This window comes from Stenotrophomonas sp. STEN018, from assembly GCF_056760235.1.
Window position 1 is genome coordinate 1 of the sequence record NZ_JBRREK010000028.1, and the last position, 56,939, is coordinate 56,939.

Here is a 56,939-nt window from a genome sequence, read left to right on the forward strand (position 1 = left end):
TTTTAGCCCCCCCCCTGCGCTGCGCTAATGGTCGGTGGCTACGGTTTTGTGCCGACCCATGCGCGGCAGAGGTTTTCCGGGTAAGGCTCCAGCCGAGCTTGGCTCGGCTCTACACGGTCAAAAGCTACCCCTCCCCAGCCCTCCCCTGCACTTCGTGCAAGGGCGGGAGCCAAGCTTTGCCCCTCCCCTTTGGCGTAGCCAAGGGGAGGTTGGGAGGGGGTTGGTTTTTGCTTAGGGCTTTGGGGGTTGCTGCTCAGAGCACCCCTCCCTAGCCCTCCCCTTGGCCTTCGGCCAAAGGGAGGGGACTAAAGCTACAGCCTCTTACCGAACTGGTACGTCACACCCAGCATCGGGCCCGACAACGACACATCCAGGCGCTTGCCTTTATCGCGGTAATCCAGGCTCTGGTGGCGGTAGCCCATCGATACGAACAGCTTGTCCGTCGCCTGGTAGTTGGCCAACGCCAGCAGCTGCCAGGTTGAATCCGAGCCCACACCAAAGCCGCCTACATCCACATAGGCAATGCTGCTCCAGCGCGGACTCAGTGTCTGCCGCCAGCGCACACCGGCAATCGGGTCCACGAATGTGGAATCCGAACGCGCCGATACCAGGCCCGGCACGTTCACCGCGGCGTTGATATCCCAGTAACGAACACCGGCCAACAGGTCGATGCCGGTGCGTTCGTCCGCCAGCCAGGCGTAACCCGCAGTCACCGTTGCCGAGGTCTGCTTCACTTTCACGTTCGCTGCCACGCCAATCGGCAAGGGCGTCGAATCGGAAGTGGATGCATGGGTGAAATCGGCCTGCAGCACGAAGTTGCCACGGCGCGCGGTGCCGGTGATGAAGGCGGCGGCGTCAAGGTTGTCCATCAATTCGGAGAAGGACTTGTGCACGTCCGCTGTCGGCGCGCTGCGGAACGGCCGAACTTGCCCTTCCATGCCGCTCATCCACACGTAAGGCGTGGCCTGGAAGCGCCAACTGTCGTCGTTGTCATTGCTCTGTGCGTGCGCAAGCGGCATGCCGCCCATTGCCAACAGCAAACACAGATATTTACGGGTGAATCTGGTTTTCATTGAAGCTCCGGATGGTGCGTGCCCACCAACGCAGGCACGCAGATTGCTCGCCTTATACGCCCAGGAAACGGAACGGCTTGGCGTCCTTGAACTGGGCGTTGGCTTCACCTGCGTAGATGGTGCGCTGCTGGTTGCCAAGGTCCAGGCGCTTCACCTTGCCGCCGCCTGCACTGAAATCGATCTTCTTCAGATCCACCCAGAACACATTGGTGGCCAGCGCCGATTCGAAGTAGTAACGCATGCGCGAATGGTCGGACACCGTGCGCCAGCGGGTCGAGGAAATATTCGGCTGGTCCGGAGTGGTGATGCCGTAAGGCACCGACACGTTACGGATAACGCCGAACACGCTGGCAGTGGATTCCACCGGGTCGGTCGACTTGGGAATGGCGTCGATATAGAACGCGGCGCGTGCGAAGCGATCCGAAGCGCGGTTGGTGCCCGGCAACATCACCGTGCCGCCGATCTGCCGCCAATAGCTTTCCAGTGCCAGCTGCTCTTCGAAGATCGGCGAGTTGGTCATCACCTTGTAGTCGCGGCTGTGGTGGATGACCTGCTTGCCCTTGATGTACTCGATGATGGCGCTGTCGCCAGTGGAATCGGACAAGGACAGATGCAGCGTTGCCATGCGCTGCTCACCAGGGGCGGCATCACTGACCAGGGTGAAGGGCTCGCTGCTCAGCGCTTTCACCGCTTCATCGACGGTGGCGAAGCTGTCCAGCATGTACTGCGTCCACACCGAGATGCTCAGGCCGGGCTTGCCGCTGTTGCGCTCGGGGTATTCGGACTCGGCCAGCCACAGCAGGTTGGCGACCAGGCCGGCTTCGTTCATGCCGTCGGTGGTGGAGATGTCGTAGGCGCTGGCAATGACGCTGCCGTAGCGTGAGGTCCACTTCAGCGTGTCCGGGCCGGTCTCGCCGGTGCGCTGCATGCCGCGCGGGAACATCCACAGATGGGTGCCGGTATCGATCTTGTAGTCCATCGAACGGCCGGTGAAGATTTCATTGCCTGCGCCGTGATAGACAAAACGGGTGCAGGCATCGGCCTGCTGCATGCCGGCCATACCGAACAACACGGTTGCACAGGCGGCAATAATGGATCGCTTGGCTGATTTCATGGGGTGAGCTTCCTTGGCGTGATCAGGTCAGTGATGCAATCGGATTGATCCTAACAGCCATTCATTATCTGATCGCGACAGGGTTGGCAGTCTCGAAAATCAGCAATCGGACAATTGCGCGCTGCTATGCTCCGCACATATTCGAACGGAGGAACTGCCCCATGCCTCAAATCACACCGCATCACACCGCCGCCATCCTCCGCCCCTTGCTGGTCGGCGGCCTGCTGAGCATCGCCCTGAGCGGTTGCCTGAGTGCACCGCCAGTTGCCAACGACGATCCCGATTTCGGTCGCTGCAGTGATGCAGCGGTGCAATGGGCGGTAGGCACGGTCAATGACGAAGCCACCGTGCGACGCCTGAAAAAGGAGAGCGGCGCAGGCTTGGTCAATCCGATCAGCCCGACCACGATTGTTTCCCGCGATATCCGCCAGGATCGCCTGCGCGTCTACACCGATGCCAACAACGTCATCACCAAGGTGCGTTGCGAGTAAGTTCTGCGCGCTGCGGCTTGCCGCAAGAACACGTGCACAAACGACGAACGGCAGGGTTTCGCCTGCCGTTAGTAGTTTCACACGCTCACACTGCCGAGCGCTAGGTTCAAGCCGCGCTTACTTCAAACCGCGGTTGTGCAGCAGCGGCTCGACGCTGGGGTCCTTGCCGCGGAAATCGCGGTAGGCCGTTGCCAGGTCGCGGGTATTGCCGATCGACAGGATCTTGTCGCGGAACACCTGGCCGTTCTCACGGGTCAGGCCACCGTTCTCCTTGAACCACTCGAAGGCGTCGTGGTCGATCATCTCCGCCCAGAAATAGGCGTAGTAGCCGGCCGAGTAACCGCCGCCCCAGATGTGGTCGAAGTAGCTGCTGCGATAACGCGGCGGCACCTGAGCCAGATCCACCTTGTAGCGCTTCAGCGCATCGGCTTCGAACTTGTCCACGTCCTGCAGCGGTGCGTCAGCGCCCTGCGTGTGCCAGGCCAGATCCAGCAGCGCCGCCGACAGGTACTCGGTGGTCATATAGCCCTGGTTGAAGGTCTTGGCCTTGGCGATCTTGTCGACCAGGTCCTGCGGCATCGCTGCCTTGGTCTGGTAGTGCTTGGCGTAGTTGGCGAACACCTTCGGGTCAGACGCCCAGTGCTCGTTGAACTGCGACGGGAACTCGACGAAATCACGCGGCACGCCGGTGCCGGCCACGCTCGGGTACTTGGTGTTGGAGAACATGCCGTGCAGTGCATGGCCGAACTCGTGGAACATGGTGGTCACGTCGTCCCAGCTCAACAGCGCGGGCTGGCCGGCGGCAGGCTTGGTGAAGTTGCTGACGTTGTAGACCACCGGCTTGGTACCAGTCAGGCCGTCCTGCTCGACGAACACGTCCATCCAGGCGCCACCGGACTTGCTGTCGCGCTTGAAGAAGTCGGCATAGAACAGCGCCAGCGGCTGGCCGTTGGCGTCGGTGACTTCAAACACGCGCACGTCCGGGTGATACACCGGCAGGTCCTTGCGTTCCTTGAAGGTCAGGCCGTAGAGCTGGTTGGCGGCGTAGAAGACGCCGTTCTGCAGCACGTTGTCCAGCTCGAAGTAGGGCTTGATCTGCGACTCGTCCAGGTCGTACTTGGCCTTGCGCACCTGCTCGGCGTAGAAGTCCCAATCCGCTGCAGTAGCCTTGAAGCCGCCCTTCTGGGCGTCGATCACCTTCTGGATCTCGGCCAGCTCACCGCGTGCCTTGGCGGTGGCCGCCGGCACGGTGTCGGTCAGCAGCTTGAGCGCATGCTCCGGCGTCTGCGCCATCTGGTCGGTCAGGTTGTAGGCGGCGAAGTTCGGGAAGCCGAGCAGCTTGGCCTTGGCCGCGCGCAGCTGGGCCAGGCGCTGGATGATCTTGCGGGTGTCGTTGGCATCACCGTGCTCGGTACGGGTTTCCGAGGCCTGCAGCACCTTGGCACGCACATCGCGGTCCTGCAACGAGCCGAGTGCCGGCTGCTGGGTGGTGTTCTGCAGGCTCAGCACCCACTTGCCGTCGAGCTTGCGGCCCTTGGCGGCATCTTCGGCGGCGGCGATATCGCCCTCGGACAGGCCAGCGAGCTGCGCCTTGTCGTCGATCACCACCGCACCGGCGGCGGTGGCCGCGACCAGCTTGTTGTGGAAATCGTTGGCGAGGGTGGCTTCCTCGGCGTTGTACTGCTTCAGCGTTTCCTTGTCGGTATCGCTGAGCTCGGCGCCGGATTTGACGAAGCCCTTATAGGTTTCTTCGACCACGCGCAGCTGCTCGGGGTCGAGGCCGGCTTCGGCGCGGCCGTCATAGATGCTCTTGATGCGCGCGAACAGCTTGGCATCCAGGTGGATGGCATCGCCATGCGCGGCCAGCTTGGGCACCACGTCTTCCTGGATCTTCTGCCGCTCCGGGTTGGTATCGGCCTGCACCACGCTGAAGAACACGCGGCTGACGCGGTCCAGGATGGCGCCGGACTTCTCCATCGGCAGCAAGGTGTTGTCGAAGGTGGCCGGCTGGGTGTTGTCGGTGATCTGCTTGATCTCCGCCAGCTGCTGGCGCATGCCTTCCTCGAAGGCCGGCAGGTAGTCACTGTCCTTGATCTTGTCGAAGGCCGGCGCCTGGAACGGCAGCGAGCTGACAGTCATGAACGGGTTGGTGGAAGCATCGGCCGGATTGGCGGCCTGCGCGGGGGCATCGGCGGTCACGGGGGCAGTGGACTCCTTGCCAGAACAGGCGGCCAGCGCAAGGCTGATGGCAGCGGCCAGAACAACGGTACGCGACATGAAACGACTCCTTGGGAACGGGCTTCGAACAGCCCTTTACCCTACTCCGTTCCCGCGTTGGCAACATGTGCCGATGGTGGCGCCGGCAGGCGCCGGGTGTGTCGGCTGGGCGCTCAGCTGGAGCTGTGGTTCTTGCCCCGCCACTGCCGGTACCACTGGCGGATGGCGGCCATGTCGGCCACGTCGTCACCGCTGGTGTGGAACACCGGACCAAAGCCGATGACCTTTTCCGGGTAATGGAAATAGGCCGGGATGATGGGCACATCGGCCATGCGCGCGATTTTCAGGAAGCCGCCCTTCCATTCAGTCACCTGCTTGCGGGTGCCTTCCGGCGCCAGCGCGTACCAGACCTGCTCATTGTCGCGGATCATCGCCACCGCCTGGCCGACCGTGCCCTGCGGCGAACTGCGGTCCAACGGCACCACGCCCATCCGCCGCAGCACCACGCTCAAGGGCCACCAGAACAGCTTGTCCTTGCCGAGGATGCGCGCTTCAAGACCCAGCGCCATCTTTGCGGCCAGCCCCCACAGGCCATCCCAGTTGGACGAATGCGGTGCGGCGATCACCACTGCCTTGGCCAGGTCCGGGATGGGTCCACGGATCTGCCAGCCGCCCAGACGCAGCACGCTGCGGCCGAGCCAACGGCTGAAACGGGCATTCTTGCGCCGCGGCATGGCGGCGGGGATGACCGGAATGGTCGGCGGCGTGTTGCTCAAGCACTACTCCCAATTACGTGTTGAACGGCCGCGCTTGACCTGCGCGCGTTCCTTTTTCTGATCCAGCCGGCGCAGCTTGGAGCCGTACGAGGGCTTGGTTGCCACCCGTGGCTTGGGCACGCTCAGGCTGGCTTGGATGAAGCTGGCAAGACGTTCGCGCGCATCCTGGCGGTTGCGGTCCTGGGTACGGAAGCGCTGCGCATCGATCACCAGCACGCCCTCGCCGGTCACCCGGCGGTCGCGGCGGGCAAGCAGGCGCTCGCGCAGTGGTTCAGGCAGGGACGGCGAACCGGCGATGTCGAAACGCAGTTCCACCGCGGTGGAGACCTTGTTGACGTTCTGCCCGCCAGCGCCGGACGCGCGCACGAAACGTTCGACGATCTCCGTTTCCGGTATCGCCAACTGTTCCGAGATTTCAATCTGCTCCGTCGCCATCGGCGCATTGTAAGGGCTGTTGCCCCCTCCCTTGCGCATAGCGCAGGGGAGGGTTGGGGAGGGGTGCTTTTAGCTGCTGACTTTGAGTGCCTGCGCTGGCTCCAACTACAGGGTCTTGCCGGCTGGGTTTTGCTGAGCGGCTGGAGCTTTAGAAGCACCCCTCCCCAACCCTCCCCTTCGCTTCGCGAAAGGGAGGGAGCTCAAGCAAGAACCCCTCCCCAGCCCTCCCCTTTGCTACGCAAAAGGGAGGGGCTCAAGCAAGAGCACCCCTCCCCAGCCCTCCCCTTCGCTTCGCGAAAGAGAGGGGGGTTCTATTCACTCCCAGTACTGCCCCGCCCAGCGCCGGTAGGCGCGGTAGTGATGGATCGCAAAACCGTCAAACGACGGCTCATTGCGCAACGCACGCTCCACCTTGCGTACTTCCTGCTCGAACACCTTCGGCCCTTCCTCATGGAAGGTGACCTTGTTGATGTCGTTGGACGAGACTTCCAAACCGATCACCACCTTCTTGCCAACCTCGTTGGCATAGGTAATCTCGCTGGCCGCGTGCGACAGGATGCTGTCCCTGCCCTCGGCCTTGTCGCGGTAGTCCATCAAGGCGACGTAGTCGTAGATGTTGATGGTGTGCTCACTGACCGGACGATGACGGCCGTTCCAGTCGACCTCGATGCCGTCCAACCAGAACGGAATCGCCGGGCCCACTGCCAAGGTCGCGCCGCTCACCTTTTTGATGCGCATCACCGCTGCGCTCATGTCCAGAAAGCCCACCAACAGGTCCGCGCGGGTGTCGTCATCCCACTCGTCGAGAATATGCGGCTCGATATCCAGATTGGCGCCATCGAAACGCGCCGCCTCCGGCACCGATGCGTTGTAGTCCACCACGCGGCGGAACATATCCTCCGCCTCCTTGCGATGCGCAGGCAGCACATACTTCTGAGTGCTCAGGTACCAGGAGCCCAGCAAGGCGTACACCTTCATGTTCTTGCCGTGCAGGCGCTCGATGAAGGCGCGGTACAACTCCGGCTTCTCGACGATGAGGTTGCGGTCCTTGTAGGCGTCGGCATACAGATACACGGTGTCGATGCGCTGCGACTTCAGATACGTCACCGCCTCATCGGCGACCGCCGGATCTTCGATCATCGCGTACGACTCGGCTTCCCAGGTCCAGATCGCGCGGCTGGCCGCTGCCGCCTGCGCCATTGGTGTTACACACAGCACGGCCAACAGGCCAAGCCCGAACATCCGGCTCATTGCGACTTCTCCACGCCTGCTGCAGCTTCCACCTGCAGGTGGTAACGGCCCTGCCCGATCGCCTTGCCGCTGTCCGGATCGGACGGGAACACCGACACATAGCATCGGCCACCGCAGTCCTGCGGCAGGCGCAGCTGCAACTGCACCTGCTGGCTGCCGCCCGGCGGCAGCTGCATTGCCTGCCCATACACTTCCTGCAGCTCGCGACCGTCCTCGCTGGACATCACCGCCAGCGGCACGAACACGCGGCTGGGCTTGGGGTCGCCGCTACTGAACACCGCCGTCAGCTGCACGCCATCGGCTACGGCTGCAACCTCGGCCGAGGCCAGCGACAAGCCGTGCGCCACCGGCGCCGCAGCCACCTGGGCAGCGGCTGCAGGTGCGCTGTACGCCACCAGCTTGGGCGCTGCGCCTTCCGGCGTCAGTGCATTCTTCTGCATGAAAATCGCATTGGCCTGGGTGTAACGCTGCAGGCGCTGGGCGGCCCAGGCGAGCACGCTGGCGTCATCGGTTTCGGCCAGGTGCATTCCGTCCTGCAGCTCGTACAACTTGCCGTCATGCAACCACCAACGCCCGGCCAGGTATTCCGGCGCACTGGTCTTGGTCTGTTTCAAGGGAAATTGCTGATTGCTGCGGAAGCTCTCGGCCATGTCCAGACCGGTGCCCAGCCACGGCGTCTGCGCCGGCCGCTTCAGCCCATAGGTATTGGACAGCAAAGCGATCAACGACGGCGTCACGTCCAGCTGCGAGGACACCGCGCGGATGCGCTTGGGCTGTTTGAGCAGCGGCGAGAACACGATCAAGGGCACGTGGTAACGGTCCACATGCTCGCCCATCGGGATCTCCGGCAAGCGGTGATCACCGGTGATGACGAAGATGGTATTGGCATACCACGGGGTCTTTTCCACCGAAGCGAAGTAGCGGCGCAGCTGCTCATCGGTGTACAGGATGGTGCTGTAGATATCGGTGCTGGCGCGGTAGCTGGCACGCTCCGCCTCAGGCACCTGCAACTGCTGCAGACGCTGTTCGAACTGCTTGCGGTACACATCCTGATCGGGGAACTCGTAGCTTGTATGCATCGAGATGGTCTGGATCGCGGTCAGGAACGGTGCCTGCACGTTGTCGTTATCAGCAAGCACGCGCGACACCAGTTCCTTGTCCGGGTAACCCCAGGCGCTGAATGGATTGCGTTGATAGCCATCACCAAAATTGCTCATGTCGACCAGCGTCTGCACCTGCTGGCCCTGCATGTAGGCGCGCTCGTTGTCGAAGCTGGTGTCTGTGCCGTTGTAGAAGGCGGTGTTATAGCCCTGCTGGCGCAGCACGCTGAACAGGCCCGGGTGCGCCGGCATGCGATCACCCAGCCCGGTGAAACCTTCGTCGGCAAACGGTGCCGAACCAATCAAGGTCGGCAGCACGCCAAAGGTGCGGCCCTGGTTGGCGAGGAAGTTGTCGAAGTACAGGCTGCGCTCGGCCAGCTCATCGAGGAACGGGGTGAAGCTGCCCAGCGATGCCTGCGGACCGGAGAACGAGCGGCCCAGGCCTTCGACAACAATCAACACCACATTCGGCGGACGGCCGTCGCTGGTCGGCGAGAAATTGGGACCCAGGGCATCCGGGGTCTGCTCCGGGTGCAGGAACGGGAAGTTCGGATCCAGCGGCGCTTCATCGCTGGCGACGGCACTGGGTGCGACGGCCACATCCGACTCGCCTTTGAACCAGCGCCACACATCGCCACTGAACCAGGCCAGTTTGTTGCAGGCCAGGTCGCGCGAGGCGACGTCCTTCAAAGCCACCGCACCACTGGGCAGCGGCAGGATCCAGGCGAGGCCACCAGCCACCAGCAACACCGTGCTCCACACGGTGGAGCCGCGCGCATCACGCCGCGCCAGCCACAGCAGGCCCAACCACAACACCAGCAACGGCAAGGCCATCGCCAGCACGCCGCGCAGGCCAAGCGGCGCGCCATCGGCCAGCGTGGTGCGGATCTCGGCAAGGCTGTAGCCGAACAGATCCGCACCCAGCGGCACATGTGCGACCTGGAAATACTGGTCCAGCAGCACCTGCACCACGATGAACAGCGACCACAGCAGGCCCAAGGCGATGTAGCGCGACAAGGCCCGCTTGATTGCCAGCAAGGGCAGCGACAACAGCACCAGGATCGGCACCGAGCGCAGCAACATCAGCACGGCCTGGGCACCTGCAATGCCGACTATTGCACCGGTCTGCAAGCCACCACCGGCACCCGCAACACCGTTGCTGACCGCCATTGCGACCAGCACCAGCTGCGCAAGCAGCAACACCGGGAAGGCCGAAGAAAAGCGCGCCCAAGCGCCGCCGTCATGCGTGGATATCATCGTCAACCGCTCCGTTACCAGCGCGTATAGATAGAGCCCGACAGGCGCTGCTCTTCAAAGCCACCATCGTCGTCGGCATAGCCGGCGCCCAGCTTGAAGCCCCAGTTGGGCGTGACCTGGTGCCGCCAGGCGATACCGAGGGCGGCGTTGCTGTCACGCACGACGCCGCCGAAGCGATCCAGATCGGTGCTGCGACCGCTGCTGACGCTGACCTCCAGATAGTCGTCGGCATCGCCCTTGTAGTAGTTGCGCAACAGCACGCGGTGGCTCCAGCTGCCCGAGCCAACGCCCGGCACGTGCTGCAGCTTGTAGCGGCCATACCAGTTGCCGACGTAGCGGCCGACGCCGATGCCGTAGAACTCGGTGGTGTCGGAGAAGCGCAACTGGTCGACGCTGGCCGACAGTTCCCAACCGCTGCCCACGCCCTGGAATACCTCCACGCGCCAGCTCTGCTTGGGTAGCACGCCGCTGGACGGGCCGCGCTGGTAACGCAGGTTTGCATAGGCGCGCGACCACAGCGGCGCGTAGCCATCCAGCGCCCAGGCAGTATCTGAAGTGCTGAAGTGATCTGCGCGCAGCAGCTCCAGACCCAGCGAACCGCGCGGGAAATAGCGGCGCAGGGTCAGGTCGTTGTCGTTCCAGCTCTGGCGGTCACCGCTGAAGCGGGTGTGATCCCAGCCCACGCTTGCACCCCAACGATAGCCATCGGCCGCCACCGCATCCGGGTTGGCCATGCGCGGTAACAGGCTCAGGCGCAGCTCGGCGATTTCCTTGGGATCGGCACCCAACGTGGCGGCGGCGTCGAAATCAGCACGCGCAGCAGCGGTCTGGCCGAGTGCACGCAGCTCGCGACCACGCGCGATTCGCGCGGCCGGGTCCTGCGGTGCCAGCTCCACCCAACGCGAGTAGGCATCGGCGGCCTGCTGCGGGCGGTCGCTCCAGCGGTACATATCGCCCAGTGCCGACCAGGCGTCGGCATAGGTCGGGCTGTTCTTCACCACCTGCTGCAGATCGGCTTCGGCAGCAGCGTACTGCCCGTCCCAGGCGTAGGTACGGCCACGCGCCAACAGCACGTCGCCATTGTCCGGATGCTCGGCCAGCAGCGCGCTGTAGCGGGCGATGGTTGCGGCGCGGTTGTTGGCATCGGACTGTTCGCGAATCTGCTGCAACTGCACGGTCAGGCTGTCAGGCGCTTCCTGCGCAAACACCAACAACGGCGCAGCGGCCAGCGCGAGCAACAGGCAACGCGACAGCACATGGCGCGGAGCACGGAAGGATTGGTGCTGGGTCATGGAACGGTTCCTGGAAATCATTTGTTGATACTCGATTCGCCGATCACTGACGATGCAACTGCCACCGCCACCGGCACTTCTTCTTTATGGCTCTGCTGCCAGGAACCATCACGACTGATGCGCCCCCAGCTATGCCGTTTGCGACGGCTGAACATCCAACGGATGGTGGCGGAGAAACGCCAGATGGAGTTCAGCTGGCGATAGCCGAAGTTCTCCAGGATCGCCACCACGAACAAACGCAGCTGCTGCATTGGCCGCGAGTACAGGCCGAAGGAGAGTTCCTCCAGCAGCATCGCGTTGACCGAGAGCAGGATGCCCATGCCGACTGCCGCGGCCAGGAAGATCAGGAACACGTCCAGCTGCACCAGCCCGCACAGGGCCAGCACGATCATCGAGACATAGCCCACCACCTCGATGATCGGGCCGAGAAACTCGAAGAACAGCATGAACGGGAACGCCACCCAGCCCGCTGCACCACTACGACGATTGAACAACATGCCGATATTGGTCCACAGGCTTTCGGCCAGACCGCGCTGCCAGCGCATGCGCTGGTTGCGCAGTGAAGCAAGATCAGTCGGCGCCTCGGTCCAGCACACTGGATCAGGCACGAACACGATGCGGTAGTCGCGCTTTTCCTCGCGCAGGTTGCGGTGCAGGCGGATCACCAGATCCATATCCTCGCCAACGGTGTCGGTGCGGTAGCCACCGATGGCGATCACCCGCTCCTTGTAGAAAACGCCGAAGGCGCCGGAGATGATCAGCAGCGCGTTCATCGGCGACCAGCCCATGCGCCCGAACAGGAACGCACGCAGATACTCCACCAATTGGAAACTGGGCAGCCAGCGGTTGGGCAGGCCGATCTTGTCGAGCATGCCATCGCGCACCGTGCAGCCGTTCAGCACACGCACCACGCCACCGCTGGCGACCACACGGCTGTCTTCCAGAAACGGCCGCACCACCCGCGACAGGCTCTCCGGCTGCAGGATGCTGTCGGCATCGACCACGCAGAACAGCGGATAGCGCACGCAGTTGATCCCTGCATTGATCGCATCGGCCTTGCCGCCATTGGCCTTGTCCACCATGCGCACGCGCGGGCAACTTGCCGAAGCGTAAACCCCGTGCACCGGCTCGGTCTGCAGGCGGGTGCGATAGGCCTCGGGCACCCGCACCAGTCCAAACGCCTCGATCAGCGCATCGCGAGTACGGTCGCTGGAGCCGTCGTTGACGACCACGATCTCGAACGCCGGGTAGCTGGTCTTGAGCAGCGAGCGCACCGAGGAGACCACCGAGGTTTCTTCGTTGTACGCGGGCAGGATGATGCTTACCGGCGGCTGGTACTCGCGTAGACCGGCGGGCAGGTAATTGGCCCGGTACTCGCGCATGTAGCGCACGATCTGGTAGGCCGAAATGTAGTTGAGGATCAGGTAGGACAGGTTGATCGCGACAAAATAGATCATGAAAAACCACTGCAGCGAGTCGGCGATATGCACCCAGGGAATCTGCTGCACATAGCTCACCAGCATCTGCCAATAAGCGCTCATGTCGCACTCCTCATCGCGTTCTCGGACAGCACCTGTTCGATGATGTCGCGTCCGTAGCCATCACTCTGCCGCGACTGCACTTCACGCAGGGCATCGGCACCCATGCCCGGCAGGCCGAACAAGGCCTGCGCGGTGCGGTAGCGCACCCACCAGACGCTGTCTGACAGCAGTGCTTCCAGTCGTGTCGCATCACTGCGTTCGCCGATGCGTCCCAGCGCCGCCGCTGCGTGCATGCGCACGTGCCAGCGCGACGCGGTGAGGAAGCCGATCACCCGCTCGCGATCCTGACGATCGCTGATCAACTGCAGGCATACCGAGATGATGTGGTCGTCCACATGTCCTTCCAGCAATTGCCGCACCACCACCGCCGCACGCTGCGGATCGATATCAGCAAGAAAACGCACCAGCTTCACGGTGGAGTCCGCATTGGCGCGTAGCAGCGCGTTGCTGATTTCGCGGGCAGCGCTGCCGTCACTGTTCTCAGCCAGGATCCGCGCCACGCTGCCAGGCACCCAATCCTCGCGCTCGGTGATCATCGGCACGAACGCCGACATCGCGCGTGGCGGATCCACCTGCGCCAATGCCCGCGCTGCGCACAGCGAGACGATGGGGCTGCGGTCGTCGAGGAACTTGGCCAGCAGATCGTAGAGATGCCGGTCGCGCAGATGGCCGAGGGCAATGATGGTCATGGCGCGGTCGTGGTAGCTGCCACGCAACATGCGTTGCGCTGCGTCCTCCAGACCGACCCGATGACCGAGCGGGGCCAGCCGCCGTACCGAAGCTTCCGGCAAGGTCTCGCAGATGCTGTTCCAGGCTTCGATGAAGCCTATGACCTCATCGCGTTGCAATCGATGCACCGGCACGGTTTCCCCGGCAAGCTCGCGCTGCAGAACATCGTTCCAGTACTGCCGAGCCTGGGTGTCACGCTTTTCACGGCGCTGCGCCCGTACCCGCAGAAAAACAATGATCAACAACAGCACCGTGGCCAACAGCAGGGTGAGAATTGCCACCCAACTGGCCACGACGAGTACGGTCGGCCCCTCAAACAGACTGTCCATCGCATTTCCTACTTGTTGCGGGCAGGTGGCTTGCGAGGCCACGTACCCCCCCTGAGTACAGCTCCTGATGCCAAGCATAGATAGAAACGTGACTCTCGTCTCTATTTTTCGCAATTTCAGTAGGTTTTCTGTAACGCGATTATGCTAGCCGCTACCCTATTAATGTAAATATTTCATTAAAATCAATTATTTATTACACCCATAACTGTGCTCCCCGCCACACCGCAGGCAAGTGAAGGGTCCAGAGAAACTGACTTCGGCCATGGCGGCACCCCGGTTATGCTCGAACCCTGCCCACCACAAGGACGATCCATGCAGCGTTGCCGCCGAACCCTCCGCACCCGTTGCGCTCCCTTGCTGCTAGCCGCCAGCCTGCTGCTTGCCGGCATCGCACCGGCTTGGGCCACGCCGGCTACCGATGCCGACGTCAACCGCCTGCTGGCGGCCTCGCGTGCACAGAGCATGCTCGACGCGATGCTGCCGCAGATGGAAGCAATGCAGGCGCAGCAGTTCGCGCAGATCGCCGAGAAGCAATCGCTGACAACGGAGCAGAAGGCCGGACTGCAGCGCATCCAGCAGCGCACCTCGCAGACCTTGCGTCAGGCCTTGGCCTGGTCGCAGATGCGGCCGATGTATGTGGATCTGTACAAGCAGTCGTTCTCGAAGGAAGACGTACTGGCGATGGCCGAGTTCTACGAGAGCCCGGCCGGCCAGAGCCTGCTCGACAAGACCCCGGCGCTGATGCAGAACCTGATGGTCGCCATCCAGCAGAAGATGATCCCGCTGATGGCGGACCTGCAGAAGGACCTGGAGAAGATCAACAGCGAAGTCAAATAAGCGCCCAACTGTAGTGCCGAGCCATGCTCGGCAAGGGGCGTTACCGGTAAAGCCGCTCTGGTTTTTGTAGGAGCGGCGTAAGCCGCGAAGCCGACAATGTTGCGATCACCAGGTTTCCCGCAATCTGATGGCTTATGGGCTTCGCGGCTGACGCCGCTCCCACAATCATCCCGCAAGTGTTGATGAGTTGCGGGGGAAGCCCCTGCCGAGCTTGGCTCGGCACCACCTTCAATCGGGTAGCTTCCAACCGAACAGATCCATCGCCTTCTGGAACTCGCGGTCCAGCGGTGCGCGCGCTTCGATGCGACGGCCGTCCTGCGGATGCGGGAACGCCAAACGCTCGGCGTGCAGCAACATGCGGTGCACGCCCTGCATGCGGAAGCTGCGGTTGTGCCGTCCATCTCCGTGGCTGGTGTCGCCGATCATGTGATGGAACATGTGCTTGAGGTGCCGGCGGATCTGGCGGAAACGGCCGGTCTGCGGCTGGCAACGCAGCAGCGCATAACGCGAGGTCGGGAAACCCGTGGAGGGAATCGGCAGCTCGCCTTCCAGCAGCTTCTGGAAGTGGGTGATCGCCTGCTTCTTGATCGGTTTGCCGGGACCGCCATCCAGATCGTGATCGACGGTGAACGCATCCTCCGCCGGCCAACCGCGACACACCGCGAGGTAGTCCTTCTCCACCTCGCCGCCCATCAACGTCTTGCCCAGCACGCTGGCGCTTTCGCGATCGAAGGCCAACAACAGGCAACCGCTGGTCGCACGATCCAGACGATGAATCAGAAAAATTGGTTTGCCCAACTGCTCGCGCAAGCGATCAGCCAGGAAGTCATCTTCGCCACGCGCCAGCTTGCTGTCGTGGACCATCAAGCCCGCAGGCTTGTTGACCACCGCCAACCACTGGTCTTCGTACAACAGCGGCAAGGGCTCAAAAACTACCGCTGCTTCCACTGCTTCATCAACAACGTCAGTCATCGGCGCAACCACGCCGACGCCACCGCAATCGAACCAACCACGCCGGTGACCCACGACCACAACGGGATCGAGGCGAACTGCGGGCCGCCCGCTTGCAGGCCGTACAACAACGCCGACACCACCATCAATCCAGCACCAGCAACGGCGGTAACCACGCGCCGCTGCATGCGCTGCAGCGTGCCTTCGAGGTTGACGATGTCCTGCGAACGCATCGCCAGCTCATGTTTGCCTTCCACCTGCTGGCGCAGCCAGCTGTGCAGCAGGGCCGGCATGTCCGGGGCCTGGGTCATGATTTCCGGCAGGCGCTTACGCAGTTCCTTCAACGCACGGCGCGGGCTGTAGCGCTCGCGCAGGATGCGTTCCAGCACCGGCTTGGCCACTTCCCAGATATCCAGGTTCGGGTCGAGCTGGCGGCCCACACCTTCGATGTTCAACAGCGTCTTCTGCAGCAGGATCAACTGCGGCTGCAGGGTCAGCTGGTAGCGCTGGGCGGTGCGGAACAGCTTCATCAGCACTTCGGCCAGCGATATCTGCGACAGCGGCCGGGTGAAGTACGGCTCGCACACCGCACGCACGGCGGCTTCCAGCTCATCGATGCGCACCGTGTTCGGCATCCACTGCGCCTGCAGGTGCAGCTCGGCGATGCGGCGGTAATCACGGTTGAAGATGGCCATGAAGTTTTCGGCGAGGTAGAACTGATCCTCTTCCGACAGCTGGCCCATGATGCCAAAGTCCAGCGCGATGAAGCGCGGGTTGTCGCGGCGTGCCGGATCGATATCGACCCAGATGTTGCCGGCATGCGCATCGGCGTGGAAGAAGTTGTCGCGGAACACCTGCGTGTAGAACACGCGCACACCCTTGGCGGCAAGCGCCTTGCGGTCGATGCCAGCCTTGTCCAGCGCGGCGATATCATCCGAAGGAATACCCCAGACGCGCTCCAGGGTCAGCGCGCGCTCGGCTGTGTGGCTCCAGATCACTTCCGGAACGTACAGATCGTCCGAGTTTTCCCAGAAGCGGCGCAGCACGCTGGCGTTGGCGCCTTCGCGCTGCAGGTCCAACTCTGCAGCCAGCGTGGTTTCGATCTCGGCCACTACTTCGCGCGGGCGGATCTTGTCGGCACGCGGATGGGTGCGCTCGACCAGTGCAGCCAGCGACTTGAGCAGGGCGATGTCACCGGCAATCTGCTTCTCGATATCTGGGCGCAGCACCTTGACCACGACCTGGCGGCCATCATCCAAGGTCGCCGCATGTACCTGGGCGATCGAGGCCGAGGCCAGCGGTGTGGTGTCGAAGCTGGCGAAGGCTTCGGTGATCGGCAGGCCCAGCGCCTGCTCGACGATCTGCAGCGCATGCTCGCCGTCGAAGGGCTTGACCCGGTCCTGCAGCAGGGTCAGCTCAGCAGCGACATCCGGCGGCACCAGATCGCGGCGGGTGGACAGGATCTGACCGAACTTGACGAAGATCGGGCCCAGCTCCTGCAGCGCCAGACGCAGGCGCGCACCGCGCGACTGCGAGGCGATATCGGCACTGGCGCGCGGCACGAACGGCTTGGCAACGCTCAGCCAACGTTCGACCGGGGTGTCATCAAGCAGGTCATCCAGGCGATAACGCAGGATCACCCGGCCGATGCGGCTGGCGCGGAACATGGCGCGGACCAGCTTCATGCGGCACCCCCGGCGCGCTGACGCAGGCGCGCGATGCGCGCGGCCATGCGTTCGACGTCATCGCGGATCACGTCCACATCATCATGGAAGGCATCCAGCTCGGCACGGGCAACGACATCACGCGACTCCTCGGTAACGTATTCGGCGGCGGTCTCGGCCAGATCCTTGGCGCTGCGCCTGGCCTGCAGCAAGGCTGCACGCAGGGTCTGCGCGATCTGCACGCCGAGGATCTCGCCAAAGGCTTTGACAAAGGGCTGCTGCCAATCCGGATCAAAACGGGTAGCCAGCTGCTGCAGGCGGCGCGCCAGCTCCGCATCGCCGGACACCTTGACCCGCCCTGCCGGCGCGCTATTGCCACGCCGTGCATTGGCCAGGAAGGGAAGCTGCGCCAGCACCCCGCCCAGCGTGCTGCGCACCGCTAGGTCCGGCTCCAGCGACGGGTCCACCGGGCCCACGGTCAGGCGTTCACCGGCGACCCCGATCTGCATCGCCAGCGATGGCGATTCCAGGGTCAGGGCGATGCGTTGGCCGTCGAGCGAGGCCAGCGCGGTGCGGGTATCCGGGTCCAGCGCCAGCGCGCGGTTCAAGGCCACTTCCAGCGCGCGGCCGGCCAGCGGCTTGATCATTTTGAAGGGGGATGCAGGCATGCCGGGCATTCTACCGGAGGGGCGGGATCGGAGATTGGATGGCGGCGGGGAGCTGATGCCTCGCCAGCACAGGATTTGTTCATGTAGCGGCGCCTTGCGCGTGAAACCGCGCTTTCGGCGGCAAGCCGCGCCAGCTGGTCGCCGCAATCAATAAAACGCCAATCCCGAATCGCCCGTTCTGGCTTGAAAGCAACCGCCAAACCCTATTCCCGAATCGCGGCGTTTGAGTTCATGCTATGCAGACACCACCAAACACAGCGTCAGGAGCACACAGGCAATGGGCAAGACCCGGGTTGGCATCATCTTCGGCGGTCGTTCGGCCGAGCACGAGGTCTCGCTGCAGTCGGCGAAGAACATCTTCGATGCGCTGGACAAGGAACGTTTCGACGTCAGCCTGATCGGCGTGGACAAGCAGGGCCTGTGGCACCTGTGTGATGCGGCCGGCTTCCTGATCAATGCCGATGACCCCAAGCGCATCGCGCTGGATACCTCCGGCCCGGTGCTGTCGGTACTGCCCGGCGCCGAGCGCGGCCAGCTGCTGGCTGCCGATGGCCGCGCCGTACCGCAGCTGGACGTGGTGTTCCCGATCGTGCACGGCACCCTCGGCGAAGACGGCACCCTGCAGGGCCTGCTGCGCACCTTGAACCTGCCCTTCGCCGGCCCCGGCGTGCTGGGTGCGGCCGCGGCGATGGACAAGGACATGGCCAAGCGCCTGCTGCGTGATGCCGGCCTGGCGGTGGCGCCGTTTGCCTGCTTCAACCATGTCACTGCTGCACGCGCCGACTACGCTGCACTGGTCGCACAACTCGGCCTGCCGCTGTTCGTAAAGCCGGCCAACCAGGGTTCATCGGTGGGCGTGAGCAAGGTGCGCAATGCCGACGAGTTCGCCACCGCAATGGCGCTGGCCCTGTCGTTCGACCACAAGGTACTGGTGGAGTCGGCGATTGTCGGCCGCGAGATCGAATGCGCGGTGCTGGGCAATGACGTGCCCGAAGCCAGCGTCTGCGGCGAAGTGGTGGTGCATGACGACTTCTACGCCTATGACACCAAGTACATCAGCGCCAGCGGCGCGGAGACGGTGATCCCGGCTGATATCGCTGCCGATGCGCAGCAGCGCATCCGCGAGATCGCCGTGCGCGCCTATCAGGCGCTGGACTGCATCGGCATGGCGCGTGTGGACGTGTTCCTCACCGAGGCCGGTGACGTCGTCATCAACGAACTGAACACCCTGCCCGGCTTCACCAAGATCAGCATGTATCCCAAGCTATGGGGCGCAAGCGGACTGGGCTATACCGCGCTGATCACCCGTCTGATCGAGCTGGCGCTGGAGCGTCACGCTGCAGACAAGAACCTGCGCAGCTCGATCAGCACTTCGGCCTGATCGAAACTACTGAAACGACGCGGCCCGCAGCCTCCATGAGGATGCGGGCCGCTTTATTTCATGCACGTCTGTTTCTGGCGTCAGCAACGATCAGCCTTTCTTGCGGAACATCGACACCACTGCAAGGATCAGGAATACGACGAACAGGATCCACGCGATATTGCTGGCCGCACCGGCAATGCCACTGAAGCCGAGCACGGCTGCAATGATGGCGATGACGAAGAAAACGACGGCGTAATGCAGCATGGGCTGGGTCCTCGGTTGGAATCAGGGTTCCATCCTCGGCAATCGCCGGTCGCGATACAGTGACAAGAGCGTTAGCGTCGCATGATGATGACGCTGTCCATTCAGGAAGCAGCGGCCAACCGGCGCAGACCTTCTTCGATCGAAACCTTGGGCACGTAACCGAAATCACGGCGTGCCGGCTCCATCGAATACCAATGCGGCGTGCACAGCTGCTCGGCGAGAAAACGTGTCATCGGTGGCTCGCCAGACAGACGCAGCAGCGGCCACAGCTTTTCGCAGAGCGAGCCGATGCGGTACGCGGTCTTGAACGAGATCGACTTCTCCACTGCAGGCGCACCAACAGCGGCAAGCAAGCGGTTGAGCAGTTCGCGCATCGGCAGCGGTTCGCCGTTGGAAATGAAGTAAGCCTTGCCCGCACAAGCCGCGCCCACCACCAGATGATCGAAGGCATCGAAATGCGCCTGCGCAGCGTTGTCGATGAAGGTGGTATCGACCTTGTTGCTGCCATCGCCGACAAAACGCAGACGGCCGGCGCGGGCGCGTTCGGCCAAGCGCGGCACCAGCTGGTTGTCACCCGGGCCCCAGATCAAGCGCGGGCGCAGGGCAATGGTTGCCAGATCGGCGCCATTGGCGGCCAGCACTTCCTGCTCGGCGATGGTCTTGGTGGCGGCATACGGCGCCTGGAAGTCCTCACCGTAGGGCACTTCATCCGCACCCAGGCCTTCGACCGGATGAGTAGCGCGATGGGTGACGCTGGGCGTGGAGGTATAGACCAAGCGGCGGATGTCATGCGCCTTGCAGGCGGCAAGCACGTTGCGGGTGCCGACCACATTGGCCTGGAAGTAGCTGTCGTAGCTGCCCCAGGCACCGGCCTTGGCGGCGTTGTGGAAAATGGCATCGACTCCGGCGGCGGCGTGATGCACGGCATTGGCATCAGCGAGGTCTCCACGGATCTGGCCGACGCCGATTTCCTGCAGTGACGGGTAATGACCGCGATTGAAGCTCAGCACCTGATGGCCGCGTTCGACCAGGCCACGGCACAGTGCCTGACCGAGAAAACCACCACCACCGGTAACCAGAATCTTCATTCGTTTGATCGCTCTGCTGCTGGGCTTCCGCGCCGACCTGCTGCGGCGGAAGCATTGAGATTTGTCCGTCAGTATCGCAGCAGTGGTGTGCGCGTGGATTGTTGATGTTGGTGGCTGGAAGCTTTACCCCTCCCCAGCCCTCCCCTCCGCCTTCGGCGCAAGGGAGGGGGCAACAGCTGCAGAACTGCTAGGACTTCGAGCCGCCAAGCTTTAGCCCTCCCTTTCGCGCAGCGAAGGGGAGGGTTGGGAGGGGGGCTCTTCGCCGTGCGCCAAAGCCCTCAAAACGTCCTCCAACACAGCCGGCATCCGCTGCAGCACCTCATCATTCCAGTAGCGAAGCACTCGGAATCCCAGTCCCTGCAGCACCGCAGTCCGCCGCTGGTCATAGGCAAGTTGCTCAAGATGCTGCCCACCATCCAGTTCTACAATCAGCTTCGCCTCCAGACAAACGAAGTCGGCGATGTATCCGGCCAAGGGCATCTGTCTACGAAAGCGGAAGCCTGCCAACTGGCGCCGGCGCAGTTGCTGCCATAGGCGGTCTTCGGCATCGGTGGGTGTGTTGCGCAGGGCTCTTGCGCGCCTTCGCAGCTTGTCCATTGCAGTTATCCGTCTTTACTGCGGAAAGCCTGCAATCTCAGTAGATGGAAGCCTGTCAGGAAATAGCTGGATTCGGGCTGTCCTTCGACTCAAACGACACTGCGCTTTACCCCTCCCCAACCCTCCCCTCCGCCTTCGGCGCAAGGGAGGGGGCAAGAGCACCCCTCCCCGGCCCTCCCCTTGCCTGCGGCAAAGGGAGGGGGCAAAGCTTTAGCCCTCCCTTTCGCGCAGCGAAGGGGAGGGTTGGGAGGGGTGCTCCTGCTTCAAGCTCTCAAGCTCAACCCAACTGCGCCTGCGCCCACACCGCCAGCTTCTCGCGCCCGATCTTGGCGTTGTGGCGGATATCCACTGGGAAGCCCGGATGACGCAGGAATTGTTCGATCCCACCTAGCTCAGGATGCTGCAACGCCAGCGCCCGCAACTGCTCTTCAACCTGATGAAAATGCTGATCCGGCAGCAGCTCGTAACACAGCACCGGCACCTGCTGACCCAACGCACCAACACCCACCAAAGCCGTGCGCCGCACACCAGCTACCGTGTTGAACACCGGCTCCACCTGCTCGGTATACAGCGGCCCTGCCGCCGTCTCGACCCGATGCGTCTTGCGCCCGCAGAACCACAGCCGCCCTTGGACATCAAACCAGCCCACATCGCCCATGCGATGCACGATACGCTCGCCACCATCGGCCAGCACTTCGCGGATCTTGGCCGCGGCTGTTGCCTGCGGTCGATTGAAATAGCTGTCGGTGGTGGTCGGACCGACCACGGTGATCTCGCCCACCTCACCGGCAGGCAGCTCACGCACACCACTCCAGTCAGCAATCGGCGCGTCAGTGATGGCAATGATGCGCACGGCATTCGGCGCGACCACGCGGCCGACACAGGTGCCCGCACCAGCCTCGGTCGCCTCGCGCGTATCAACCAGCTCACGGCCTTCGATCACCGCCACCGGCAGACATTCGGTGGCGCCATACGGCGTCCAGAACTGGCCGTCTTCCGGCATCAGCGAACGGATCTTGGACACGATCTCCGGCGGTACCGGTGCGCCAGCCGAGGTGGCGCGGGTCACCGTTGGCAGCGGTTGGCCATGCTCGGCCAACACTCGCATCAGCGCCGGTGAACCAAACAACTGGGTCACGCCGAAACGGGCGATGGCGTCGTGCAGCTTGCGCGGATCGGCGCTACCGGGCCGGGTCGGGTCCATGTCCGGGATTACCGAAGTCAGGCCCAGCGCCGGGTCGAACAGGGCGAATGGCGGGAAGGTCGGCAGATCGATGCCGCCGGGCTGCATGCCGAAGGCATTGCGCAGCAGTTCCACCTGACCGACGAAATGGCGGTGGCGGTAGACCACGCCCTTGGGCACGCCGGTGGAGCCGCTGGTGAACAGGATCGCGGCCACGTCATCGGGCGCCGTCGCAGCCAGTTGGCTACCAGCGCCTGCGCCGTCAGCCTCGATCTTTGCCAAGGTGATGCCGCCCCAAGCCCAGCGCCGGCCGACGGTGACCTTGAGCTTGGCCGCCTTGGCCCAGCCGAGCAGCACCCGCGCAAACTGCGCCAAGGGGATGCCGATGAAGGCCTGCGGCTGCGCTTCGTCCAGGCACTGCTTCAGCGCGCGCTTATCAATGCCGGGGTCGACCAGCACCGGCACCGCACCGATCTTGAACAGGGCGAACATCAGCAGGAAGAATTCCGGACCGGGCCGCACCATCACCACCGCGCGCACGCCGCGACCGATGCCGTTTGCCGCCAAACCGGCGGCAATGGCGTCGCTGCGGGCATCCAGCGTGCGGTAATCCAGGGTCACGTCGTAGGCGGCCATGCCATTGGCGGCGGGCTTGCCGGGGCAACGGATGGCGATCTGGTCGGGCCGTTCACGCGCCAGCTCGGGCAGGCGCGCGGCGATATTGCAGGTTTCGTTCATCTTCCTATTGTCGCCAATGCAGAAAAATCTTGCGCGCAGGCCGTCACCGTGGAAAATTTCCCACCTTCCTTTTGTCCTATTCCTGCCGCCAAGGCCGGTATCCCATGCCCCATCCCTGCCTGACCTGCGGCGCTTGCTGCACCCAATACCGCGTTGCCTTCCACTGGATGGAATCGGACGAAGTCACCGAAGGCGGCGTGCCCCACCAGCTGACCCAGCGCCTGGACCCGCACCGGCTGTGCATGCAGGGCACCTATTCGGACCCGATACGCTGCGTGGCCCTGGACTCGGAGATCGGCGTGTACTCACGCTGCACCATCCACCCGAACAGGCCGAGCGTGTGCCGCGAGGTGGACGCGTCCTGGGAATACGGCAAGGCCAGCTCGCAGTGCGACCGCGCGCGCATCGCCCATGGCATGCCGGCACTGACCCTGGCCGACTGGCGTTGGCGCGATGGTGCCGACAATGATGACGACCATCCGGACGACAACGGCAACAGCCCGGCTTCGCCGCCGAATACGCCAATTGCGGCTTGAGAAAGTTGTCTGGTCACTTCTGCAAGGATGGGAGTGACCTCGACAACACCACCGCTGCACAGACTCAAAGCGCCTTGTAACGCCCCCACAACACTTCGAACTGCTGCGCGAAGCTGCGCACCAGATTGCGGTCATTGCTGACCACCAGATTCTCATCGTTGTGCTCGGTCGCGGTACGCGTCCAGTTGAAGCTGCCGTTGGCCAGCACCTTGCCGTCGAACAGCGCGAACTTGTGGTGCATGTGGTATTCGCTGTGGTCCACCCGCACCGGAATATCCGCATCATTCAGACGGCGGATGTCGTTGCCGTCGTCGTAGACCTTGTCGTTGTCGCTGATGATGCGCACCACCACGCCGCGCTTGTGCGCGTCCAGGATGACCCCGCTCAAACGGTCATCGGAAATGGTGAATACACAGATATCCAGTGTCTGTTTGGCCCCGGCGCACAGCGCGCGCAGCCGTTGCATGCAGGCATCGCCCGGCGAGAAATAGGTGCTGGTCAGGGTTTCGACCGGGCCGGCGTTGACGTCCAGGGTGCGCACCACCTGTTCGACCCACTTCAGCATCGGCAGGGCTTCGGCTGGATTGGCAGCGACCTGCTCGCGGGCGATATCGAAGGCGCGATTGCGCAGGAAGCGCAGGCGGTCGGGCGTAAGCTCCGCGCCCAGCTCGCGTAGCGCCGAGCGTTCTTCGTTGCTCAAGGCAAGATCCTGCGCGCTATCACGCAGCTGACGGTCCAGGCTGTCGAAATCCATGCTTCACTCCCTGTGCAAAGAAGCACAGAGCTTCGCACACCAGCGCGTGCCTGTAGGAGCGGCGTAAGCCGCGAAGCTTGTGCAGTGGGAACGGCCACAAATGCTTACCCCTCCCCAACCCTCCCCTCCGCCTTCGGCGCAAGGGAGGGGGCAGAAGCACGCATCGCTCGCTCACGGCGCTTGTGGGAGCGGCGTCAGCCGCGAAGCTGACAATGCTCCAGTCTGCGAGAAATCAATCATCGCGCGCGCTCTGCGTGAAACGCCCGACAGGGGTCTGCACGATGGAGAGCTGGCCATAGCCGATGCCTCCCTTGCTTCGCGGCTTACGCCGCTCCTACAAGAGCCGACGCACCCCGACTCACCCCAGCGGGTTGCGCTCCAGGAACGCGCGTACTGCCGGCACGATCACTTCGTGCTTGTCTTCCAACACATAGTGGTTGGCGTCTTCAAACGTGGTCACTTCGGCCTGCGGCAAGGCCTTGCGGAAGCCGGTCAGGAAGTGATGGTCGAAGCAGATGTCGCGCAGGCCCCAAGCGATGTATACCGGGCGATCCGCGAACGACGGCAGCGCTTGCGCCGCACGCTCCAGCAACGACCAGGCTTTGTCGGCCGGCGACAGCGGGATGTCCTGCATGAAGCGGATGGTGGAAATGCGGTTGTCCCAGTTGTTGTACGGCGACACATAGGCGCGGCGCACATCAGCCGGCATGCGTCGGCTCACGCCCAGCCACGAGGCACCGGCGGAGAACGCATTGAAGGTACGGATGAACCATTCGCCCAGCTTCCAGTGCCGGCCCATGGCGATCTGCCACGGCATCGGCTTTTCCGGCGGCAACGGGAACGAGGCGGTATTGGTGATCACCAGACGCTTGACCTGGTCGTGGTGCGACAGCGCCCAGCCGAAGCCGATCATGCCGCCCCAGTCATGCACGGCCAAGGTCACCGGGCCGGTGATGCCCAGGTGCTTGAGCAGGGCGTCCAGATCATCAACGCGCGACTGCAGGGTGTACTCGTAACGACTGTCGTCGGGCTTGTCGGACAGGCCCATGCCGATATGGTCCGGCACGATGCAGCGGTACTTGTCGCTGAGGCCGTTGACCAGGTGCCGCCACAGATAGCTCCACGAGGGATTGCCGTGCAGCATCACCACCACCTCACCATCGCGCGGGCCTTCATCGATGTAGTTCATCGACAAGCCTGGACGCACTTCGAAGCGGTGGGTCTTGCTGGGGTAACCGGGGAGTTTGTTCATCGGGTCGCACCTGCGGCTGCTAAGCCCCTCTCCCACCGGGAGAGGGGTTGGGGAGAGGGTTGGTCGGAGTGGAGGAGCGTGGACTACCGCTCGAACTCCAGGCGCATGCGTGCTGCGCACGCCTCCCCTCTTCCGCCCTTCGGGCACCTTCTCCCGCAATGGGAGAAGGGAAAAGCGTCAGATCTGGCCTTGTTACCAGACCACCTCGGCCATCGTGCAGTTCAAGCCCGAGCCAATACCCATCAGCGCGACGCGGTCGCCCTTCTTGAGCTTGCCCAGCTGACGCAGCTTGCTCAGCACGATCGGCACCGAAGCCGGGCCGATGTTGCCGTGCTCACCAAAGATGGTCATCACCTTCTTCGGGTCGATGCCGAAGGCCTTGATAAAGGCATTGGTATGCGGCTGGCTGACCTGGTGGATCACGAACTGGTCGATCTCCTCCACTGCCCAGCCGAGCGCGACGCGCGTGGCTTCAAAGGTCTTGGTGGCCAGCTTGATGCCTTCGATCAGCAGCATGCGGGTATCAGTGACCATGCGGTCCAGGTTGCCCACGCACAGCTTGTTCCACTGGTTGGCTGCACGGGTCACGCCGCCGCGGTAACGCGGGGCGTCCGGCACCAGCTCCGAGCGCGCCATCACCATTGCTGCCGCACCGGAACCGGTGGTCAGCGCGGCGACTTCGTCACGCATCTGCTGGGCGGTGATGTCCGGGGACATCATGCGTTCCAGGGTCTTTTCATAGACCAGGTTGGAGGTTTCGCCGTCGACGATCAACGCATAGTCGATGTCGCCGCGCTCCAGCATCAGCGCCGCCATGTCCATGCCATTGATGAAGGCAAGGCAGGCGTTGGCGATGTCGAAGGTGACGCACTCTTCGCCGATGCCCAGGTTGCCGGACACGATCGAAGCGGTGGACGGCTCCAGGTAATCACGGCTGACGGAAGTGTTGATCAGCAGACCAACCATGTCGGCGGTGATGCCGGCATCTTCCAGCGCCTTGCGGCCTGCCAGCGTGGCAACGTCCGAGGCCTGTGTACCCTGGTCCCAAAGGCGGCGCGCATGGATGCCGGCGATATCGCCAAGCACGTCGGCACGAATGCCCAGGCGTTCCAGCGTGGGCTGGAGCCGCTCGTTGATTTCCTTTGAGGTCAGCGTATGCGGCGCATCAATATGCGCCAGTCCCGCGATCGAGACGTTTTTAAAAGGCATCAGAAAGCGCCAAGACTCAGGCGAAGGGGTCGCCATTCTAGCGCCTGCGCCTTTTTACCGCATCTTTACAAATCGGCGGCCCGGCGTATGGAGCCGCCGGGACCGTAAAGACGTCCTGAAACTCAGCGCGGCGGGCACTGGAAGGCGGCAAAGCGCTGGCTACCATCGGCCGGCAGGCCACTGGCCTGTACGGCATTGGCGCCGGCACTGGGGGCCTCGTTGCGGGCCAGGGTTTCCAGTTCTTCCTGCACGCGCAGCGGGTTGCGGTTGTAGAAGCCAACCTTGCTCTTTACCGACACCACGATCTCACCCTTGGCTACGCAGCCCGGCGCAACCGGACCGGCGGGCAGTACGCGCACGGTCTTGCCGCTGGATTCAATCGGCACCCAGGTGCAGGCGGCGGTGCTGGCGATCAGGGCGGACAGAAGCAGAACGCGCATGGACTATTCCTTGTGAAGATCAGCAGGGATTGTGCCGGGAATAGATGAACAGGTGGTGATCCCTGTGGTTGAGCGCGCGGCGATGTAGTGCCGAGCCATGCTCGGCAAGGCGCTTTACAAGCGAGAAGCTGCCCTCACCCCAACCCCTCTCCCGTGAACGGGAGAGGGGCTATAAAGCGAAAAACTCCCCCTCCCCGGCCCACCCCTTCGCTGCGCGAAAGGGAGGGGGCAGAAGCGTAGTGCCGAGCCATGCTCGGCAGGGGCTTTACCGGCCAAAGCTAAAAGCTGCCCTCGCCTCAACCCCTCTCCCGTAGACGGGAGAGGGGCTATAAAGCGAAAAACTACCCCTCCCCGGCCCTCCCCTTCGCTGCGCGAAAGGGAGGGGGCGAAGACGTAGTGCCGAGCCATGCTCGGCAGAGGTCTTCCCGGTAAGGCTTCAGCGCAGGATGGCTACGCCCTACCGCTTACTTCTTCTCCACCGGCTTGCCGTCGGCGTCGATCACGGTCACTTCGCCCAGCTTCAGTGCGCGCACCGGGGCTTCGGTCTGCTTCAGGTCGCCCACTACCACCCAGGTCAGCTTGGACGGATCCAGGGTCTTGGCGGCTTCGGCTACCTGCGCCGGGGTCATCGCTTCGATCTCGGCCTTGCGCTTGAACACGTAGTCGTCCGGGCGGCCGTAACGCACGATGCCGCCGATGGTGCTCATCACCGCCGATGCGGTTTCATAGGCACCGGGCAGGCTCAGCGTCTGGATGTTGCGGATGCGACTGACTTCGGCATCGGTCGGCGGACGCTGGCCGCTGGCGAACTGGGTGATCTCGGCGTTCATTTCCTTCATCGCCTCACCGGTCTTGTCGATCTGCACCGGTGCTACCGCCATCCACGGACGCTGGCCCAGTGCGTTCGATGCCGACGAACGTGCGCCGTAGGACCAATGCTTGTCCTCACGCAGGTTCATGTTCAGGCGTGAGGTGAAGTCGCCACCGAGCACGCCATTGGCGATATCGAAGCGGGTGGTGCCCGGGTCCATCGTCGACGGCGTTACTTCACCAGCGAACAGGTTGGCCTGCACCGCGCCCGGCTGGTCGATCAGGAACACGCGTGCGGTCTGCGGACGGTCCACATTGTTCGGGGCCTCCACCTTCGGCCGTGCACCCTCGCCCTTCCAGTCACCGAAGCTGCGTTCCAGCAGCGGCACGAGGTCCTTCAAGGTGGTGTCGCCGACCACGATCAGGGTGGCGCCCTCCGGACGAATCCACTGCTTGTGGAAGGAGGTCAGGTCCTCGCGGGTCAGCGACTGGATTGCGGCTTCATTGCCGCTGCCGGTGAACGGAATCGCATACGGGTGCCCAGCGCCGTACAGCAACGGCGGCAGCACACGCATCGCCACCGCATTGGGCTGCACCTTTTCCTGCTGGATGCCAGCAATCCAGGTGGCCTTGATGCGGTCGATCTCGTTCTGCTCGAAACGCGGTGCGCGCACCACGTCGGCGTACAGCGCCAGCGACGGTGCGAGGTTCTCCTTCAGTGCCGACAGGTACACGCTGGAACCATCCAGCGAAGCGCCGGCGTTGACGCTGGCACCCAGGCTTTCCACCGCGTCAGCGAACGCCAGCGAACCGAGCTGGCCTGCGCCTTCGTCCAGCATGCCCATGGTGAAGTTGGCGGTGCCCGGCTTGCGGCCACGGTCGGCGGTGAAGCCACCCGGGAACTCATAGCTGAACTGCACCACCGGAACATCATGGCGCTCGGCCAGCACGACTTTGGTGCCGTTCTTCAACGTGGCGCGCTGCAGCTGCGGGAACTTCAGTTCCGGGAAGCTGGTGGTCTTGGGCACGCCGGCGCTGCGGTCGACCTGGCTCGGCAGCGTGGTGTACTTGCTGTCCACGGCCGGCACGTTGAACGGCGCCGGCTTGACCGACGGCAGCTCAGCCAAGGCAACGCGCTCGCCCGGCTCGACCACCAGGGTGTGGTCGCCCACACCCAGCCACTTGGCGCCGGCCGCCTTTACGTCTGCGGCGGAAGCAGCTTCCACATTGGCCAGCGAGGTGCGGAAGCAACCCGGGTTGCCTTCGTATACGGCGCACTGTGCGAGTGCGTCAGCCTTGCCGCCGAAACCGCCAATACGCTCGATGCCACGCACGAAACCGGCACGCGACTGCACCTTGGCGCGTTCCAGTTCATCGGCGGTCGGGCCTTCGGCGATCAGACGCTTCAGCTCCTCATCGATGGCCTTCTCAACCTTGGCCGGGTCCACGCCCTGCTTGACCGTCGCCATGATCAGGAAGTTGGAACCGAGCTGCGAGGCATCGGTCATCGCGCGGATGTTGTCCACCAGCTTGTCTTTGTGCAGCAGGCGCTGGTCCAGACGCGAGGACTTGGCACCGCCCAACACGTAGGAGAACAGGTCGAGCTGATCGATATCGGTGGTGCCAACCTGGGCCACGTTCCAGGCCCGGTAGATACGCGCCTGCGGCACCTTGTCGGTCATCACTTCGCGGGTGGTGGCAGCGCGCTGGGCGACGTTGACCGCCGGCTGCGCCATGGTCGGGCCGGCTGGGATGTCGCCGAAGTACTTGGCGGCCTTTTCCCTGGCGGTGGCCACGTCGATATCGCCGGCCAGCACCAGCACCGCATTGTTCGGGCCGTACCAGGTATGGAACCAGGTTTTGACGTCGTCCAGCGAGGCGGCGTTGAGATCGTTCATCGAGCCGATCACGCCGTGGTGGTACGGGTGACCTGCCGGGTACATGGCGCGGGTCAGCTTGTCCCACACCTGACCGTAGGGCTGGTTCTCGCCCTGGCGCTTTTCGTTCTGCACCACACCGCGCTGCTCATCCAAGGCGGCCTGATCGATGGCGCCGACCAGATGCCCCATGCGGTCCGACTCCATCCACAGCGCCATATCCAGCGCCGTGGTCGGCACGTTCTGGAAATAGTTGGTGCGGTCGGTATTGGTGGTGCCGTTCTGGTCGGTGGCACCGACCTGCTTGAAGGGTTCGAAGAATTCACCGTCGTGGTTTTCGCTGCGCTGGAACATCAAGTGTTCAAACAGATGCGCGAAGCCGGTACGGCCAGCCGGTTCGTCCTTGGCACCGACGTGGTACCAGATGTTCACCGCCACGATCGGCGCCTTGCGGTCGGTGTGCACCACCACGCGCAGGCCGTTGGGCAGAGTGAACTCTTCATAAGGAATGTCCACCGACGCAGCGGCGGCGGCCGGCTTGGCCTCCGCGACCAGCGGCATGCCAACAAATCCGCCGAGGGCGGCGCTCAGGGCCAGGGTCAACAAGGCGGTACGGGGCATAGCTGCGTTCATTCCATTTCCCTTGGGTATGAAGGTGAACGCTGATCGTAACCGGGCGCCGTCACAACGGCATACGCCATGCGTCATGGGTACCGAAGCAGGTGCCTCCGTGTCCGTCCGGTCACTGCGGGCACGGCGGGTGTCCGGACAGCGGACACTTTCAATGAACAACAACCCTTTATTTATCAATTAGATGCGATTGGCACGCATCCTGCTCCCTATTACTCGCAGCAAGATCGCCTCAGACAATAAATGACTGATTGCTGAACAAATCAAAAAAAGTAAAGAAAGTTCTTGCACTACGAAATTCACTGTACTACCTTACTACCACACCACTGCCCACACACACCAAACAGGTCCCGCCATGAACGCCAAGTCCCTCGCCCTTGCCATCGCCCTCGTCGCCAGCACCGGCTTTGTTTCTTCGGTCCAGGCCTCGGATATCGTCACCTTGGAAACCGTGCAGGTTCGTCCGTCAGCTGATCAGCTGGTGCAGGCCCAGCACGAAGCCAGCAGCAACATCCCGACCCTGGCAGCCGTGCAGGTCCGCCCGACCGTCGGCCAGATCGTCGAGCTGATGGCCGAACAGACCGCCAGCCAGCTGGCCTCCGCCAGCCCGGTCGCCATCGGCACCCGCGCCGGCCAATGGATGGTGTCGCTGCCGGCCATCACCGTCCGCCCGGACGTGGAGCTGGTGCAGTCCATGGCTGCAGAAGCTGCTGCTGAGGCCATCGGCAAGGTCGTCGCGCAGGGCATGGTTTCCAACTAAGCCAGCCATGACGCGACACCCGGCGTAAACTGCGCCGATGACTTCTGCCCCTGTTTTCGATGTAGTGCTTTACCAGCCCGAGATCCCGCCGAACACCGGCAATGTGATCCGGCTCTGCGCCAACACCGGCGCGCGGCTGCACCTGATCGAGCCTTTGGGTTTCGACCTCAGTGACAAGCAGCTAAAGCGCGCCGGCCTGGACTATCACGAGTACGCACAGATGCAGGTCCATCCGGACCTGGAAACCGCCTTGGCGCGTATCGCCCCGAAGCGTTTGTTTGCATTGAGTACCCGTTCCAGCGTTCGCTATGACAGCGTGCAGTTCGCCGATGGCGATGCCTTCCTGTTCGGCCCGGAAACCCGCGGACTGCCGCAGGATCTGCTTGATTCTTTGCCTGACGGCCACCGTCTGCGCCTGCCGATGCAGCCCAACAACCGCAGCCTGAACCTGTCCAACTCGGTCGCCGTGGTGGTGTATGAAGCTTGGCGGCAGCAGGGCTTTCCCGGCGGCGCGTGAACTGCGCCAGCTGGGTTTTGTATTTTTTTTGTGGGAGCGGCGTCAGCCGCGAAGCCATGGATCTATCCGATTGCAGGCATGCCGATGATTTCGGCGCTGCCAGCTTCCCGGCTCACGCCGCTCCCACAGCTTTGATGGCGCACCGGTAATGCCCCTGCCGAGCATGGCTCGGCACTACTGGCTCCGACCGCGAACAAGCCTCACCCAACCACACCCAACTCGCGCAACACCCGTAGCCGCTCACCATCGAGGGCAAGCACCTCCCCCAACACCTCAGCGGTGTGCTGCCCCAACACCGGCGCAGCCTGCTCATAACGCAACGGCGTCGCCGAGAACACCAACGGATTACGCACCATCGCCACACTGCCGCCACCGGCATGCGGCAGTTCAATCCGCAAGCCACGCGCCTGCACCTGCGGATCAGCAAATATCTGATCAATCCGGTTGACCGGATTGGCCGGCACCACCGCTTTCTCCAACACGGCCAACCATTCGGCCGCCGGCCGCATGCTCAGCACCTGCTGCAGATGCGGCACCAGCAGCTCGCGGTTCGCAACCCGTGCGTTGTTGGTTACATAGCGCGGATCACGCGCCAGCTCCGGCTCGCCGATTACTTCGCACAAACGAGCGAACTGGCCGTCATTGCCCACCGCCAGCATGAAATAGCCATCAGCTGCTGGCATCACCTGGTACGGCACGATGTTCGGGTGCGCCGTGCCCTGCCGGGTTGGCACCACGCCGCCGATCAGATAATTGGAGGCCTGATTGGCCAGCCATGCGACCTGGGTATCCAACAAGGCCAGATCGATCTGCTGACCAACGCCGCTGCGTTCGGCATGACGCAACGCAGCCAGAATCGCGGTGGCCGCATACATGCCAGTCATCAGATCGGTCGCAGCAACGCCCACTTTCTGCGGGCCGGCGCCGGGCGCGCCATCCGGTTCGCCGGTGACGCTCATCAAACCACCGATAGCCTGGATCGCGGCGTCGTAGCCGGCGCGCTGCGCGTAGGGGCCGTCCTGCCCATAGCCGGTGATCGAGCAATACACCAGCTTCGGGTTGATGGCCTGCAGGCTGACGAAATCCAGCCCGTACTTCTTCAGGCCGCCCACCTTGTAGTTCTCCACCAGCACATCGCAATGCACGACCAGCTCGCGCAGCAGCGCTTGCCCTTCCCCGGTGGTGAAATCAATCGCGACCGAGCGCTTGCCGCGGTTGGCACACAGGTAGTACGCCGACTCGCTGCTGTCATTGCCATCGGCGTCCTGCAGATACGGTGGCCCCCAGCTGCGGGTGTCGTCGCCCACGCCCGGTCGCTCGACCTTGATCACGTCGGCGCCGAAGTCAGCCAGCACCTGCGTGGCCCAAGGGCCGGCAAGGATGCGCGACAGGTCGAGAACGCGAACACCGTCGAGCAGGTTCATTCCGGCCACCATGTCTTGCAGGCTTCGGGCAGCGCGGGCTGCCAAGCGATGGCTTGCTGGAAGGCTTCGGCCAGCGCAATCAGGGTCAGCTCATCACCGATGGTGCCGATCAGCTGCATGCCTGCGGGCAACTCGCCCGCTGCTACCGGCAAGGGCACGGACAAAGCCGGGTTGCCGGCCAGGTTGGCGTAAGCAGTGAGATCGGCCTGGCTGGCCGGTGCCGGGTTGCCAAAGGCGAATGCCCGTTGCGGCGCCGTCGGCATCACCAGCACGTCGCATTGCGCCAACCACTGCTGCAGCTGCACCTGGCCACGATCGGCCAACTGCGAAGCGGCGGCGAGTTCGGCGGCACTGCGGTTTTCGGCCCATGACATCAGCTTGACCAGCAGCGGCGAGAACCTGCTGCGATCGCCCGCCCAAGCATCGGCATGCTCGACCAGCAGCTCGGCCTCACTCATCAACAAGCCAGCGCGGCGTGCGCGGGCAGATGGGAAGGCCGGTGCCGGCAAAGGCTTCAACTGATGACCCAAACCAACCAGCACGCGCAGGCCATCCTCGAATGCTGCCTGCACATCGGGCGCAACCTCGGCGGCATCAAACAGATCGACCACGCCGATGCGTAGCGCCGCCCTGTCAGCGGGCAGGTATTGAACGAAACGCGATTGCGCGCAGTCCGGATCGAAGCCAGTCATCAGCTGCAGCAACAGGCGCAGATCGCGCGCCGAACGCGTCAGCGGGCCGATATGGTCCAACCGCCGGCACAAGGCCACCGTACCGCGCGTACTGATCGCCCCCCAGCTCGGCTTGAGCCCAACCACGCCGCAATAGCTGGCCGGGATGCGCACCGAGCCCATGGTGTCGGTGCCCAACGCCGCCGCGCACAAACCAGCCGCCACTGCAGCGCCGCTGCCGCCGCTGGAACCGCCCGGCGTATAACCGTGCCGGTGCGGGTTGTGGCAGGCGCCGTAGAACGGGTTGTCGTTGTCGGCGCCCATCGCCGCTTCGTGCATGTTGAGCTTGCCGACGATCACCGCACCGGCCGCACGCAACGCGGCCACGGCCGGATTGTCGGCGCTGGCCGGCGCGTTGTGACGGCGGGTTTCCATGCCGGCGGTGGTGACCATGCCGGCCACGTCGATATTGTCCTTGACCGCGATCGGCAGGCCTTCCAGGGGCCGCGCCAGGCCGCGTTGGCGACGCTGCTGGGACTGCGCGGCCGCCGCCAACGCGCCTTCCGCATCGACATGGATATAGCTGTTGATCTGCGCCTGGCTGGCAGTGATGGCTGCCAGCTGCTGCTCGATCAGTTCGGTACAGCTGACTTCAGCAGCGGCCAGCAAGGCCGCCTGCGCTGTCAGATCCAAGCTCAACAACTGCGCATCGGCCTTGCTCACGCGGTCTTCCTCAAGCGAAACGTTTGTCGATCAGACGCACCGGCTTCTGCCGCACCTCGATGCCGGTCAACGCCGCCAGCTCGCCCGGGGCGGCCAGCACGATGCTCATTTCAACACCGAGGCGCTGGCGCAGCAACGCGGCGAACTCCGCTGCCAGCTGTGCGTCATCCAACGCGCCACGGGTTTCAACGTGCACGGCCAGATCATCGCGGCCGCCTTCGTCGCGGCTGGCAACACAGATGAACTCGCCGGCGAACGATGCATGTTCTTCCAGCACCGGCGCCATCGCCTGCGGGAACACATTGATGCCGCGGATCTTGACCATGTTGTCGCTGCGGCCGAGGAAGCCCTCGATGCGGCGCAGGTTCATGCCCAACGGCGACGGCGTGGTCAGCACGCGGGTCACGTCGTGGGTGTTGAAGCGGATGATCGGGTAGATATCGTCCTTGTACAGGCAGGTGACCACCATGTCACCGGTGCCACCATCGGCCACCAGTTCACCGCTGTCCACGTCGAGGATTTCGACGTACTGCGCGTCTTCCATCAGGTACAGACCATCCTGGTCCGGACCCTGGCCGGCAATCGCGCCGGTATCGCCAACGCCATACCAGTCGTACAGTTCGACGCCGCCCCAGGCTGCCGACAACGACTCGCGCGATTCGCGGCCGAGATGACCACAGATCATCCGCACCGGGATGTCCTTGCCCGGCACCAGGCCATTCTCGCGGGCTACGTCGGCCAGCTTCTTGATGTAATCGGCGAAACCAACAATGACGTTGGTACCCATGCTCTTCATCAGCTGCACCTGCTGCGCCGAGCGCATCTCGATGCCGGTACCGGCCGAGCAGAACAGCGCCTGCGTGTAGTGCGTCACCGCCTCACGCACATAGTGGCCGCCATTGATCATGCCGTGGCCGTACACCGAGTGCACCACGTCGCCGGGCTGCATGCCCTGCCAGCGGTACAGGCGGGCCAGCAGCAGGCTCTGCACTTCGCGAGAATGCGGCGAGAACACCAGCGGCTGCGGGCGACCGGTGGTGCCGGAGGTGGTGTGGAATACCAGCGGCTTGTTGCCTGCCTCGGTGCCGTCCTGCCAGCCGTGGAAATCACCCAGCGGCGGGTTGGCTTCGACCGAGGCCATGATCTCGTGCTTGCCGAACACTGGCAGCTTGGTGATGTCGTCCAGGCTCTGGATGTCGCCCGGGGTGATTCCGGCATTGCCCCACAGGCGCTGGTAGAACGGGATCTGCCAGGCGCGTGCGACGCAGCGCAGGAACATCGCGTTCTGCTCGGCGCGCAGTTCCTCGCGGCTGATGTTCTTGAACTTGTCGGTGAAGGCCTGATCCAGCGGGAACTGCTTGAGCAGCTCCTTGACATCGAAGGATTCGAAATAAGTGGCGTAGGTCATGGGGTCTCGACAATCAGCAGGTCGACCAGCTGCCTGACATCGTCGATGTCCTGCAGATGGTCGCAGTGGGAGATCAGGGCAGCACGGTGGCCGGCATCGAAGGGACGCGCGGCGTGGTCAAGGCAGTGGTGGAACTTTTCCAGTTGCTGGGCACGCGACAGCGGCCGTTGCGGTGAACCGATCGCGGCATCGCGGTGGTTGTGCAGGACGCGACCGTCGCGCAGGGTGACCGTCATCGATTGCGGCACCAGCGCATTGGGGTCGTCGCAATCATTCGGTACCAGGCTGACCTGCGCGGCGAACGCGGCCAGACGCGGATCTGCCAGTTTCTCCGGCGCATACGCCGACAGGCCGACCTTGCCATCCAGCAGCACGGTGCCGAGCAGGAACGGTAGGCAAAGCCGGGCGTAGCTGGTTTCCATCGCTGGCTGATGGCTGCGGCCAACCAAGCGACGCACCAGCGGTGGTGCCTGCAGCTCGATGCTGGCAACGCTGTCCAGGTTCAGGCCGTGCTGCTGGCGCAGCTCCATCAGCATGTCCTGCGCGGCATGCGCGGCGCCGCCGGTCGGGAACACCTTGTGGCTTACGGTGAGGATCTGCGCTTCGCGCTCAGTCAGCTTCTGCAGCGATGGAGCGGTATCGAACTCGCCCTCGATCAGCGGCAGGTAACCAAACGGACCTTCCAGCATCTCGCGCGGTGCGGGGAAGCCATTGCGCGCGAGCTCCCAGCAACTGAGTGCAGCACGGGAGTTCAATGCAACCTGCAAGGCCAAGGTAGGCGAGCCTTCCACATGCGCCTGCATGGTGCCGGATAGGTGGCTATAGGTCAGGCCCAGCGCGCGCCGCAGCAGTTCTTCGTCTGCCCCATGCAGATGCACGATGCCTGCAGCTGCGCCCAGCGCGCCACACATCGAAGGGCGGAAGAAGCGCATCGGTGCGCGGCCACTGATGCCGATCAGCGTCGCTACATCGACGGCAACATTGAGCGCGGTTATCAACGATTTGCCATCGACCGGCACACCGTCAACGTTTGCACGTTGCTCGGCGGCAGCAATCAAGGCCGATTGAATCACCGCCAGCGGATGCACCACCGCCGGCATATGTACGCAATCAAATTCTTGGCTATGGATCTGGTAACCATTGATCATCGCGGCGCTGGCCGCAGGCATCGCTTCACCAGTCACCCATACGCGCGCGGCATTGCCAGCACCATAGCTGGCAGCACTACGGCGCACCGTCTGGGTCAGGGGAACCTGCGGGCCCGAGCCCGAGATGCCCACTGCCATCGAATCCATCACGAAGACCCGGGTTGCCGCCACCGCTTGCGGCGACAGGTCTTCAAAACGCAGCGTGCAGGAATGCTGCAACAGAGCTTCGGTCAATCGCATCAGGCCACCCGCGCCAACATGGCGTTCAAGGCGTCCAGACTGCCGCCATTGGCCAGCGCCTGCACCTGCCCAAAGAGGGGTTGCGCCAAGCCTGCCGATACGCCACCCCACTTCGCCAAGGCCAGCGCCTTGGCCAGCACGTCGTCGGCCGACATCGGGCATTCCGGGTCGCCCCAGGCATCGAGGCACTCAGCCTGCACACTGCGGCCATCGCTGAGCATCAACGTCACGCTGGCACCGTAGTGCGCCGGAAAACGCTGGCTGCAGGCCGCATCCTCGATCAACTCGATCCGCTGCCGCCATGGCGCCAACTCAGCATCGCTGCAGGCTTCGGCGGTGTAATGCTCAAGTTGCGGACGGCCGTTGACCAGGATCGAGGCCAGCGCATGCTGCAGGCTGAACTTGGCCTCCAGCTCGGTCTGCGGCTGGGCGCGGTCGCAGAAGCGCAGGGCTTCGGTATAGGTACGCACTTCGATGTGCTCGATCTGCGCGATATCAGCGGCATCCAGCTGCGCCACCGCTTCCAGCATCGCATCGATTGCCGGATGTGCATGCCGGCAGGCCGGCCACGGCTTCAGGCTGGCGCTGTGGATCAGCCAATCGTCTTCGTCGGCAACCACCAGTTCCGGCACGGCATCCGGCGCGGTGGCGGCAAACAGTCCCTGCTCACCTTCCAGTATCCTGCGCGGCCCACGCATGCCAGCCAGCGCCAACTGCGCCGCCAGCCAGCCACTGCGTGCGGCTTCGGCGTTGTGCAATGACTTGGTCGGCACCGGTTCGTGGCGCATCTGCCACAGCCCGCCAGTACGGCTGCCGGCGTTGCCCAGCGCATCTGCCAGCGATTCGGCTGGCAGATTCAGTACCGATGCCGCAGCAGCTGCTGCGCCAAAGGCGCCTGCGGTCGAGGTGGGATGCCAATAGCGGTAATGCGCCTTGCCCAGCGCACGGCCAACGCGGATGGTGGCTTCATAGCCGCGCACGATGGCATCCAGCAGCGCCGTCGCATCCGCGCCTTCGGCCTGCACCGCAGCCAGCGCCACCGGGATGACGACCGGGCCGGGATGCAGGATGGCAACGCGGTGCACATCATCCATCTCCAACACGTTGCCCAGCGCGGCATTGAGCAGCAAGGCATCGCCTGCACTACGCCGGCCCGCGCCCAGGGCGACCACATTGCCACTGGCCTGTGCCTGCACCACTGCGCGCAGCTGGGCGGCAATCGGGTAACGCAAGGCAGCCAGGGCGCAGCCCAGCCAGTCGACCAGCAGCAAGGCGGCACGCGCACGGGCGGCGGCATCCACCGGCCGTTGCAGGCGCTGGGCGAGCTGTTCGGTAAGGCTGGCAGCAGGCGTGATCATCGCGCGATGAGGTCTCGGTTCGGGCCCGCAACAGCGGGTTCGGGGTGGTGGGAGCAGCAACCGCGTGAAAAGAGCATAACCGACTTTGTCCGGACATATCATATGATCCGTATCCCGAACGCCGCAATCAGCCCCATGCCCCGAATTCTGGATGCCGACACTTTCTTCGACTACCTCGCGCAAGGACCCGAAGTCTTCGCGCCCGGCTGTGCCGGCCATTCACTGCTGTTCGAACACTGGCTGCGCAGCAGCGCCGAGCGCTGTGGCGGGCTTCGCTTCACCGGCGTGCACATCCCCACGGTCAATACCTTCGACTTTGCCGGGCTGCACCCGCAGGCACGCCAGAGAACGATCTTCCTGAGCGGCGATCTGCGCAGCTCGTGGCTGGATGGCCGCGTTGATTACATGCCGATGACCTATACCGCCACCTGGCGCTGGCTGCGCGAGAGCATGGCCTTCGACACCGTGCTGGTGCAGGTGGCATCGCCGGACGAGGACGGCAACTGCTCGCTTGGTATTGCCTGTGACTTCACTCCAGCAGTCTGGCCGCGTGCAACTCGCATCCTGGCGCATATCAACCCGCGCATGCCGCGCACGCGCGGGCCGTCGATCCCCTTGTCGCGGATCACTGCGGCCATCGAGCAGGATGCACCCTTGCTGGACATCCCCGATCCGCCAGCCGATGCCGCCATGGATGCAGTGGCCGCGCAGGTCGCCACCTTGGTAGAGGACGGTGCGACCCTGCAACTCGGCCTGGGCCGCCTGCAATCGGCCGTACTGCGCGCGGTGCGCGAACGGCGCAACCTGCGCATCCACAGCGGCATGGTGTCCGATGGTCTACTTGGCCTGCTTGAATCTGGCGCACTGTCGGCGGCTCCGGATGCCGTAGTGGCAGGCGTCGCGCTGGGTACACAGGCGCTGTACGACATCGCCCCGCGCAGTATCACCTTCCGCGAGGTTGGTCACACCCACGACCACAACGTACTGGGCGGTATCCCGCGCCTGACTGCCATCAACAGCGCGTTATCGGTGGATCTGCTGGGCCAGGTGAACGGTGAGTTCCTGTCTGGACGCCAACTGAGTGGCGTGGGTGGCCTGCCTGATTTCCTGCAAGGCGCTCGCCAATCGACCGCTGGTCGCGGCATCATTGCACTCCCTGCCAGTACCCCCAAGGGCGAAAGCAGGATCGTGCCGATGCTAGCCGCCGGTCCCGTAAGCCTTGCCCGCGTAGATGCCGACTGCATCGTCAGCGAACATGGCGTAGCTGATCTACGCCATCTCGACGTCCATGCACGGGCCCAGGCCCTGATCGCCATCGCCGCACCCGAACACCGTGAACCCCTGCAGCGCAGCTGGCAGGAACTCTCGCTCAGACTTTGAACAAGGATCTGTACATATGACTGGTACGCGACGCAGCAAGCCCCGTTATGCCGAATTGGGCGATCTACTGCAGGCGGCAATCGAGAAGGGCGAGTACGCCGTTGGTACCTTGCTACCCACCGAACTGGAGCTGTGCGAACGCTTCAGCGTCAGTCGCCACACAGCGCGCGCGGCGCTGGCACAGCTGATCAGCGCCGGCCTGGTGCAGCGCCGGCCCGGTGCTGGCACGCGGGTGATCGCACAGAACTCGGCGATGCGTTACGAGCACGAGATCGACACCGTCGACCTGCTGATGCAGTACGGCAACAGCACCCGCCTGAAAGTGCTGGAGGCCGAGCGCAAGCTGGCGGACGCTGCGATGGCGCAGCGCCTGGACATCCATGAAGGCAAGGAATACCTGCGCCTGCACTGCCTGCGCCTGGAAGAACAGACCCGCGAGCCGATCGCCGTCACCGAGATGCTGATCCCGGTACGCACCGGCGTGCCGACCGACAAGCTGCTGGAAGTAGCCGGCGCTGCGCGTGCGCTGGCCAAGTTCCTTGACCCGACCAAGCTGTCGCGGGTGGAACAGGTGTTCGACGCGGCCTCGTTTGAAGCCAGCGATGCCAAGCTGCTGGACATCAAGAAGAGCGAGCCGGCGATGCGCGTACAGCGTCGTTATCGCGATGCCAACGGCCGTCTGCTGCTGGTCGCGACCAGCCTGCATCCGCCGGGCCGATTTGCATACTCGATGGTGCTTTCGCGCAATCATCGCTGATCGTCGCCAAGCCCGCATCCCGACCACCGCGCTGTCCAATTGAGAGCCCGAGTCACCCGAAACCCGATGCCAGAGCTCTGCCATCGGGTTTCTAGCGCACCGTCACCAGCGGCCCAGGTAGATGCAGCACACTCGGGGAACGGGCAACTGGCGATGTTTCAGACTGCCCGCCACCGGTCCCGGGGGTGCCACGCTTACCCGGGCAACACTTGGCAAAGCAACCAGTCGCCACCTCTTTGGCGGCAATCCAGACCTCAACTACCGCGCTGCCAACGTCAATAACCCACAGCGACTGCTTGACACCCCAGAGCCAAGAACTGACGCTTACGCGATGAGTATCGACCTAACCCCCCTTGATCTAAGAGAGCTCAACACTCTCATCCGCGCCGCACAGGACAGGCACAAAGCGCTCACCCAACGTCAACCTGCGGAAAGGGTCAGGCGCAAGCTCACCGCATTGGCCAAGCAGACCGGCTATACGATCGAAGAACTGTTCGGTCCCGGCGCAGACGCCGCCGCGCCGAAGGGCAAGGCCGGCCGCCGCAAGGGGCCGAAGGTCAAACCCAAGTACCGCGACCCCGAGAACCGCTGGAACACCTGGACCGGCCGCGGCAAGATGCCGCTCTGGCTGGCCTCCAAGATCCGCTTCGGGCAGACCCCGACCGACTTCCTTATCCCCGGCGTGGCCAAGCTCACGCCCTCGGAAAAGGTACTGACCGGCAAGCGCAAGTTGTTCAAGCAGGGCTGAGGAAACATGCGATGCCGCTCTTGTGGGAGCGGCATCAGCCGCGAAGCCGGCAACAACTGAGCCGTAGCGTTGCACGACTACCCGTGGCTGTAGGCTCTTTTGCTTCGCGGCTCACGCCGCTGCTGCGAAGCTGCTTGTAACTCCTCTGCCGAGCATGGCTCGGCACTACAGTTGCAACATTGCTTGTAACGCCTCTGCCGAGCATGGCTCGGCACTACGGGCTCACGCCGCTGCTGCAAATGGCTGGCGATGCAGGCTGTTCCCCCTCCCTTTGCCGCAGGCAAGGGGAGGGTTGGGGAGGGGTGCCGTTCGCGATTGCACTGCGGCTGACGCACCGCCGGCTTCGCGGCTTATGCCGCTCCTACAAGATTGCTTGTAGCGCCTCTGCCGAGCATGGCTCGGCACTACAGTTGCGGCATTGCTTGTAACGCCCCTGCCGAGCATGGCTCGGCACTACAGTTGCGGCATTGCTTGTAACGCCTCTGCCGAGCATGGCTCGGCACTACGGGTTTATGCCGCTCCTGCAAAATCCTTGGTTGAATCTGGGGCATCGACTAGTTGGTTGATGCGGCGTAAGGCACTTTGCAGCTGGCGCCGGTTATTGGCCTGCCCCAGTGACAGGCGGAAACCGCGGCTGCGTTGTGCGCCATCCGGTCTGAATGCAGATGACGGTGAGATTGCCAGGCCCTGCAGTTGGGCGGCGCGCACAAAACCTGCATCGGTCCAGGGTTCGGGTACGCTGCACCAGGCATGCAAACCTGCCGCCTGAACGTTCAATGCAGGCACCAGCAGGTGTACCGCGAGCGCGGTGCGTTCGCGTGCTTCATCCAACACCTGATTCAACAATGCGTTTGCCGAACCATCCAACAGCAACTGGCTGACCAGCGCCATCACCAGTGGATGGCCCATCAAACAGATCGAGCGCAATGCAGTCGCCAGCGCTTCAGCATGCCGCTCCGAAGGACAATGCACGAAAGCAGTCCTTAGACCGGGGCTGATCGCCTTCGACAAGGTCGATACGTAGTACACATGTGCCGGTGCCAACACGGCAATCGGCGTTGGCTTTTCCGTAGCATGATGCCAATACGGATCATCTTCGATAGCCAACAACTCCAGCCGTTGCAGCACACGCGCCAACCCAACCCGACGTTGCGGTTGAATCGTCAACGCAGTCGGGTTATTGCAGGTTGGGTTGAGGTAAACCAAGCGTGCGCCGCTCTGCCGTGAAGCACGCTCAAGCGCATCCGGACACATTCCATCTGCATCGCCATCCACCGGCAGCAGGCGCCGCCCCAGCGACTTGGCGACCTGTAGCAGTCCGGGATACACAAGGTGATCACAAAGAATCACCTCACCTTCCTGGGTCTGGCTGATCAGGATCGATGCCAGCGCTGACTGCGCACCTTCTGCGACCACCAAACCCGCATCGGCAACATCGCCCAGCATCGGCTGCAACCAGCTGATCGCCGCATGCCGGTCAGTCGGGCTGCCCCCAGCAAGGTGATACGTCATCAGGTTGGGCGCATTGCTGCGCGCAAGCACCGCAGCAGCGCCACGGCGCAAGGCATCGTTCAAGGCCAATGCATCCGGTACCGGCGGCACATTCATGCTCAGATCCACCGGTTGGCCGAAGGCCGCTTTAGGCGGTGCGATGAAACTGCCTTGTGGTCCACGTGCTTCGATCAGGCCGCGTCGACGTGCTTCATCGAAGGCGCGCGTCACCGTGGTCAGGTCGATGCCGAGTTGCTTGGCCAATGCGCGCTGCGATGGCAGGCGATGCCCAGGCACCAGCTCGCCGGTGTTCATGCTGCGCTCGATGCTGTTGACGATGCGCAGGTAGATCGGGCCGTTGCTGAGTAGCGCGCTGTCCATCCAAGTCATCGCCAAACCCCATGTTTACCGGCAAAAACTGCGACATCCTGTCGCACCATGTATGGACGATGTAGCCACGTATTGTTTACATCAGCGGCGGGTGCCTGCTCACAACCATCGGTCGGTTGGAGCGGGTGCCCGCTGTTTTCTGTGCGCGGACAAAACGTCCACGCACGCTGGCATGCATGCAGGTTCATCAGCAATGGATCAAAGCTTGCTCTGCCAAGGGCAGTAACAGCCTACCGCCAGCAATCCACGCGGCCGCACCGTTTGTCCATCGACCAGCTTGTCGAGAATGGGCTCTACAAAACTATTGGCCGAATTGCAGACCATGCCGATGCTGTAGGGGCCAGCGTAGGCCAAGTGCCCCTGCCGATCCCAGATCGCAACAGCAGGGCTGGCCGGAATATGTTCGGCACCTTCAATCGTCGGCAGTTCTTTCAAACGACCACGCAGATACTCGGGCAACTCGCCTGTGGTGCCCGGGCGGCGCACCGCATAGAAATCGATGTTGGCGCGACGGTACATGCTGATCAGATAGCTCAGATGCGCGCCGGTTTCGCGGTTGCAGACCTTGCAGGCCGGGTCCCAGAAATGCACGACGCGGATGCGGCCATTGGCACCGGCCAGTTCCGGTGGCAGCTTGAGTTGGGTGTCGTCGAAGACGATGGCCTGCTCGGCAAAGCTGGCCTGCTCACTGAGGCCGAAGTACTGCCACAGCGCTATCGCAATACCAGCCATCAACACACAGCCAGCAGCTATCCACAGCCGCATCCCGCGCCTGCGCGGCGATGCGCCGCTGGGCGGGCTCACGAGGCGGCGTCCGCGCCGAACTTGTGCTCGTACTGTTCCAGCATCTCGGCGCAGGAATCGGCTTGGGCGCGGCGGTAGATCTCGGTGCGCTCCGGTGCGCGGCTGCGTTGCAGGCACTGGTCGATGGCCGCGCGCTCACTGGCCTGCACATCGGCGGTCTGCGGCCGCGAGCAGACATAGACCAGCGACGCCAGCGCCAGCACCACGAAGCCGGCGCAGCCCAGCATGACCAGATGAAACTTCAGCTTGTCCCGACGCACAGCAGCTACCCGCATATCCATACAAGATATGCAATGTATCATTTTTGTATGGATATGACCGGAGGCCAGTTAAACGATGGCCTGGGTCCGCGTCTCAGGCGCGGCCGAGATGACCTCGGTCAGCTTGGTCAAAGCTGCCGCCAAACTGTGCTGATCCACCGCCCCGCCCAGGGACAGACGGATGGCATTGCCGGCCTGCTCCTCGATACTGAAAGACTCCGAGCTGGCGATGCCCAGGCCCTGTGCCTGCGCGGCCTGGATCAGCCGGTACTGGTCCAGCCTTGGCGGCAGCGGCAGCCACACATGCAGGCCGGACGGATGGGCCTGATACGGCGCAGGCAGGATGCGCGCGGCGATCTGCTGGCGCTGGCGCAGCTCCTGCTGGAAGCGGCGCACCATCTCATCGGCCTGGCCGCTGCGGATCCAGTGCGAGGCCACTGCCACCATGGATTGGGTCGGCATCAGCGCGATCGAGCGCAGCGCATCCAGCAGCGGCTCCATCGGCTCGCCCGGTGGCACCACCAGATAGGCGGTGCGCAGGCCCGGCGCCAGGCATTTGGACAGGGTGGAAACGTAGTAAACCGGCGCGTCAGGGTGGCTATCCACCGCCAGCGGCGGCGCAGCGTCTGCGGCCAGCAGCCAGTACGGGTCGTCCTCGACCACCGCCACGCCATGGCGGCGGGCAATCGCCAGGATGGCGCCGCGCCGGGCCTGCGACATGGTCGCGGTGGTCGGGTTCTGGATGGTCGGGATCAGGTAGATCAGGCTGATCTTGCGCTGCTGGCAGGCCGCTTCGAGCGCCTCCGGCAGCATGCCTTCGGCGTCCATGGCGATGGAGACGATGCCCCGTTGCAGCACGCGTGCGGCGGCCAGCAGGCCCGGATAGGTCAGCTGTTCGGCGGCGATCAGGTCACCCGGCTGGGTCTTGGCCAGCACGATGGCGCATAGCGCGGCCTGCGCGCCGGGGCAGATCACCACCCGCTCGGCGGAGACGTTGCCCAGGATCGGCGCCAGCCACTGCACGGCGGCGGCGCGGTCATCGCGGGAGCCGGCGCCGACGTGGTAACTCATCAACTCGCCCTGCCCCAGCTGCTGGCTGAGCTGCTGGAAGCCGCGCTCCATGCTCTGCGCGAACGGGCTGCTGCCCAGCAGCGGCGGGATGTTCATGCTCAGGTCCACCGAGGTGGCGCTGTTGCCGGCCGACATGGCAATGAAGGTGCCGCCGGCGCCCTGTGCATCGAGCAGATCGGACTGGCGCAGCTCGGCGTAGGCGCGGGTGACCGTGGTCAGGTCCACGCCCATCAGCTGGGCCAGGTCGCGTTGCGGCGGCAGGCGGTCGCCGGGTTGCAGCACGCCATCGTCCACGGCATCGCGTACCTGCTGGGCAATCTGCAGGTAGAGCGGACCGCTGCCCTCGGCGAAGGGACGGACCCAGGTCCGGTTGGGCTTTTTCAGGCGTCGGCCTGCGGCTGGCTGCTGCATCGGGTGAACCTTCCCTGCGTTGTACGTGCACCAACCCATACAATGATGTATCTTGTATGGACTTGACTGGATCGGCAATCCTTTTGTAGGCACCGCCGTACGGACAGTGTAGCCGCTCCCGGCCCATGCGCCGGGCATCGGCGGTCCCCGCTCAAGAGCTCCTTCAACAGGGTCGACCTTCAATGAATATCTGCTGGAAACGCATCCGCCCAGCGCTGGCCGCTTTGGCATGCGTGGGCCTGTCTGGCTGCAACTGGGTACTACTGGACTCCAAGGGCGACGTGGGCATTGCCCAGCGCGACCTGATCATCATCTGCATCGCCTTGATGCTGATCGTGGTGATACCGGCCATCGTGCTGACCTTCGTGTTTGCCTGGCGCTACCGCTCCGGCAATACCAAGGCCAAGTACATGCCCGATTGGGCGCATTCGACCAAGGTGGAAATCGTGGTCTGGGGCGTGCCCTTGATCATCGTCGCCGTGCTGGCGGTGATCGTGTGGAAATCCACCCACGAACTCGACCCGTACAAGCCGCTGGATATCCCCGGCGAGCCGCTGCATGTGGAAGTGATCGCCACCGACTGGAAGTGGGTATTCGTCTACCCGGACCTGGGCATCGCCACGATCAACCAGCTCAACTTCCCGGCCGGGCAGCAGCTGGCCTTCGACATCACCTCCAACTCGACGATGAATACCTTCTTCATCCCGCAGCTGGGTGGGCAGATCTATGCGATGGCCGGCATGCGCACGCAGCTGCATCTGGTGGCCAACGAGCCGGGCAAGTTCGACGGCATGTCGGGCAACTACAGCGGCCATGGCTTCTCCAACATGAAGTTCGTCGCCACCGCGATGAGCCACCAACAGTTCGAAGACTGGGTTGCCCAAGTACGGCAATCGCCAGACCAGCTGAGCTTCGACGAATTCAAGCGGCTGGCTGCACCAACGCGCAAAGAGCCGGTGCGCCACTTCGCCAGCGTCGAGCCGCTGCTGTTCAAGAAGGTCATCGACCAGTTCATCGGCGTGGGTGAGAACACCGCGGCCACGTCGGGCCACAACGCAGAACCCAAGGCCTCCCAGGAGTAATGAGCATGTTCGGTAAGTTGACGTGGGACGCCGTGCCGTTGCACGACCCGATCGTCGTGGTGACATTGTTGGGCATGGTGCTGGGCGGCGTTGCGCTGCTCGGTGCGGTGACCTATTTCAAGCTGTGGGGCGTGCTGTGGCGCGACTGGCTCACCACGGTTGACCACAAGAAGATCGGCATCATGTACATCGTGGTGGCGCTGGTGATGTTGGTGCGCGGCTTTGCCGATGCGCTGATGATGCGCGCGCAGCTGGCTGCAGCCGGCCCGGGTAGCGATGGCTTCCTGCCGCCCGAGCACTACGACCAGATCTTCACCGCGCATGGCGTGATCATGATCTTCTTCGTGGCCACACCGTTCGTGGTGGGCCTGATGAACATCGTGGTGCCGCTGCAGATCGGCGCGCGCGACATGGCCTTCCCCTTCCTCAATGCCTTCAGCTTCTGGATCTTCGTGGTCGGCGCTGCGCTGATGATGATCTCGCTGGGCCTTGGCGAGTTCGCGATGACCGGCTGGGTGGCGTATCCGCCGTTGTCCGGCATCGAGTTCAGTCCAGGGGTAGGTGTTGATTACTACATCTGGGCGTTGCAGGCCTCCGGTGTCGGCACATTGCTGACCGGCGTCAATCTGTTCATCACCATCCTGCGCATGCGTGCGCCGGGCATGACCTTGATGAAGATGCCGGTGTTCACCTGGACCGTGCTGGTCACCAGCGCGATCATCATTGCCGCGTTCCCGATCCTGACCGTCGCCCTCGGCGCGCTCACCCTGGACCGCTACCTGGACTTCAACTTCTACACCAATGATCTTGGTGGCAACCCGATGATGTACGTCAACCTGGTGTGGGCCTGGGGCCACCCGGAGGTGTACATCCTGGTACTGCCGGCGTTCGGTATCTTCTCCGAAATCACCGCCACGTTCTCGCGCAAGAAACTGTTCGGCTACAAGTCGATGGTGGGTGCAACGCTGGCGATCGGCATCCTGTCGTTCGTGGTGTGGCTGCACCACTTCTTCACCATGGGCTCCGGTGCCAGCGTCAATGCCTTCTTCGGCATCATGACGATGATCATCGCGATCCCGACCGGCGTGAAAATCTTCACCTGGTTGTTCACCATGTACGGTGGCCGCGTCGAGTTCAGCGTGCCGATGTTGTGGACCATCGCCTTCCTGGTCACCTTCACCATCGGCGGCATGACCGGCGTGCTGCTGGCCATCCCGGGCGCGGACTTCCTGCTGCACAACAGCCTGTTCCTGGTGGCCCACTTCCACAACACCATCATCGGTGGCGCGCTGTTCGGCTACCTGGCCGGCTTCGTCTACTGGTTCCCGAAGGTGTTCGGCTTCACCCTCAACGAGCGCCTGGGCAAATGGTCGTTCGCCTGCTGGATCATCGGCTTCTACCTGGCCTTCATGCCGCTGTACATGCTCGGCTTCATGGGCATGACCCGGCGCATGAACCAGTACGACAACCCGGCGTGGACGCCCTACCTGATTGCCGCCTTCGTCGGCGCGCTGTTCGTACTCGCAGGCATCGTGCTGATGCTGGTGCAGATCTACGTCAGCGTCCGCGACCGCAAGCAGAACCAGGACATCACCGGCGACCCGTGGAATGCGCGCACGCTGGAATGGCAGACGCCCTCGCCGCCGCCGTTCTACAACTTCGCCGTGGTGCCCAAGGCCGACACGCTGGACGCCTTCCACGAGGCAAAGAAGGAAGGCCTGCCCAAGCCGCCCAAGCACTACGCGCCGATCCACATGCCGCGTAACACCGGCGTGCCGCTGATCCTCAACATCTGGATCCTGGCGCTGTGCTTTGCCTTGATCTGGCACATCTGGTGGCTGGCCGGTGCGAGCTTCGTGGCAATGATCGTCACCTTGATCGTGCGCTCCTACGACGAGGACGTGGATTACTACGTCAGCGCCGAGGAAGTGGCCGCCATCGAGAACCAACACCAGAACAAGCTCAAGCAGCACAGGGTGATTGCATGAACATCATGTCCAACGTCGCCGTAGACAACGCACAGGCGGCCGAGCACGGCCATGACGACCATGGCCACGACCAGGGCGGCATGAAGGTCTTCGGCATGTGGGTCTACCTCATGTCCGACCTGGTGCTGTTCGGCTCGCTGTTCGCCTCCTATGCGGTGCTCAGCAACGCGTATGCAGGCGGCCCGACCGGTGCGGAGCTGTTCTCGCTGCCGTTCGTGCTGGTGGAGACCTTCCTGCTGCTGGTGTCCAGCATCACCTACGGCCAGGCCGTGCTGGCGATGCACCGCCAGGACAAGCGCGCGGTGCTGACCTGGCTGGGCGTGACCTTCGCACTCGGTGTCGGCTTCATCGGCATGGAAGTGTATGAGTTCAACCACCTCATCCACATTGGCGCCGGCCCCACCACCAGCGCCTACCTGTCCGCGTTCTTCGCGCTGGTTGGCACGCACGGCCTGCACGTGGCCAGCGGCCTGATCTGGATGGCGGTGGTGATGCACCAGGTGAAGCGTCGCGGCCTCACCCCGACCAACGTCACGCGCATCTCCTGCCTGAGCCTGTTCTGGCACTTCCTGGACCTGGTCTGGATCTGCGTCTTCACCTTTGTCTATCTGATTGGAGTGTTCTGAAGATGTCCGACAACGACACCTCCCGCGCCGGCAGCGGACATGGCTCCACCAAGTCCTACCTGATCGGCTTCGTGATCTGCGCCGTGCTCACCGTCATCCCCTTCATGTTGGTGATGAACCCGACGCTGTCCCGACCACTCACGATGGCCTTGCTGGTCGGCTTTGCCGTCGTGCAGATCATCGTGCAGCTGGTGTACTTCCTGCACATGAACCGCTCCTCGGAGGGCGGCTGGAACCTGGCCAGTTTTGTTTTCACCCTGGTCATTCTTTTCATCGTGGTAGCGCTCTCCATCTGGATCATCTGGAGCATGCACTTCCACATGATGGTCAACTGACGCACGCAACGGGCCGGCACACACTGCCGGCCCGTCGCATGTAGTTCGGCTGTCCGTCCTTCACCGACAATAGCCATGCCCCGCACCAACACCCCCGCCAGCGGCCTCGCCGCACTGGCCCGCAAACTGCAGCTGTCCACCATCGCGATAAGCGCCGCCACCCTGCTGCTGGTCGCCTGCGCCGCAAAACCCAAAGTGGATTTTTACGGCAAGGACATCGCTTGCGAAGCACTCGGCCAGCAATGGAGCATGCCCGACAGCACAGGCGTAAGCCGCAGCCCGGCCGACCTCAACGGCAAAGTCACCTACCTGTTCTTCGGCTTCACCAGCTGCCCGGACGTCTGCCCCACCACCATGGTGGAGTTGAACCGCGTAAAGCACCTGATGGGCTCGGACGCCGACAAACTGCAGGTGATCTTCGTCACCGTGGACCCGGCCCGCGACACCCCCGCTGTTGCCGAGACTTATGTGAAAGCGTTTGACCCGACCGCGACAGCGCTGGTTGGTGACGATCAGCAGCTGGCAGCGATGGCTGCATCGTTCAAGGCGTTCTATGACCGTGAAGAAGGCAAGCACCCGGGTGCATACTCGATGAGCCATACCGCAGGTGGTTATGTCTTCGACCGCGAAGGACGGCTGCGTTTGTTCGCGCCCTACGGCATGCCAGTAGAGCAGCTGTTTTCGGATGTGCAGCGGTTGACGTTGGAGCCGACGTTGCCTGTAGGCCACAAGAACCCAGCAACCTGTCAGGTCACCGGATAATCAAAGACCGCATGACAAAGCCCCTCTCCCGCCAGCGGGAGAGGGGTTGGGGTGAGGGCAGATCGAAGGCAGCAAAGCCTCACCACCAGCCCACCCACCAAGCCCGCCAGGTCGCCAACGCGCGACTGATGATGTATCTGCTTCGCGGCTTACGCCGCTCCTACAAAGAGCCCACAGGCATGCGCCTGCCTGCGGCTTCTCACCCATCACACTCAGCTGGAAGCGCCTCCCGAACCAGCGCAATCGGCGCGACGTAAAGATTGGATTGCCCGTTCAACAACTCCGTTGAACCCGCTGCATCACCCTCACCTCCGCGCAAACTTGAGAAATACAGGCTGTTCCCATCCGTACTGAAAGCTGGCGTGAAGCTCATCTTCGCGCTGTTGATCGGCTCCGGTAGCCGCACCGCCTCTGACCAACCCACCGAAGTCCGGCAACTCGCATACAGATCCAATGCCTTCGAGTCGCGCGGCTGCCGCCAGAACATCGCCATCCGCCCATCAGGCGACAGCGTAAAGTCTCCCTGCAACCGCCCGTCATTGAACGGAGTCGGCAACGCCTGCGGCGCACCAAAACCAACACCCTCCACCGGCGCCCGATAGATCGACAATTGCGCCGGGCCATCCTTGCCTGAGCTGTTGAAGTACAGCCAGCCACCATGCAGCTCCGGGCCGAGCTCATCTGCCTGCGATGCCAGCGTCGCCAGATGCTCCGGCGCGCCAAAGTCCTTGGCACCGACCGCTACGCGCCAGATATCAAGACTGCCGTTGGGCGCATCACCGCTCACCGGCCGATTGGAGACGAAGTAGAGCATGCGGCCATCCGGCGTCAGCCAAGGGTCCGAGTCCTTGTAGCGCGGATCAGAGAACGACACCTGCTGTGGCTCGCTCCAACCCTGGCCTTCGCGCCGCGCAGTCCAGATGCGGGCCTCCTTGAAGTTCGCCGCCGAGCGGGCGAAGACCATGCGCTGCCCGCTCGCATCGATACTGAGGTTGTAGTCGTTCTGCGAGCTGGACAGCCAACCCTCGCCGATCAACAGCACACTACCAGCCCGCGCCACCGGCAAGCTGCGCGGCGCCTTCCCTGCGCGACTACCTGTGCCAGCCGCATCCGTAGCCTGCACCGCAGACGCTGCGATCGTTTGCCCTGTCATCCCGCAGCCTGCGATCAGCAGGCCCATCATCATCGCTTCGATATGTCGCATATGCCGTCCTGTTGAGTGCCGTGTGTTTACCGCCACCCTGTTCACTTGGGTTTGCTGTACCAGAGCGCGTTGACGATGATCCAGCGCTCGCCGAACTTGCCCATGTGGAAGTAGTCGACGAACCACGGCGTCTCCAAGCGCACCGAGGCGGCGTTGCCGGTCACGTCCAGCACCTTGCAACTGCGGCTCCATTGCGGCTCCGGCGTCTTCAACGCGCCCTGCCGGGTGAGGCCAACCAGCTCTTCCTTGCTCATGCGGCGCAGGCCGAGCCGCTCGTAGGGCGTGTCGCCTATGACCATGCGCTTGGCCAGGTCCGGGTGCAGCGCCCGTGCCACCCGTTCGGTGTCGCCCTGCAGCTGACCGTCCACATAATCGAAGCAGGTCGCCTCGATCGAGGCCAGTGTGGCCGCGTCGGGCGCGGGCAAGGGCGCCGCTACAACGGCGGCGCCAAGAAACAAGGCAAGTGCGGACATCGCGGCTCCAGACAGGTGCAGGGTGGGTACCACTGCATTGAACGCTGCCAGTACGCAGCTTGTCTGTTGGTCCGCGACGAACCGTTGGCGGTTTGCGCCGAAGCGTTAAACGGCGGCCACCAACCGCCCGCCAATCACCCGCACCTTGTCGCGGTAGCTTCGCGACAGTTTGAGCTCATGGCCCGAGTCCAGCGCCAGGAAACACTCGCCATTGTGATGCGGTCGCAGAGCCTTGACCCGCTCCAGGTTGACGATGCTGGAGCGATGCACCCGCACAAACCGCCGCGGGTCCAGCCGCCGCTCCAGCTCCTGCATGGTGCTGCGCAGGACATGCGTTTCATCGTCGGTGTGCAGGCACATATAGTCGCCCGCCGCGTCGATCCAGCGGATCGTATCCAGTTCGATACGCAGCACGCGCTGACCATCGCGGATGCTCAACTTACCGCCAGCGCTTGCGTCCCCATCGAGCAGCAAGGAATCGAGCTGGGCGCGGGTGACATCCGGCAGCGTCGCCACCAGTTTGAGCAGGCGCTCGTAGTGATCCTCGGCCTTGCGTACCGCCAAGCGTGAGCGCGCACGCTGCATCGCCTCGTCCAGGCGCCGGTCGTCGATTGGTTTGAGCAGGTAATCCAAGGCACTGGCCGCGAACGCAGCCACCGCGTACTGGTCGTAGGCGGTCACGAACACGGTCAGCGGTACCTGCGTGGCCGGCAAGGCACGCAGCACGCCAAAGCCGTCCATTCCCGGCATCTGCACGTCGAGGAACATCAGCTGCGGGCGCAGCTCGGCAATGGCCTGCAGCGCCTGCCGGCCATTGCCGGCCTCGCCAACAATCTCCACGTCCGCATGGCGCTGCAGGTGCAGCTGAATCCCCCGCCGGGCCAGCGGCTCGTCATCCACGATCAGGGTGCGAATGGCGGCCATCTCAGGACACCGCCTCAATCGAGAACGGCAGGCACAGCCGTACATCAACACCACGTGGCTCGCAATTGCTCAGGCTCAGCTGGTAGCGGTCACCGTAGATGACACGCAGGCGCTCGCGCGTGTTCGCCAAGCCCACACCGGTGCCCGCCGCCGGTGGCGCAGCAGCGATACCCGGCCCGTCGTCGCGCAGGTGCAGCTCCAGCATGTCGTTCTTGCGCCGCGCGACCAGCACGATGTGCCCGCCTTCTTCATTGGCTGCAATCGCATATTTGATGGCGTTCTCCACCAAGGGCTGCAGGATCAGGCTGGGCACCAGCGCGTCGCCCGCATCAGGCTCGATATCCACCACGAAGGAAAGCCGCTCGCCGAAGCGCAGGCGCTCGATATCCAGGTACAGGTTCAGCACCTCCACCTCCTGCGCCAGCGCCACCGCCTGCTCCGGATCCGACTCCAGCGAATGGCGGAGGAAGGACGAAAGGTCACAGATCATGCGATAGGCTGTGTCGCGGCGATCATCCAACACCAGCGTGGCGATTGCATTGAGCGTGTTGAACAGAAAGTGCGGATTGAGCTGATAACGCAGCATCCGCAACTGCGCGGCATGCGCCGCATTGGCCGTGCGCAATGCCACTTCCTTCTGCCGCTGCAGCTGCTGGGCCAAGGTGATGCCGAAATACAGGCCGCTCCAAGCCAGCAGCAGATACAGCGACGTTCCGAAGTACCACATGTAACCCAACAGGTTACGGATCGTGCAGTTGTCGCAGTAGCGGAAGGTGATGGTGACGCTCAACTTCATATGGATCACGGCTGCCACGACCAGCATCAGCGCCGCCAGACCCAGCATCACCAGCGGCGGCTTGCCCCACAACCGGCGATAGCCCAGCCGCAGCACGCAGGTGATGGCGAACCCGCACAAAGCCACCAGCAGCGACGCGAACACATAGTCCAGCGACTTTCCGTCGCCCATTGCCGTGAGGAAATGCAGCACGAAGTAGGCGAACCAACCACCGATCTGCAACGGCCAGAAAAGACTCCGGGGCCGGGAAAGAAATGGCGTCGACGAAGCGGATGTACTCACAGGCAGGCTCGCCGGCAGGGACTTCACTATGCGCTGAAAGGGATTGGGTTTGGTAGGGCCTTGGCGCTTCCAAGCCGCCGGGGGAAATTGGGCGAGGTGTTCGTTGGTAAGAGCGTGGGGCCACGGATTCTGCCCCCCGGAAACAATTCCGGCCATGGAACGACCATTCCCCGTACTCAGCGGCTACCCGGCGTCCTTGAGCCAAGCGATAATCCCCCTTGAAGACAACCATCTGAACGCGCCCGGAGAGCAATATGCGGTTTTTTTACCTACTTCTCTGCATCATCGGCACAGCCTTGCCCCTGGCTCAGTTTGTCCCGTGGCTATCCGAAAACGGCCTCAATATACCGCTCCTGCTGCAGCAGGCGACCTCCAGCAACATTGCAGCCTTCGCCTGGGCAGATGTACTTGTCTCCGGACTAGCGACCATCACACTCATATGCGTTGAGGGCCGCAGACTGGGGATGCGGCGCCTGTGGTTGCCGTTGTCCAGCCTGGTGGTTGGCCCATCGCTCGCATTGCCGCTGTTCTTGCTATTGAGAGAGCAGCACCTAATGGATACGAAGACAACAGCTCGATAGTTCGCGGCGGCCAGCGGCCAGGACAAGCACAGGGGACTCAATTGATTTCTGCAATACGAGATCGCTTATGCGATGTCGAGGAACGTCAGAGTGACGGCGCCAAGGCATACCCATCCAATAATTGCTTCCGATAGCGGAATCAGGGTCCTACACGGAACCCGACGCGATACCCGCGTACGTCCTCGATCCACAACAGACACTGTCGCCGGTCCTTGTTCACAACCCCGGAGTTTGCACAGATTGACCTGGAGGCGGTGGTTTCTACAGATGGCTATCTGCTGGACTGACCGCCAACTCTTTGTTGCCGCGACGCTATTGCCGCGTTATCTGCGCAAATTGCCCCCACTTTCGACCTGGAGCGCGTGAGCCGGCTGGTCGAACCGGTACCATGATCTTGAACCACGGCGCTCATCTACATGCATCTGCTACAGCGCGGCGCGGAGTTGCTTACCAGCTCTGGCCCGAACCACTGGACTCACCAATGCGAATCAAACCATACAACTTGGCAACCCTCTTGCTGTTCGCGGTTGCCACGCCCGCTTTCGCCCAGACAACGATCTGCAAGGTCGAGGGAGATTCGACTGGCCCGGAGTTGATTTCCTGGAATCTCAAGACACAGCGGGCGGAGGTGAAGCTGCTGGGTGAAGCCCTGCAAGGAAAGGTCACTTGGCGCAGGAAGCACGATGATCTTGGCGACAAGGTCAACCTGAGCTTCACACCGGCTGATCCGCTGTTCGGCGATGAGTATGAATTCGTAGTGTTCCCGACGGAGAGTGGGCATCGGGTCATGGGTGTTGGCTACAAGTACTACAACGGCGTGAAATATCTCAATATCAGCCAAGGGAACTATGCGGCGGTTTGTAGTTCGCTGTAGTTCCCGGGGTTGAGCCCATGGCTGGCGCTGGTTCGCAGCGCCAGCACGGCTGAACTGCTTACTTCTGGCACACGCTGGCAGGGTCCGCCTTTGCCACATCGGCGCGCCATAGGCAGACGATGCGGTCCAGCGCCGAGCCGCTACGCGAGTTGCTGAAAAATACGATGCCATCACCCGTTGCGGGGCGCATCAGGAAGTTGGAGCGGAAGCCAGCCTGGTTACGCCCGTCATGACCGACGGCAACACTGCCATCGGCAAGGCGCTCGATGAAATGGCCCAACCCATACACCCCCTCGGTCGGCGTACGTGGCGTGCTCAGCTCCGCTGGCGTGTAGAGCTGTGAAAGCTGTGCTTGACCCAGTGGATGTGCGCCTCGACTACCCTGCATGCCTGCGATCATCCAACGCGAGAAGTCACTGACGGTGGTACTCAAGCCCGAAGGCGCCTGCTCGACGTAGTAGCGCATGGGCAGCGGGCTGCCATCATCACCATGTCCTTCCGCCCCACCTGCGATTGCCGCCGGGCTCATCGCAACGCTGGTATGCGTCATTTTCAGCGGTTTGAATACCAGTTCACGCGCCAGATCCTGGTATCTGCGCCCGGTGGTGCGCTCGATGGCCAACTGCAACAAGGTGTAGCCACCGCCGGAGTATTGAAACCTGCTACCGGCCGGAGCGATCAGCTCGACCGCACCGCGCCCGTTGGTCTGCCCGGCCAGCGATTGTTCGAGTGTTGGCAGCTCCTTGAAATCAAGCCAGCCCTGGTAGCCGCCAAGACTGGTGCCGGCGCTGTTGGAAAGCAGATGACGCGGCGTGATCTTGCGGTAGTCGTATGACGCTTGCGCCAGCGGCCATGGCGACACTAGATCTGCCACAGGTTGATCAAGCTGGATACGCCCCTGATCGGCCAGACGCATCGTTACCCAACTGGCGATGGGTTTTGACAGGGAGGCCGCGACGAATACGGTATCGGGCGTCACTGCCAC

Annotated in this window: 52 protein-coding genes (1 of these 52 running past the window's edge); 16 read left to right on the forward strand and 36 right to left on the reverse strand. The window is 63.3% G+C overall.

Annotated elements, in window-relative coordinates; all coding sequences use genetic code 11:
- Positions 1–311 precede the first annotated feature (311 nt).
- Entirely contained in the window at positions 312–1,073 is a 762-nt protein-coding gene (locus tag ACVOMB_RS11970) for a porin family protein (RefSeq protein ID WP_481531387.1), read from the reverse strand.
- A gap of 52 nt (positions 1,074–1,125) precedes the next feature.
- Positions 1,126–2,133, reverse strand: a complete 1,008-nt coding sequence (locus tag ACVOMB_RS11975; RefSeq protein ID WP_481531442.1) for a linear amide C-N hydrolase — start codon at positions 2,131–2,133, stop codon at positions 1,126–1,128.
- A 215-nt stretch (positions 2,134–2,348) separates the two neighbouring features.
- On the opposite strand from ACVOMB_RS11975, the gene ACVOMB_RS11980 reads away from it, so the two are divergent.
- Entirely contained in the window at positions 2,349–2,678 is a 330-nt protein-coding gene (locus ACVOMB_RS11980; protein WP_481531388.1) for a hypothetical protein, read from the forward strand.
- Between the two features lie 117 nt (positions 2,679–2,795).
- Here ACVOMB_RS11980 and dcp read toward each other — a convergent pair whose 3' ends face one another.
- The 8 genes from dcp to ACVOMB_RS12020 form a co-directional block, all read right to left on the reverse strand.
- A complete protein-coding gene (gene dcp, locus ACVOMB_RS11985) occupies positions 2,796–4,955 on the reverse strand; it encodes a peptidyl-dipeptidase Dcp (RefSeq protein WP_481531389.1) in 2,160 nt (719 codons plus the stop codon).
- A 113-nt stretch (positions 4,956–5,068) separates the two neighbouring features.
- Positions 5,069–5,671 carry a lysophospholipid acyltransferase family protein gene (locus tag ACVOMB_RS11990; RefSeq protein ID WP_481531390.1) on the reverse strand — a complete coding sequence of 201 codons (603 nt, stop codon included), beginning with the start codon at positions 5,669–5,671 and terminating at the stop codon, positions 5,069–5,071.
- A 3-nt stretch (positions 5,672–5,674) separates the two neighbouring features.
- Complete coding sequence (gene arfB / locus ACVOMB_RS11995) at positions 5,675–6,106, reverse strand: alternative ribosome rescue aminoacyl-tRNA hydrolase ArfB (RefSeq protein ID WP_481531391.1); 432 nt, start codon at positions 6,104–6,106, stop codon at positions 5,675–5,677.
- A gap of 315 nt (positions 6,107–6,421) precedes the next feature.
- Entirely contained in the window at positions 6,422–7,357 is a 936-nt protein-coding gene (locus ACVOMB_RS12000) for a hypothetical protein (RefSeq protein WP_481531392.1), read from the reverse strand.
- Positions 7,354–9,714, reverse strand: a complete 2,361-nt coding sequence (locus ACVOMB_RS12005) for an LTA synthase family protein (protein ID WP_481531393.1) — start codon at positions 9,712–9,714, stop codon at positions 7,354–7,356. Before ACVOMB_RS12005 ends, ACVOMB_RS12000 begins: the two co-directional genes overlap by 4 nt.
- Positions 9,715–9,728: 14 nt before the next feature.
- On the reverse strand, positions 9,729–11,006 hold the full coding sequence (locus ACVOMB_RS12010) for a YaiO family outer membrane beta-barrel protein (RefSeq protein ID WP_481531394.1): 1,278 nt from the start codon (positions 11,004–11,006) through the stop codon (positions 9,729–9,731).
- Between the two features lie 17 nt (positions 11,007–11,023).
- The gene (locus ACVOMB_RS12015) at positions 11,024–12,547 is read right to left on the reverse strand and encodes a glycosyltransferase family 2 protein (RefSeq protein WP_481531395.1); all 1,524 of its coding nucleotides are present in this window, start codon (positions 12,545–12,547) and stop codon (positions 11,024–11,026) included.
- On the reverse strand, positions 12,544–13,605 hold the full coding sequence (locus ACVOMB_RS12020; protein WP_481531396.1) for a HEAT repeat domain-containing protein: 1,062 nt from the start codon (positions 13,603–13,605) through the stop codon (positions 12,544–12,546). Before ACVOMB_RS12020 ends, ACVOMB_RS12015 begins: the two co-directional genes overlap by 4 nt.
- A gap of 279 nt (positions 13,606–13,884) precedes the next feature.
- On the opposite strand from ACVOMB_RS12020, the gene ACVOMB_RS12025 reads away from it, so the two are divergent.
- Positions 13,885–14,442, forward strand: coding sequence for a DUF2059 domain-containing protein (locus tag ACVOMB_RS12025; protein ID WP_481531397.1), 558 nt, complete (start codon positions 13,885–13,887; stop codon positions 14,440–14,442).
- 228 nt (positions 14,443–14,670) lie between these two features.
- Here the strand turns inward: ACVOMB_RS12025 and ACVOMB_RS12030 are convergent, their stop codons facing one another.
- From ACVOMB_RS12030 to ACVOMB_RS12040, 3 genes are read right to left on the reverse strand one after another with little or no spacing between them, the layout of a single operon-like run.
- Positions 14,671–15,414, reverse strand: a complete 744-nt coding sequence (locus ACVOMB_RS12030; RefSeq protein ID WP_481531398.1) for a pseudouridine synthase — start codon at positions 15,412–15,414, stop codon at positions 14,671–14,673.
- Entirely contained in the window at positions 15,411–17,078 is a 1,668-nt protein-coding gene (gene ubiB, locus ACVOMB_RS12035; RefSeq protein ID WP_481531399.1) for a ubiquinone biosynthesis regulatory protein kinase UbiB, read from the reverse strand. The genes ACVOMB_RS12030 and ubiB overlap by 4 nt, the downstream gene beginning before the upstream one ends.
- Positions 17,075–17,725 carry a ubiquinone biosynthesis accessory factor UbiJ gene (locus ACVOMB_RS12040; RefSeq protein ID WP_481515874.1) on the reverse strand — a complete coding sequence of 217 codons (651 nt, stop codon included), beginning with the start codon at positions 17,723–17,725 and terminating at the stop codon, positions 17,075–17,077. The genes ubiB and ACVOMB_RS12040 overlap by 4 nt, the downstream gene beginning before the upstream one ends.
- A 277-nt stretch (positions 17,726–18,002) precedes the next feature.
- On the opposite strand from ACVOMB_RS12040, the gene ddlA reads away from it, so the two are divergent.
- Complete coding sequence (ddlA, locus tag ACVOMB_RS12045; protein WP_481531400.1) at positions 18,003–19,106, forward strand: D-alanine--D-alanine ligase; 1,104 nt, start codon at positions 18,003–18,005, stop codon at positions 19,104–19,106.
- Between the two features lie 90 nt (positions 19,107–19,196).
- Here ddlA and ACVOMB_RS12050 read toward each other — a convergent pair whose 3' ends face one another.
- The 4 genes from ACVOMB_RS12050 to oleC all read right to left on the reverse strand — a co-directional run bounded on the left by ACVOMB_RS12050 (position 19,197) and on the right by oleC (position 22,958).
- Positions 19,197–19,352 carry a DUF1328 domain-containing protein gene (locus tag ACVOMB_RS12050; RefSeq protein WP_282269396.1) on the reverse strand — a complete coding sequence of 52 codons (156 nt, stop codon included), beginning with the start codon at positions 19,350–19,352 and terminating at the stop codon, positions 19,197–19,199.
- A gap of 101 nt (positions 19,353–19,453) precedes the next feature.
- Positions 19,454–20,440: a 2-alkyl-3-oxoalkanoate reductase gene (gene oleD / locus ACVOMB_RS12055; RefSeq protein WP_481531401.1), complete on the reverse strand. Its 987-nt coding sequence runs from the start codon at positions 20,438–20,440 to the stop codon at positions 19,454–19,456.
- A 210-nt stretch (positions 20,441–20,650) separates the two neighbouring features.
- A complete protein-coding gene (locus ACVOMB_RS12060; protein ID WP_481531402.1) occupies positions 20,651–21,037 on the reverse strand; it encodes an endonuclease domain-containing protein in 387 nt (128 codons plus the stop codon).
- A gap of 277 nt (positions 21,038–21,314) precedes the next feature.
- Positions 21,315–22,958, reverse strand: a complete 1,644-nt coding sequence (oleC, locus tag ACVOMB_RS12065; RefSeq protein ID WP_481531403.1) for an olefin beta-lactone synthetase — start codon at positions 22,956–22,958, stop codon at positions 21,315–21,317.
- A 104-nt stretch (positions 22,959–23,062) separates the two neighbouring features.
- On the opposite strand from oleC, the gene ACVOMB_RS12070 reads away from it, so the two are divergent.
- Complete coding sequence (locus ACVOMB_RS12070) at positions 23,063–23,494, forward strand: YkgJ family cysteine cluster protein (RefSeq protein WP_481515869.1); 432 nt, start codon at positions 23,063–23,065, stop codon at positions 23,492–23,494.
- Positions 23,495–23,558: 64 nt separating this feature from the next.
- On the opposite strand, the gene ACVOMB_RS12075 is transcribed toward ACVOMB_RS12070, so the two are convergent.
- From ACVOMB_RS12075 to ACVOMB_RS12095, 5 genes are all read right to left on the reverse strand, one after another.
- Positions 23,559–24,248, reverse strand: a complete 690-nt coding sequence (locus ACVOMB_RS12075; protein ID WP_481531404.1) for a phospholipase D-like domain-containing protein — start codon at positions 24,246–24,248, stop codon at positions 23,559–23,561.
- A 358-nt stretch (positions 24,249–24,606) separates the two neighbouring features.
- Positions 24,607–25,500, reverse strand: a complete 894-nt coding sequence (locus ACVOMB_RS12080; RefSeq protein ID WP_481531405.1) for an alpha/beta fold hydrolase — start codon at positions 25,498–25,500, stop codon at positions 24,607–24,609.
- 192 nt (positions 25,501–25,692) lie between these two features.
- Positions 25,693–26,709: a 3-oxoacyl-ACP synthase III gene (locus ACVOMB_RS12085; RefSeq protein ID WP_481515866.1), complete on the reverse strand. Its 1,017-nt coding sequence runs from the start codon at positions 26,707–26,709 to the stop codon at positions 25,693–25,695.
- A 122-nt stretch (positions 26,710–26,831) separates the two neighbouring features.
- Positions 26,832–27,149, reverse strand: coding sequence for a DUF4156 domain-containing protein (locus ACVOMB_RS12090; RefSeq protein WP_481509171.1), 318 nt, complete (start codon positions 27,147–27,149; stop codon positions 26,832–26,834).
- A 464-nt stretch (positions 27,150–27,613) separates the two neighbouring features.
- Positions 27,614–30,469 carry a M16 family metallopeptidase gene (locus ACVOMB_RS12095; protein WP_481531406.1) on the reverse strand — a complete coding sequence of 952 codons (2,856 nt, stop codon included), beginning with the start codon at positions 30,467–30,469 and terminating at the stop codon, positions 27,614–27,616.
- 352 nt (positions 30,470–30,821) lie between these two features.
- Here ACVOMB_RS12095 and ACVOMB_RS12100 point away from each other — a divergent pair, with 352 nt between their 5' ends.
- Positions 30,822–31,226, forward strand: coding sequence for a hypothetical protein (locus ACVOMB_RS12100; protein ID WP_481531407.1), 405 nt, complete (start codon positions 30,822–30,824; stop codon positions 31,224–31,226).
- A gap of 37 nt (positions 31,227–31,263) precedes the next feature.
- Positions 31,264–31,743 (forward strand): tRNA (uridine(34)/cytosine(34)/5-carboxymethylaminomethyluridine(34)-2'-O)-methyltransferase TrmL, encoded by a 480-nt coding sequence (trmL, locus tag ACVOMB_RS12105; RefSeq protein WP_481512403.1) that lies wholly within the window; start codon positions 31,264–31,266, stop codon positions 31,741–31,743.
- Between the two features lie 200 nt (positions 31,744–31,943).
- Here the strand turns inward: trmL and ACVOMB_RS12110 are convergent, their stop codons facing one another.
- Genes ACVOMB_RS12110 through ACVOMB_RS12130 form a run of 5 tightly spaced genes read right to left on the reverse strand, consistent with a single transcriptional unit; the run spans position 31,944 to position 38,715 of the window.
- A complete protein-coding gene (locus ACVOMB_RS12110) occupies positions 31,944–33,167 on the reverse strand; it encodes a CaiB/BaiF CoA transferase family protein (RefSeq protein ID WP_481531408.1) in 1,224 nt (407 codons plus the stop codon).
- Positions 33,164–34,561: an amidase gene (locus tag ACVOMB_RS12115; protein WP_481531409.1), complete on the reverse strand. Its 1,398-nt coding sequence runs from the start codon at positions 34,559–34,561 to the stop codon at positions 33,164–33,166. Before ACVOMB_RS12115 ends, ACVOMB_RS12110 begins: the two co-directional genes overlap by 4 nt.
- 10 nt (positions 34,562–34,571) lie before the next feature.
- A complete protein-coding gene (locus ACVOMB_RS12120) occupies positions 34,572–35,969 on the reverse strand; it encodes a phenylacetate--CoA ligase family protein (protein WP_481531410.1) in 1,398 nt (465 codons plus the stop codon).
- Positions 35,966–37,357 carry an MmgE/PrpD family protein gene (locus tag ACVOMB_RS12125; protein WP_481531411.1) on the reverse strand — a complete coding sequence of 464 codons (1,392 nt, stop codon included), beginning with the start codon at positions 37,355–37,357 and terminating at the stop codon, positions 35,966–35,968. Before ACVOMB_RS12125 ends, ACVOMB_RS12120 begins: the two co-directional genes overlap by 4 nt.
- Positions 37,357–38,715 (reverse strand): MmgE/PrpD family protein, encoded by a 1,359-nt coding sequence (locus ACVOMB_RS12130; protein ID WP_481531412.1) that lies wholly within the window; start codon positions 38,713–38,715, stop codon positions 37,357–37,359. Before ACVOMB_RS12130 ends, ACVOMB_RS12125 begins: the two co-directional genes overlap by 1 nt.
- A 135-nt stretch (positions 38,716–38,850) precedes the next feature.
- Between ACVOMB_RS12130 and ACVOMB_RS12135 the strand changes: the two genes are divergently transcribed.
- The 3 genes from ACVOMB_RS12135 to ACVOMB_RS12145 all read left to right on the forward strand — a co-directional run bounded on the left by ACVOMB_RS12135 (position 38,851) and on the right by ACVOMB_RS12145 (position 41,600).
- A complete protein-coding gene (locus ACVOMB_RS12135; RefSeq protein WP_481531413.1) occupies positions 38,851–40,095 on the forward strand; it encodes an acetyl-CoA hydrolase/transferase family protein in 1,245 nt (414 codons plus the stop codon).
- A 16-nt stretch (positions 40,096–40,111) separates the two neighbouring features.
- Positions 40,112–40,852, forward strand: coding sequence for a GntR family transcriptional regulator (locus ACVOMB_RS12140; RefSeq protein WP_481531414.1), 741 nt, complete (start codon positions 40,112–40,114; stop codon positions 40,850–40,852).
- Between the two features lie 331 nt (positions 40,853–41,183).
- Positions 41,184–41,600, forward strand: a complete 417-nt coding sequence (locus ACVOMB_RS12145; RefSeq protein WP_481531415.1) for an H-NS histone family protein — start codon at positions 41,184–41,186, stop codon at positions 41,598–41,600.
- Positions 41,601–42,110: 510 nt separating this feature from the next.
- On the opposite strand, the gene ACVOMB_RS12150 is transcribed toward ACVOMB_RS12145, so the two are convergent.
- The 4 genes from ACVOMB_RS12150 to ACVOMB_RS12165 all read right to left on the reverse strand — a co-directional run bounded on the left by ACVOMB_RS12150 (position 42,111) and on the right by ACVOMB_RS12165 (position 46,027).
- Complete coding sequence (locus ACVOMB_RS12150; protein WP_481531416.1) at positions 42,111–43,481, reverse strand: aminotransferase-like domain-containing protein; 1,371 nt, start codon at positions 43,479–43,481, stop codon at positions 42,111–42,113.
- A 198-nt stretch (positions 43,482–43,679) separates the two neighbouring features.
- Positions 43,680–44,246 carry a DUF6436 domain-containing protein gene (locus ACVOMB_RS12155; RefSeq protein WP_481531417.1) on the reverse strand — a complete coding sequence of 189 codons (567 nt, stop codon included), beginning with the start codon at positions 44,244–44,246 and terminating at the stop codon, positions 43,680–43,682.
- Positions 44,247–44,281: 35 nt separating this feature from the next.
- Positions 44,282–44,566, reverse strand: coding sequence for a hypothetical protein (locus tag ACVOMB_RS12160; RefSeq protein WP_481512393.1), 285 nt, complete (start codon positions 44,564–44,566; stop codon positions 44,282–44,284).
- A gap of 48 nt (positions 44,567–44,614) precedes the next feature.
- A complete protein-coding gene (locus ACVOMB_RS12165; RefSeq protein ID WP_481531418.1) occupies positions 44,615–46,027 on the reverse strand; it encodes an aminotransferase-like domain-containing protein in 1,413 nt (470 codons plus the stop codon).
- Positions 46,028–46,209: 182 nt separating this feature from the next.
- Here ACVOMB_RS12165 and cyoA point away from each other — a divergent pair, with 182 nt between their 5' ends.
- The 5 genes from cyoA to ACVOMB_RS12190 all read left to right on the forward strand — a co-directional run bounded on the left by cyoA (position 46,210) and on the right by ACVOMB_RS12190 (position 50,820).
- Entirely contained in the window at positions 46,210–47,109 is a 900-nt protein-coding gene (gene cyoA, locus ACVOMB_RS12170) for a ubiquinol oxidase subunit II (RefSeq protein WP_481531419.1), read from the forward strand.
- 5 nt (positions 47,110–47,114) lie between these two features.
- A complete protein-coding gene (gene cyoB / locus ACVOMB_RS12175) occupies positions 47,115–49,097 on the forward strand; it encodes a cytochrome o ubiquinol oxidase subunit I (RefSeq protein WP_481531420.1) in 1,983 nt (660 codons plus the stop codon).
- The gene (gene cyoC / locus ACVOMB_RS12180) at positions 49,094–49,723 is read left to right on the forward strand and encodes a cytochrome o ubiquinol oxidase subunit III (RefSeq protein ID WP_481531421.1); all 630 of its coding nucleotides are present in this window, start codon (positions 49,094–49,096) and stop codon (positions 49,721–49,723) included. Before cyoB ends, cyoC begins: the two co-directional genes overlap by 4 nt.
- A 2-nt stretch (positions 49,724–49,725) precedes the next feature.
- The gene (gene cyoD, locus ACVOMB_RS12185) at positions 49,726–50,058 is read left to right on the forward strand and encodes a cytochrome o ubiquinol oxidase subunit IV (RefSeq protein WP_057627619.1); all 333 of its coding nucleotides are present in this window, start codon (positions 49,726–49,728) and stop codon (positions 50,056–50,058) included.
- A 75-nt stretch (positions 50,059–50,133) separates the two neighbouring features.
- Entirely contained in the window at positions 50,134–50,820 is a 687-nt protein-coding gene (locus ACVOMB_RS12190) for an SCO family protein (RefSeq protein ID WP_481531422.1), read from the forward strand.
- Positions 50,821–51,019: 199 nt separating this feature from the next.
- Here the strand turns inward: ACVOMB_RS12190 and ACVOMB_RS12195 are convergent, their stop codons facing one another.
- From ACVOMB_RS12195 to ACVOMB_RS12210, 4 genes are all read right to left on the reverse strand, one after another.
- Positions 51,020–52,024 carry a hypothetical protein gene (locus ACVOMB_RS12195; RefSeq protein ID WP_481531423.1) on the reverse strand — a complete coding sequence of 335 codons (1,005 nt, stop codon included), beginning with the start codon at positions 52,022–52,024 and terminating at the stop codon, positions 51,020–51,022.
- Between the two features lie 41 nt (positions 52,025–52,065).
- Positions 52,066–52,497, reverse strand: coding sequence for a nuclear transport factor 2 family protein (locus tag ACVOMB_RS12200; protein WP_481531424.1), 432 nt, complete (start codon positions 52,495–52,497; stop codon positions 52,066–52,068).
- A 105-nt stretch (positions 52,498–52,602) separates the two neighbouring features.
- Entirely contained in the window at positions 52,603–53,421 is an 819-nt protein-coding gene (locus ACVOMB_RS12205) for a LytR/AlgR family response regulator transcription factor (RefSeq protein WP_481531425.1), read from the reverse strand.
- A 1-nt stretch (position 53,422) separates the two neighbouring features.
- Positions 53,423–54,499 carry a sensor histidine kinase gene (locus tag ACVOMB_RS12210; RefSeq protein ID WP_481531426.1) on the reverse strand — a complete coding sequence of 359 codons (1,077 nt, stop codon included), beginning with the start codon at positions 54,497–54,499 and terminating at the stop codon, positions 53,423–53,425.
- Between the two features lie 254 nt (positions 54,500–54,753).
- On the opposite strand from ACVOMB_RS12210, the gene ACVOMB_RS12215 reads away from it, so the two are divergent.
- Both ACVOMB_RS12215 and ACVOMB_RS12220 read left to right on the forward strand, forming a co-directional pair.
- Complete coding sequence (locus ACVOMB_RS12215) at positions 54,754–55,080, forward strand: DUF2834 domain-containing protein (protein ID WP_481531427.1); 327 nt, start codon at positions 54,754–54,756, stop codon at positions 55,078–55,080.
- Positions 55,081–55,561: 481 nt separating this feature from the next.
- On the forward strand, positions 55,562–55,954 hold the full coding sequence (locus tag ACVOMB_RS12220) for a hypothetical protein (protein WP_481531428.1): 393 nt from the start codon (positions 55,562–55,564) through the stop codon (positions 55,952–55,954).
- 58 nt (positions 55,955–56,012) lie between these two features.
- Here the strand turns inward: ACVOMB_RS12220 and ACVOMB_RS12225 are convergent, their stop codons facing one another.
- Positions 56,013–56,939, reverse strand: partial view of a serine hydrolase domain-containing protein gene (locus ACVOMB_RS12225; RefSeq protein ID WP_481531429.1) — the 3' portion only. Its footprint extends 204 nt past the window's final position; 927 of the gene's 1,131 nt are visible here — the last part of the coding sequence; its start codon lies off the right edge, out of view; it ends in the stop codon at positions 56,013–56,015.

Coding starts and splice junctions, on each gene's coding strand:
- ACVOMB_RS11970 (WP_481531387.1), bottom strand. CDS start 1,073: ATGAAAACCAGATTCACCCGTAAATATCTGTGTTTGCTGTTGGCAATG.
- ACVOMB_RS11975 (WP_481531442.1), bottom strand. CDS start 2,133: ATGGCCGGCATGCAGCAGGCCGATGCCTGCACCCGTTTTGTCTATCAC.
- ACVOMB_RS11980 (WP_481531388.1), top strand. CDS start 2,349: ATGCCTCAAATCACACCGCATCACACCGCCGCCATCCTCCGCCCCTTG.
- dcp (WP_481531389.1), bottom strand. CDS start 4,955: ATGTCGCGTACCGTTGTTCTGGCCGCTGCCATCAGCCTTGCGCTGGCC.
- arfB (WP_481531391.1), bottom strand. CDS start 6,106: ATGGCGACGGAGCAGATTGAAATCTCGGAACAGTTGGCGATACCGGAA.
- ACVOMB_RS12000 (WP_481531392.1), bottom strand. CDS start 7,357: ATGAGCCGGATGTTCGGGCTTGGCCTGTTGGCCGTGCTGTGTGTAACA.
- ACVOMB_RS12005 (WP_481531393.1), bottom strand. CDS start 9,714: ATGATATCCACGCATGACGGCGGCGCTTGGGCGCGCTTTTCTTCGGCC.
- ACVOMB_RS12010 (WP_481531394.1), bottom strand. CDS start 11,006: ATGACCCAGCACCAATCCTTCCGTGCTCCGCGCCATGTGCTGTCGCGT.
- ACVOMB_RS12015 (WP_481531395.1), bottom strand. CDS start 12,547: ATGAGCGCTTATTGGCAGATGCTGGTGAGCTATGTGCAGCAGATTCCC.
- ACVOMB_RS12020 (WP_481531396.1), bottom strand. CDS start 13,605: ATGGACAGTCTGTTTGAGGGGCCGACCGTACTCGTCGTGGCCAGTTGG.
- ACVOMB_RS12025 (WP_481531397.1), top strand. CDS start 13,885: ATGCTCGAACCCTGCCCACCACAAGGACGATCCATGCAGCGTTGCCGC.
- ACVOMB_RS12030 (WP_481531398.1), bottom strand. CDS start 15,414: ATGACTGACGTTGTTGATGAAGCAGTGGAAGCAGCGGTAGTTTTTGAG.
- ubiB (WP_481531399.1), bottom strand. CDS start 17,078: ATGAAGCTGGTCCGCGCCATGTTCCGCGCCAGCCGCATCGGCCGGGTG.
- ACVOMB_RS12040 (WP_481515874.1), bottom strand. CDS start 17,725: ATGCCTGCATCCCCCTTCAAAATGATCAAGCCGCTGGCCGGCCGCGCG.
- ddlA (WP_481531400.1), top strand. CDS start 18,003: ATGGGCAAGACCCGGGTTGGCATCATCTTCGGCGGTCGTTCGGCCGAG.
- ACVOMB_RS12050 (WP_282269396.1), bottom strand. CDS start 19,352: ATGCTGCATTACGCCGTCGTTTTCTTCGTCATCGCCATCATTGCAGCC.
- oleD (WP_481531401.1), bottom strand. CDS start 20,440: ATGAAGATTCTGGTTACCGGTGGTGGTGGTTTTCTCGGTCAGGCACTG.
- ACVOMB_RS12060 (WP_481531402.1), bottom strand. CDS start 21,037: ATGGACAAGCTGCGAAGGCGCGCAAGAGCCCTGCGCAACACACCCACC.
- oleC (WP_481531403.1), bottom strand. CDS start 22,958: ATGAACGAAACCTGCAATATCGCCGCGCGCCTGCCCGAGCTGGCGCGT.
- ACVOMB_RS12070 (WP_481515869.1), top strand. CDS start 23,063: ATGCCCCATCCCTGCCTGACCTGCGGCGCTTGCTGCACCCAATACCGC.
- ACVOMB_RS12075 (WP_481531404.1), bottom strand. CDS start 24,248: ATGGATTTCGACAGCCTGGACCGTCAGCTGCGTGATAGCGCGCAGGAT.
- ACVOMB_RS12080 (WP_481531405.1), bottom strand. CDS start 25,500: ATGAACAAACTCCCCGGTTACCCCAGCAAGACCCACCGCTTCGAAGTG.
- ACVOMB_RS12085 (WP_481515866.1), bottom strand. CDS start 26,709: ATGCCTTTTAAAAACGTCTCGATCGCGGGACTGGCGCATATTGATGCG.
- ACVOMB_RS12090 (WP_481509171.1), bottom strand. CDS start 27,149: ATGCGCGTTCTGCTTCTGTCCGCCCTGATCGCCAGCACCGCCGCCTGC.
- ACVOMB_RS12095 (WP_481531406.1), bottom strand. CDS start 30,469: ATGAACGCAGCTATGCCCCGTACCGCCTTGTTGACCCTGGCCCTGAGC.
- ACVOMB_RS12100 (WP_481531407.1), top strand. CDS start 30,822: ATGAACGCCAAGTCCCTCGCCCTTGCCATCGCCCTCGTCGCCAGCACC.
- trmL (WP_481512403.1), top strand. CDS start 31,264: ATGACTTCTGCCCCTGTTTTCGATGTAGTGCTTTACCAGCCCGAGATC.
- ACVOMB_RS12110 (WP_481531408.1), bottom strand. CDS start 33,167: ATGAACCTGCTCGACGGTGTTCGCGTTCTCGACCTGTCGCGCATCCTT.
- ACVOMB_RS12120 (WP_481531410.1), bottom strand. CDS start 35,969: ATGACCTACGCCACTTATTTCGAATCCTTCGATGTCAAGGAGCTGCTC.
- ACVOMB_RS12125 (WP_481531411.1), bottom strand. CDS start 37,357: ATGCGATTGACCGAAGCTCTGTTGCAGCATTCCTGCACGCTGCGTTTT.
- ACVOMB_RS12130 (WP_481531412.1), bottom strand. CDS start 38,715: ATGATCACGCCTGCTGCCAGCCTTACCGAACAGCTCGCCCAGCGCCTG.
- ACVOMB_RS12135 (WP_481531413.1), top strand. CDS start 38,851: ATGCCCCGAATTCTGGATGCCGACACTTTCTTCGACTACCTCGCGCAA.
- ACVOMB_RS12140 (WP_481531414.1), top strand. CDS start 40,112: ATGACTGGTACGCGACGCAGCAAGCCCCGTTATGCCGAATTGGGCGAT.
- ACVOMB_RS12145 (WP_481531415.1), top strand. CDS start 41,184: ATGAGTATCGACCTAACCCCCCTTGATCTAAGAGAGCTCAACACTCTC.
- ACVOMB_RS12150 (WP_481531416.1), bottom strand. CDS start 43,481: ATGACTTGGATGGACAGCGCGCTACTCAGCAACGGCCCGATCTACCTG.
- ACVOMB_RS12155 (WP_481531417.1), bottom strand. CDS start 44,246: ATGCGGCTGTGGATAGCTGCTGGCTGTGTGTTGATGGCTGGTATTGCG.
- ACVOMB_RS12160 (WP_481512393.1), bottom strand. CDS start 44,566: ATGGATATGCGGGTAGCTGCTGTGCGTCGGGACAAGCTGAAGTTTCAT.
- ACVOMB_RS12165 (WP_481531418.1), bottom strand. CDS start 46,027: ATGCAGCAGCCAGCCGCAGGCCGACGCCTGAAAAAGCCCAACCGGACC.
- cyoA (WP_481531419.1), top strand. CDS start 46,210: ATGAATATCTGCTGGAAACGCATCCGCCCAGCGCTGGCCGCTTTGGCA.
- cyoB (WP_481531420.1), top strand. CDS start 47,115: ATGTTCGGTAAGTTGACGTGGGACGCCGTGCCGTTGCACGACCCGATC.
- cyoC (WP_481531421.1), top strand. CDS start 49,094: ATGAACATCATGTCCAACGTCGCCGTAGACAACGCACAGGCGGCCGAG.
- cyoD (WP_057627619.1), top strand. CDS start 49,726: ATGTCCGACAACGACACCTCCCGCGCCGGCAGCGGACATGGCTCCACC.
- ACVOMB_RS12190 (WP_481531422.1), top strand. CDS start 50,134: ATGCCCCGCACCAACACCCCCGCCAGCGGCCTCGCCGCACTGGCCCGC.
- ACVOMB_RS12195 (WP_481531423.1), bottom strand. CDS start 52,024: ATGCGACATATCGAAGCGATGATGATGGGCCTGCTGATCGCAGGCTGC.
- ACVOMB_RS12200 (WP_481531424.1), bottom strand. CDS start 52,497: ATGTCCGCACTTGCCTTGTTTCTTGGCGCCGCCGTTGTAGCGGCGCCC.
- ACVOMB_RS12205 (WP_481531425.1), bottom strand. CDS start 53,421: ATGGCCGCCATTCGCACCCTGATCGTGGATGACGAGCCGCTGGCCCGG.
- ACVOMB_RS12215 (WP_481531427.1), top strand. CDS start 54,754: ATGCGGTTTTTTTACCTACTTCTCTGCATCATCGGCACAGCCTTGCCC.
- ACVOMB_RS12220 (WP_481531428.1), top strand. CDS start 55,562: ATGCGAATCAAACCATACAACTTGGCAACCCTCTTGCTGTTCGCGGTT.